Genomic DNA, 43882 nt, shown 5'->3' with positions numbered 1-43882 from the left:
TGGCGCCAGATCAGCCACCATCAATGTCGCCTGACACACCGCCATCGCGAGCAGGCTCACTCCTACAGGAGATCTGTGGCGTGCACAAAATGTGTGTACGCCCGGCCCAAACTGTAGGAGTGAGCCTGCTCGCGATGGCGCCAGATCAGCCACCATCACCGCCACCTGACACCCCCCGAACCCACATCGCCAAACGGTCTGACATGAGCACCCTCAGCTTTTTCACTAACCAGTTATCGAACCTGCTGAGCAACACCACCAAACGTGATTTAATACCCGCCTTTCACATTTCCGGGACAGGGAAGCGGTACTTTCGCGGCCAAAAGTCGCCCGCCATCCACCCCCATAACCCTTAAGTATTTCTCGCATAAGGCTGTCATGGACACGGGCTCACGACTCAAATTAGTACGCGAAAGCTACAAACTGTCCCAGCGCGAGCTGGCCCGGCGTAGCGGCGTCACCAATGCCACCATCTCCCTGATCGAACAGAATCGCGTCAGTCCCTCCGTCAGCTCCCTGAAAAAACTGCTCGAAGGCATTCCCATGTCCTTGGCGGATTTCTTTACCTTCGACCAGCCGCCACGTGAGCATCAATACGTATTCCGCGCCAATGAACAGCCGGATCTTGGGCGTCATGGGTTGCGGCTGCTGTTGATTGGCGCTTCGGTGCCGAGCCGGCAGATGCGGCTTTTGCGCGAGCAATACGCGCCGGGCGCGAGTTCGGGGGAAGAGCCGATTGTGCACTCGGAAGGCGAGGAGTGCGGGCTGGTTACGCGGGGGACGGTTGAGTTGACGGTTGATGGTCAGATCAGCGTGCTCAACGCTGGCGACGGCTATTACTTCCCGACGACGTTGCCTCACAAGTTCCGCAATATTGGCCAGGATGAAGCGGAAATCATCAGCGCTAACACCCCGGCCAACTTCTGATATCAAAACGGACGCCATCCTTTAGCAGCTGCCGAAGGCTGCGTCCGCGGCCAACAGCCATGCCCAATGGACGCACCTGCTACAGGGTTTGATCAAAGCAAATGGACTTCACCTCATGACCACGCCCCGCATCCGAGCCCTCGCACTCTGCATCTTCCATCACGATGGCAGGATACTGGTCAACGAAGCCCTCGACCCCGTTACTGGAAAGCCCTTCTTGCGCCCAATCGGTGGCGGAATCGAGTTCGGCGAAACCAGCGCCCAAGCCGTACTACGTGAAGTCGATGAAGAACTTGGCTTATCCATTACCGATGTTCGCCTGTTGGGCACACTCGAAAACATCTTCACCTATGCCGGCACGCCCGGGCACGAAATCGTGCAGGTCTACGATGCGAAATTCGTGGATGCCAGCGTCTATGAACTGCTCCACTTGGATGCTCAAGAAAGCGATGGCGCTGCCTTTGTAGCGAAGTGGTTGGCGCTCGACAGTATTACTGGCGAAACGCCGTTGGTGCCTGCTGGGCTATACGAATTGCTGAAGAAAGTCGTACTGCTGGACTGATGCTCGGTCATTAGCAATAGCGCTGTTTAACGTATTGATCGCCAAGGATGCGATCACCTTTCAAGGAGCGAAAATGACATTGACTGCCGAAGCGTTGGTCAGCATCGCGATGACCAATCCAGTACACGCGGAAATCGGATCTATTTGATGCATAGATCTGGTACTTTTTTTCATGTCTCCCCAGTCAGGTGTAAGCCAGCAATCGTCCGCAGAGCACCACGCTGATCCATAACATAATCGAAAATATCGCCTGGATTTTTGCTATTCCTGGCGCCGCGGCGTCGGTGTTCCATCGGGCTACTGACCGAAAGACACCCACATGAAAAAGAGCCGCGTTGAGGCCCGCAATACCGATCAAGCACAGCTTCAGAATAAAAACGCCGTTGGAGGCGAAGTCGTGCGGATGGGCTGAAAACATCATCAGCCCCGCCGGGACGATCAACAGCAGGGCCGCGACTCCCCACCTCAGCAGGTGGCGGGCCAGTGCCGTCACCGGAAGATCTCTCGACAGCCCGAGAACCCGCAGATCGAACATGACGACCGAGCCGACAAGCACCACGAAGCCAATGATGTGAACCACCTCGACGATCGGATACAGCCATAACTCGCTTCGCATGGCCAACCCGAGTGGCGAGTCACCCACATCGTCCAGCCAGCCGTCCAGACCCGATCCACCGCGGATGCCAGTTGTCTGCATCAACGTAACTCAGTGGTTTTGTTGTCGACCGTGATGCGTTCTGCGCGCAGTTCATCGGGGTTGTTGCGATTCTGATAGCCCACCACCGTAGCCCGTTTTCCGACACTCAGCATTTCCCTGGAAAGCCCCCGGTTTTCCATGCGCGATGGCGGCGCAAGCACGACACTCCAGGTCTTGTCGTCGGTCTTCAGGCGAATGAACCCGTGCGGGTGGGAATAACCGGACTCCTCGATCGTTCCGTTCAACTGCAAGGGTTTGCTCGAGTCATACTCACTCCAGCCGTGATGAGCGAACACCGTCGATGCCACCAGTAACGTTGAGAATCCAAGAGCCCCAAGCAAGCGCTTCATGATGCAATCTCCTGTTACGGATCATTGATGACCGTCGACCTGTTCTGATCGGGAACAGGTCAATCCAGAGAGTCTTAAAAATAGTACAGATTCGTTGACGAGGGGAGGCCGGGACGGCTTCGCCGTCCAGCGGGAGCAAGCTCCCTCGCCACGGAGGGTGGTTTCTATATGGAAAAGGTGACAGATCTATTTAAACAAAGGACCTGTCACCTTTATCACGCGGCTGTCGCTGTGCCGTTCAGCTAAGGCGCCATGGATTTGCACTGATTGCGCAGACCGTCGTCCTTGATGTTCTGGCAACCTCCGGAGCCTTGCTGGGCCTTGCAGTAATTGCGCTGGTCATTGTCGCGAATGTTTCCACAGTCACTCGTACCTTCTGTTTGCGCTTTGCAGGCATTGCGCATGTCGTCGTTCTTGATGTTTTGGCACCCTCCCGAACCCTGCTTGGCTTTGCAATAGTCGCGCTGGTCATTGTCGCGAATGTTTCCACAATCACTCGTACCCTCCGTTTCCGCTTTGCAGGCGTTGCGCTGGTCGTCGTTCTTAATATTCTGACAACCGCCTCGGCCCTCACGCGCCTTGCAATAGTTACGCTGGTCATCGTTGCTGATGTTTTCGCAACTGGCGTAAACGTAGCTGCTGAACATCAGCATCACTGCGAGTATTAGTCTCATTGCACACTTCCTTGATTTTTCAGGGATCAGCCTGACGCTGGTTACTCCACCCATTTGATGTCGTGGGGGTGCCATCATATCGACGTCAGTTTGTAGAAAAGTTCCAGGGCAAAAAAGGAGGTTATGTGCACCGATAACATCAAAGGGGATGGATTTATTTTCTGAAAATAAATCCGTTCCCTTATTCCAATGCGCTCAAGGCGTCGGCGGCGTTAATCGATCCAGGGCACAACCGTTGGCTGCTGACGGCTTAGCCTGAAAAAGTCGAACGCCGGAATCCAGATCAACGATGCTGACCTGGCAGCCGCTCATGACATTGGGGCCATCGGTGATGCCGCCCTTGATAACATAGCGGGCTCCCGGCATGAACTCACTGACAAAATCGACCGTGCATCGTCGGTTGCCGCTGGCTCCGCCTTCCAACACCAGATGGATCGGTTTGCCCGCTTCAATGGCTCGAAAACCTTCGGGTTCCGAGAGGTACCCGCCTCTGACCGAGAATAATTGCCGAGCAGGTGCCACGGGGACCGACCTGCCGTACTTGCAGGCGATGGTCGGCGCTGCGCTCAGGGTCAGGTAGTTGCGGCGGTTGAAGAGTGCGTCCATCTCACTGCGAATCTGCGCTTGGGGAGCATTGGCAGGGGTTTCGTATTGCGGTATCGGCGAGCAAGCGGTAATCAGAAGCAGGAGCGAGCCTGAGTACAACGGTTTCATGGGCATTTCTGTCCTTAGCGGTTGGAGGTGGGCACTCTAATGCTATTTGTTGAATAAAAAGGGAACGCATTTATTTTCGCCCTTAGGATTTGACGTAGTTATCCGAGGCCCCGCCAGAAATGAACGGGACTTTTTAGTTCTCGAAAAAGGTGACCGAAAAAGGTGTCATATTCATTTAAATAATTAGATCTGCCACAGTTTTCCGAATGGCCAGCCAACTCAAAATTCCACCACATCAATCGTCCACTCGGCCTGCACGTTCTTCGTAACGTATTGGAACGGCACAAACATTCCATACGCCTCGAGGTAGACGTAAATGTCGGTGCTGTATTGGTAAGTATCTTTTATGCAGCTGAGTACCTTGGCAGTCCCGGTCAAACTCGGGTGATACGTGCTCGCAGGTTTCTGCGACTGCACCTCACAGCTGTATCTGTCGTCGACGGGCACCAGGGCTCTGGGACCTTTCCCGCCGTTGGTGTATTGAAGCCGCATTTCTTGCGCCGTGTATCGCAGGAGTGCGCCGACCGGCATGTGCGCCCAATCGCCCTCGAAGTTGAGGTTCGTCAGCGCCTTATCCTCAATCGTTATCTCACCTGCACGACTGCTGAATTGACTTTCAGCCAGGACAATCAGGCCTCGGAACGTGGCTTTGGCCCACTGACCGCGTCGGTCTTCATAACGCTCCGTCAGTTGATTACCCGTCTTGCCTGAAAGGTATGTCGAGTCACGCCCGTTGAGCCGCACGCCTTCATCTGAATACTGCCTTGGCTGGGAGTTATCCTTGAACACCCGGCGTAGGTGCTGAATGCTTTTCTCCGGTTTGGGCATATTCAATGCCTCGATGGCTTTCAACACCGGGGCGGCAACGACGGGGGCCGGTAATTCGAAAGGCGACTGCTCACGCCCTTCAAATTGAGTGTATTGGTCTAGCGATTGCGGTTTGCCGCAGGCCACTTGAACCAGCTGACGCTCATCGGCGCTGAGGCTTTGCGAGCCGATGGCTTTAAGATCTGTCTGCATGCTTCCAGCGAGTACACGACTGTGAGTATCAAGGTAGAAATGGCTTAACGCAGTCAGTTGTTGCAGGGCGCAGTTGGCCGTCCACCGCTGGCGTACCTGCCCATACAAGGCGTTTTGGCCGGGCATCAACATCTCGCCGGGCAGTACGCGGGCCGTCCAGAAAGTCACCTCATCACCTGTTACTTTCAGGCTGCTGCGGTCGATCATCTGCCAATCCTGATGCTCGGGTGCGGAGAATACGCGCCATTGAGGAGGTGCTGTCTGGGCACACACCTGCTTCAACTGCGCACTTTGCAGGTACCGGCTTTTTTGTTCAGCAGGCAATTGTCGGGAGTCTTCCGAACGCCCTCGCGGGTTCGCGGCGAATAGCGACATTCCCGCTTTGCTGCGGTAAGCCATCTGCGCATCGGGCTGGCTGCAGTGGGCGTCGAAACGGGCCAGATAATGGAGTTCCGGACTTGGGGACGAAGTCACTAGATAGGTGATCCGATCACCCTCGCGCACGATCGAGTTCGGCTCGGGTGTTTCGAACAGCACACTGTTGAAAACCGCAAAACCCGGCTGGGCCTCAGGTGTTGTGATTTGAGCGGGTTTTGTTGCTTGGCATCCAGAGAGGATCACGGCAACGGTCAGCAGTGAAAAAAAGCTTATAGGGCGGGACGTGGCATCCATGCGGGTGTACTTCATTGAAAGAATGATGGCATATTAACATGAGTGCTGGCCGCCCAATAGGACGCCGCTTTTACCGACAAACAGGCATCTGGATTTCAGGGCTGCGACTCAAATTATGGAGAGACAAAGTTGACTGGACAGGTTTTGAAGTCGAAGTTGGTCAATTTTCTGGTGGCCGATGCCGAGGTGAATTACGGCAACGTGGACGATTTGTATTCCATGGCCGAGGCAGGGGATGTGGACGCGTTGGGCGATGTGCTGGAGGCCTTCAAGGAAGCATACGGAGGACTTTGGGTTGGCGGGAAGATGGAGCTGACGCAAAAAATGGTCCGTTTGAGTGCCAATGCCATGAACCGTCTTGTTCAGGACGGGACGCTGGATATTGAGCTCCCACTGGCATTCATCCGAAAGGTCACTATTGAAGGCGGGTTCATGACGAAGATCATCCGTCTGGATACCGGCGCTGGCAGCGTTAAATTCCGGTGTTTTGGTGCGAAGGATGTCGCGACGCTGATAGAGAAGACAATTCACTCGCCAACTCGACAGGCCTGAACAACACAAAAAACCCGCAACTCAGTGCGGGTTTTTTTACGACTCAACTTTGATCACTGACTTTTGGGTGCATCAAACCCGCGCTGCTCAATCACCCGAAACACATCGCTCACATCCTGGACCATGATCCGGGCGATGTTGGTGACGGTGTTGATGTCGTGTTCGGCATAGTCGGGGAGGCTGGTGCAGGCCATGAGGTTGAGGTATTTGAGGACGGCGTTGAGGCGTTCGCTGAGGCAGTTGTGGAGTTCGCGCAGCGGGGCGTCGTAGTCGATGAGCAGGACGGGGTAGTCGGTGGCGAGTTGGGACATGGGAGTGAAGCGGCGAGGCGGTTGTTGAGCTGTCATGGTGTAAATCCTAATAAAAAAGAAGAATTACCACCGTTTGCTGCGAAACAAATTGGGTGGCAGCTGTGCGCGGGTTCGCAGACCGGAGGATTTACACTAAGACCCGGCAGACCCGAGGGTCTCCCACGCACAACCGCCATAAAACACTTTGCAGCCGGAGCCGGCTGCATCATGCCTGACGGTGTTTTGGTGTCAATCTTGAGGGCTGCGAAACCCTATCGCTAATACAGTCAGCGACGGGTCGAATATAGGCGGCGATTTTGGTGCCTGCAAACGGGGTTGTAGGACGGAAAATCGGATTTTTGGTAGATGTCGGGAGCAGCATCCGGTTGAGTAACTGACATGAATCCAGAGGTTGTTTAGTGTCCGGTGGATCGTGCGTGCCGGATTTGCGGCTGCTGTGCAGCCGAACGCAGGCTTCGCCGGCGGCTACGGGATATGGGCATGTTTAAAATGTTGTCGGATTTTGGGGCTGCTTCGCCGCCCAGCGGGAGCAAGCTCCCTCGCCACAGGGGGCGGTTTCCTACGTGAAATTCGGACGTCAAGATTCGACGATTGTCAGGGTGAAGTCCTGGTGAGCAGTGGAGTCAGGCCGATGCCCCCTCTTGAAAATAATTCCAGTGTCCACCGCCGTCTAAAAAATGTACGTTGATGTACATTTTATGTACGCCTTGCACGCAGCCGCGTACAGTTGCCGGGACATCAGATATCAAAGAGGAAGCCAAAATGCCGCAGGCAGGAAAGACGCGAATCAAGGCGCAAGAAGCGGGTTGGCGTGGCTCCGTCAATGGCTGGCTGGACGCGGCTTACGATGCGCTGAAAGAATCCGGTGTGGACGCCGTGCGGGTGATGCCGTTGGCCAAGCGGCTGAATTTGTCGCGCACCAGTTTCTACTGGTTTTATGAAGACCGGGAGCAGTTGCTCGCGGCGCTGTTGGCGCGGTGGCGGGACAAGAACACCGGCGGCCTGATTGGCCAGTGCGAGAGTTATTCAGAAAGTATTTCCGAAGCGATCCTCAACGTTTTCGAATGCTGGTTAAACCCTGATTTGTTTGACTCGCAGTTTGAATTTGCCGTGCGCAGCTGGGCGCTGCAATCGGCTGAGGTGTCCGCCGAAATCGCGCTGGCTGATGAAGCGCGAATCAATGCCCTGGCCGCGATGTTCCGACGGTTCGGTTATGAGGTCGCGGCCGCCGACGCTCGGGCCAGAACGATCTATCTCACCCAGATCGGCTACATCTCCATGAAAACCACTGAGGATATCGTCGTACGTTTCCGGCGAATCCCTGAGTACGTCACCGTATTTACCGGCAAAGCACCGAAGCGGCGCGAGCTCGACCGGTTTTATGGGAAATTCGGCTACGCAGAAAAAGAGCCGGGGGTTTTCGTGTCACGGGTCGACAGCTTTGAGGAGGCCACCCCCGATGCAGAATAGAACCCTGGGCATCATCGGTGGCACCGGCTGGCTGGGCCGCGCGATTGCGCAGGCGCTGCTCGATACCGGCTTCATCCGTCCTGATCGTTTGCTGGTCTCGAACCGGTCCGGCACCCACACGTTCGAACCACCGGTGCGGCTGCTGGCTGACAACCAGCAGCTGGTGGATCTCAGCGATATCGTTGTGCTGTCGATCCGGCCAGAACAATTTCGCCAACTCCAGATAAACGCCAGGGGCAAGCTCGTGATTTCCCTGATGGCCGGGGTCCCGGCGACGGCTATTCGCGCGGCAACGGGCGCCGAAGTGGTGGTACGTGCGATGCCGAATGCGGCGGTGGAAATCAGGCAATCGTTCACGCCTTGGTGCTGTCCTGCCAGCCTGTGCGAGCAGGACCGAGCGCTGGTGCAACGGTTGTTCGAATGCGTGGGCACGGCGGATGAAGTGCCGGATGAGGACTGTATCGATTACCTCAGTGCGCTGTCCGGCACCGGGCCTGCCTTGGCGGCGATGTTGCACCAGGCGTTGATGAATCAGGCGGTGGCGGCGGGCATCCCGGCCGCGATCGCACAACGAGCCGCACAGGGTGTGGTGGTGGGCGGCGGTCAATTACTCGCCAGCCATGATCCCCGGCAAATGATTGAAAACTTGATGGCTTATCGCGGGGTGACGGCGGCCGTGCTGCAGTCGATGGCTGATCAGGGCATCGAAGCCATGGTGGGGCGTGCTGTTCAGGAAGGTGCGCAAGTGGCCCGGCGAGGCATGTAGTCGATCGGTTTGGGCGCACACTTTGCGCCCGAAGCGCCTCCTTCCGCTCAGGGAAGGAGGCTGTCGAGTCAAATATCTTTCACCAGTCGCAACGCGTCATAGATCGCCGCGTGGGTATTTCGAGCGGACACCGCATCACCAATCCTGAACAACTGGAAACGCCCTTGCGGGTTGGTGACGATGTGCTGTGCGTTGCCCGTGATGAGGTCGTGCTGTTCGACTGCGCCTTCATTGCTCGAATGAGGACGAAGGTCGAAATACAGGTCATCCAGGGGGATCGTGCCGTGGTTGACGACGACCTGATCGACCACGCGTTGCTTGTGGACTTTGCCGTAATCGCTGCCGAAAGTCGCAATGAGCCTGCCATCGTGCTTCTCGACTGACTCGACCCGATAGGTGACGGTGAAGGTGACGGCCAGGTCCTGCAGGCTGCGCATATAGGGCACCAGGTTCATCGCCATGACTTCGGGTGCAAACGACCTGTCCGGGGTGACGATCTCGACGGTCGCACCGCTTTGCGCGATGACTTCGGCCGCCTGCAGGGCGGCGTGGTCGCCGGCATCATCGAAGATCAGGACATTGCGGCCAGGCTTTACATCGCCGGAGATGATGTCCCAGGTCGAGACCACCAGGTCATTGCCCTGCGACAGCACCTCGGTATGGGGCAGGCCGCCGGTGGCAACGATTACCACGTCCGGTTCATGGGCCAATACCGTGTCGGCCTCGGCCCAGGTGTTGAAGTGGAATTTGACGCCCAGGCGCTCGCACTGGCTCATTCGCCAATCGATGATGCCGATCATTTCGCGTCGGCGCTCGCTCAGCGCCGTCAGCCGGATTTGGCCGCCAGGGCGGTCGGCCGCTTCCAGCACGGTGACATCGTGGCCGCGCTCGCCGGCCACGCGCGCCGCCTCCAGACCTGCGGGGCCGCTACCGATGACCAGGACCTTGCGCTTCACCGCCGCTTTGGGAATGTCATGGGGCATCGTGGTTTCCCGACCGGTCGCCGGGTTGTGGATGCAATAGGCGGCGCCACCCTGATAGATCCGGTCCAGGCAGTAATTCGCACCCACGCACGGACGGATATCTTCTTCACGCTTCTCGATGATTTTGCGCACGATGTGCGGGTCGGTCATGTGCGCGCGGGTCATGCCGACCATGTCCACCTTGCCTGACGCAATGGCGTAACGCGCAGTGGCAACGTCGGGAATCTTCGCGGCGTGGAAGGTCGGAAAACCCGTGGCGGAGCGAATTTCGCCGGCGAAGTCCAGGTGCGGGGAATTGCGCATGCCCTGGATCGGGATGACGTCGGTCAGGCCCGCGTCGGTGTCGATGTGGCCGCGCACGACGTTCAGGAAGTCCACCAGCCCGCTGTCCTTGAGCATGTGTGAGACCTGCATGCCCTCGCTGGCATTGAAGCCGCCCGGCAGTTGTTCATCACCCGTATAGCGCACACCCAGCAGGAAATCTTCCCCGACCCGCTGGCGGATGCCCCTGAGGATGTCGAACGTAAAGCGCATGCGGTTTTCCAGCGAGCCGCCGTAAGGGCCTTCGAGGTCATTGGTCAGCGGTGACCAGAACTGATCCATCAGGTGCCCGTAAGCCTGTAATTCCAGGCCATCAAGACCGGCGGCCTTCATGCGCTCGGCGGCATCCACGTAGTCCTTGATGATTCGCTCGATGTCCCAGTCTTCCATCTTCTTCGGGAAGGACCGGTGCGAAGCCTCGCGTCGGTGCGAGGGCGATACCACGGGCAACCAGTCGGCTTTGTCCCAGCGGGTACGGCGGCCCAGGTGTGTCAGCTGGATCATCACGGCCGCGCCGTGTTCATGGCATTCGTCGGTCAGGTCCTTCATCCATTTGACCACTTCGTCCTTGTAGGCGAGCACGTTGTTGAACACCGGAGGGCTGTCTCGGGACACGGCTGCGGAGCCGGCGGTCATGGTCAGGGCCACGCCGGCTTTGGCGCGTTCGACATGGTAAGCGCGATACAACGCCTGCGGCATGCCATCAACCGGGTAGGCCGGTTCGTGCGCGGTGGTCATGATCCGGTTTTTCAGGGTCAGGTGCTTGATCTTGTAGGGTTGCAGCAAGGGATCGCTGGACATCGTGGTGCGCTCCGTAGTGGGGCTTCATCGGGCTTGGCGAGTTGAAATTAGGATAACTGTACACCTGTGTCAATCATCGTTGACACAGGTGTACATTTTTCTTGCGCGCCGCAAAACTCGTCGATAAGATCAAGCTCGAAAGGGTGCAGAGACCCCGTCGTCAGTGTTCTGGATGGATGACATGCATGGGATTGCGAGGGGCAGAAGAAGAGGGCTGCGCTGCCCGGGCTTAAAGCAGCGAAGACTGCACTGTTCACGACCGTAAGGCCGTTCTAATGAAGACAACCTGCCTATCCCACATCAATAGGAAGACGCCTGATGAACGCTCGTTCGCCGTATCGAAAAAAAGCCTGTGCCTGCCTTTTCGGCTTTGCGCTTGGAGCAAGTGCAGCGCTGGCACAGGCTGCTGAACCCGAGCCCGTGCGCATTGGCTGGGTCAATTGGTCCGACACCGAAATCACCGTCAAACTGGCCAGCACCGCGTTGCAGGAACATCTCAAGCAACCGGTCAAACTGGTGATGGCCGACATTGGCATTCAATTCCAGGCGCTGGCCAACGGTAATATCGACCTGATCCCGATGGTGTGGCTACCGAGTACCCACAAGGCGTTTTACGAAAAGTACAAGGACCGGCTGGAAGACCTCGGCGTGCTGTATGAAGGGCGGATCGGCATGGCCGTGCCCACCTCGGTGCCCATCAGTGAAGTGGCGAGCGTCGAGGATCTGAACAAACCGCAGGTCCGGGAAAAACTCGACGGCAAGATCCTCACCTCTGAAGTCGGCAATGGCCAATACAAGCTCACGGTCAAGGCCATGGAAGAATACAAGCTCGACGGGTACAAGCTGGTGGCCTCCTCGGAAACCGGCATGCTCAATGAGCTGGACCGCAACCTCAAACGTGACAAATGGTCCCTGGTCAATGCCTGGAGCCCACACTGGATGTTCTCCAAGTGGTCACTGCGTTACCTGGATGATCCCAAGCATATCTTTGGTGGCGCCGAGCAGATTCACGCCATGGCGCGCAAGGGTTTTAGCCAGCAGTATCCGGAAGTGGCGTATTTCTTCGCTCATTACTCGATCCCCCAGGCGGACCTGGAAGCGCTGATGATGCAGGCACGCCAAACCTCCTCTGACCAGGCCGTGGCCGCTTATTACGCGGCCAACAAACCGCGTTTCGAAGCGATGTTCGAGCAAGGCGGGCAGCGAGTCAGCACGCGACAGCCTTGAACACCTGAAAACACACAAGGCCGCGAAGGCGGCCTTGTTTTTATTCTCACTGCTTACACAACCGCAGCCTCGTCAATGCCGCTCTTCGATCTCGACAACGGTCATGCTCCACTCCTGCCAATTCATAGAAGGCAGCGTGTCTGACTGTCCCATGAAGCTGACAAGATAACGGGCGATGAGGTCATCATCGCCCGTTTTCTTTATGCCTGGCGCGCTGCCATGGCCGAGTAGCTGTTCATCAGGTTGCGGTAGTTCGGGATGCGCTGGGACAGCAAGTTGCCCAGGCCTTCGATGTCGTTGCGCCAGTCGCCCTGCAACTCGCAGGCGACCGAGAACCAGTTCATCATTTGCGCACCGGCTTGCGTCATGCGGTTCCACGCCGCCTGTTGCACGGTGGTGTTGAAGGTGCCGGAAGAATCCGTGACCACGAACACTTCAAACCCTTCAGCCAGGGCCGACAGCGTCGGGAAGGTCACGCACACATCGGTCACGACACCGGCAATGATCAGTTGTTTGCGGCCGGTCGCCTTGATCGCCTTGACGAAGTCTTCGTTGTCCCAGGCGTTGATCTGGCCAGGACGGGCAATGTAGGGCGCGTCCGGAAACATTTCCTTGAGCTCCGGGACCAGCGGACCATTTGGGCCTTGTTCGAAACTGGTGGTCAGGATGGTCGGCAGTTCGAAGAACTTGGCCACGTCAGCCAGAGCCAGCACATTGTTCTTGAACTCGTTCGGCGAGAAGTCCTGCACCAGCGAGATCAGACCGGTCTGGTGGTCGATCATCAGGACTACGGCGTCGTCTTTGTTCAGGCGGTTGTATGTGGCGTTGCTCATGATGAAATCCTTTCTCTGTAGGGGTAAGTGGCTTCGTTCAACATGGGCTCAGATTAATGATCTACAGGAAAGGGAAAAAGAGGGTGAAAACGGTTTGACTGTCAACTCGGATGGGACAATCGATCGCCAACCGGCGAAAGCGGGCATTCACCGCAGCCCCATTCAGGCAAACGCATCCTCGATAAAGGCCTCCAACGCCTTGTCTTCCAATATCTCGATGGAGAAGTGCCCGAAGCGCTTGGGCAGCCAGATGATGCGGGTCCCGGACGGAGATTGCAGGTTCGCGCGGGCGAGTGGTTTTCCGTTCTCGTCTTCTGGCTGAACACCCGCGGCGATCAATTCGTCATAGGCCTTCTCGATGTCCGGTGTGGAGTAGCAGTGGCGGTAAATCATGCCTTCGCCCGCGCAATCCAGAAGCGCCTTCAGGTTCCCCGCCAGCGGTTGTACCAGCATGAATCGCTCCGCACCGATCAACGCGATCGCGTAGCGCACGTGCAGACCACCGCGTTCCCAGACAAGCGTTTTAGAGATCCTGGCTTGCAGTATCTGTGCGTAGTAAGCACAGGCTTCTTCGAGGTTCTTGACCAGCACATCGACGTGACTGAACTTCAGCTCCATTGCATTCCTCCGGTTGAATCCGTGTCCATGGTAACGACCGCCGCCTCGGCATTAGAAGAATTTTCGTGTGGCCTTGGTTGCCCGTCCATGAGGCAGCGATGCACTTGCTTCTGCTGCACTATGGCGTCGGTCTGCTCGCCTGAGCACGGCACTGAGCAAACGCTGTCCGTATAAACCGACGCCAAGCCCCGATACGATGAGAACGACAGCAACGATTTTGTTGAATGACAGGGGCTCATTGAAAATCATGACTGAACCCAGCAGTCCGAATACCGGCACCAATAACGATAACGGCGCGACGGTAGACACTGGGTATCGTTTCAGGAGTGAATTCCACACCCAGTAGCCGAACAGGGTGTTGGGGTAGACCTGGAACAGGATCGACAGGACGGCACGGTAGTCGAGTTGATTCACCAATGCGCTGTAACCCGTCGAGCCGTTGACCGCGTAATCAAGCGCGAAAAGAGGGATGGGCGAAAAAGCACTGGACCACACCAGGAAAGCAAAGACCTGAGTTGTCCTGGCTTTTTTGTTGATTACGTTGGCCGCACTCCAGGCCACCGCGCCCAGCAGCACCAGCATCAGCCCTGCCGTCGTCACTGTCCCGTCAACAATCGAGATGATGCTCAACAAGCCACAGAAGGCGATGCCCATGCCCGCCAGTTGGTAGCGGGAAATGGTCTCCTTGAATACCCATGAGCCCAGCAGAATCGTGAAAAAAGCGCTGAACTGAAGCACCAGCGAAGCGATGCCAGCGGAGAGGCCCGACTTGATACCAAGGTTGACGACGCCCCAGAGTCCTATGCCGAAGACCAGACCGTAACCAATGATGTAGCGCCACTGTACATCGGGTTTCGGAATGAAAAAGATCGCTGGTAGTGCGCAAAGCGTAAAGCGAATGCCGGCAAGAATCAGCGGGTCAACGGTGGTGAGGCCCAGTTTGATCACTGAAAAATTCACACCCCAGATGGCCGTAATCGAGATGGCGAGTAGCAGGTGCCTGGCTTTCATGCTGATCTTCCTTGATTGGTCGGTGATAGATGACTCGTAAAAACCCAAAGCGCCAAAGCCGCAGCGCTGATCAAGGCGCCAAGCACGCTTGTTGCCATCCAGCCCCAGCGCGCATAAACCTGGGTTGCGGCGACCGCCCCCAGCGCACTGCCGACCGAGTAGAAGCACATGTAGGCGCCGACCATCCGACTTTGCGCGTCGGGTCGTGCCGCAAAAATGAAGCTCTGATTGGTGACGTGCACGGCTTGCACCGCGAAGTCGAGCACGACCACGCCGAAAACCAGCGCGATCAGGGACGTCTCGGCAAAACTGATGGGCAACCAGGAAAGCGCCAGGAGCCCCAGCGAAAGGCCGGTTACGCGTTGACCCCAACCTCTATCGGCCCACTGGCCGGCTCTTCTGGCAGCCAGGGCGCCGGCAACGCCCGCCAGGCCAAACAGGCCGATGGCCGTGTGTGAAAGCGACAGCGGCGGAGCGCTTAACGGCAGCACCATAGAGGTCCACAGCACTGAAAAAGCGGCAAAGATCAGCAAGGCCAACAGGCCCCTGGCCCACAAAACCGGTTCGGTCATGAACAGCTTGAAGAGCGACCGGATCAGCGCGGGGTAGGTGTCATGATTGCGTGGCAACGCCGTGGCGGGCACCACTTTCCACAGGACCGCCGCGAGGGTCAGCATCAATCCTGAGGACACGAAATAGACGGCGCGCCAGCCCGCCAGATCGGCGATCAGCCCAGAGATAAACCGCGCCAGAAGAATGCCCAGGACAACTCCGCTTGTTAGGGTCCCCACGGCCTGCCCGCGTTGTGAGGGCGTTGCGAGCGCGGCGGCATAGGCTACAAGCACCTGAACCACCACTGCGAGTAATCCCATCACAATCATGGCGCCCAAGAGAGCCAGCCACTGCTGTGAAGCGCCGACGGCCGCCAGCGCGAGGGCAGACAGCATCACTTGAGTCAAAATCAGCCGTTTACGGTTGACCCTGTCGCCCAGCGGTACGATGAACAACAACCCCAGCGCGTATCCGGCCTGAGTGGCCGTCACCACGAACCCGATCACTCCTGAAGTGACCCCCAGGCTTTCAGCCATCGAGGCGAGCAAGGGTTGGGCAAAGTAAACATTGGCGACGGCCAGCGCGCAGGTGACAGAAAACAATAACGTGAGTGACGGAGAAAGCCCCGAGGATTGGCCAGTCCTACTGCTTTCTCCGGTTTCCGCAGGCGGCAATCCCACAGGCTGCCCGGTGCTACGTTTGGCTATTGCGTCGGCATCTGCTGTCATAAGCGCCTCCATGGCGTTAAGCTGGTTGCAATTAAAAACCGGATTCGATTATTGCTGAATCAAGTTTCAAATTGCAACCAGCTTGGTCGGCAGACTTGGCAACCGTTATCCAAAAGGTAAATACGATGGTCGAAGGCACTTCACCGCAAAGCAGCGAATGCCCGGTAGCAAGAACACTTGAGGTGATTGGGGATCGCTGGTCACTGATGATCCTTCGCGACGCCTTTGACGATATTCGCCGATTCAGCGAATTTCAGAAGAGCCTGGGCGTGGCCAAAAATATCCTGGCCTCGCGACTGAAGGCATTGGTTGAAGTCGGGGTCTTCGACGTTCGACCGGCGTCAGATGGAAGCGCCTACAAGGAGTACGTCCTGACGGACAAAGGACGTGAGATCTTTCCGGTGGTGGTCAGCATGAGGCAGTGGGGCGAACGTTTCCTGTTCCAGCCGCAGGAAACGCGTTCTGTGCTGTTGGACAACGCATCCGGCCAGGCCCTGATGCCGATGGATGTTCGTTCATCAAGCGGGCAAAAACTGGGGCCGTCTGACTGCCACAGGGTGAGACTTGTCGACGGCGAGTCGTGAAACAACAGCAGTCGAGTTAGCTGCTCGAAGTTCGCTATCCGCGGTTATTGCGCAAGATGGAAAAATTCAACGCAGCCGCCACACAAAGCCACACAAGGTAGGGGAACAGGATCAAGCCTGTGATCACATCTAGCCGCATCGCCATCACCACCATCGCTGCGACCACCAGCCAGAGCAGCGTCAGGATCACCATCGCGGCAAAAATGCGGTGTGCGCCGAAAAACACCGGTGTCCACAGCGTATTCAGGGCAATCTGCGCCGCCCATAACGCCAGCACCACCTGACTTCCAGGTATCAGGGACAACCGGTAACCGGCCCAGGCGAGCAACAGATAGATAATCGACCAGGCGACGGGAAACAGCCAGTTGGGTGGCGTGAAGCTCGGTTTGACGAGTGTTTCGTACCACTGGCCCGGTTTGAAAAGAAGGCCAGTACTGGCCGCCGCGCCGCAGGCTAAAAGAAAAATCAGAAAGGTCATCATCAGTCCTTCGTTGAAGTCAGCTGTGTGGGGGTTGCAAAAACCGGTCGGCCATTCATGCCGCTAGGCGCCCGGTACGCCAGGCACATCCATGTTGATCTTGCGCCAGGCGGCTTCGGACAAGCTGTACACCGAAAAGGCGATCAATCCCAGGGCCATCACCATCAAGATGACCCCGCCGGCCGGCAGGTTCTGCAGCGCATCGAGGGCCTCCTTCATGCCGGGCGGATCCATGGCTTTATAGCGGGAGCCGCTGATGATCAGCAACAGCGCTATTTCGATGAACACGACGCCACGGGCGATAAGACCGAATCGAGAGACCGGACGGACGTAGCGCATGACGTCTTCGTCCGCTTCAAAATATTTTTCGAACGATGACTTCCAGCCCTTGATGATGTGAGCAATGCCTACGCCCAGAGGGATGATCGCGACGAGGTAGACCACGACATTCGAGTGTTCCCAGGACAACAGGTGCGCCAGTAAATCCTTGGTCTGTCCACCGCCGGAATCGCCCGAGCTGCTGATGCCGCTGATGAGCAAGCCCAACGCAAAAAACGCCAGCGCGCCGTTGACCAAACCTCCTGCCAACAGTCCTGCCCGGATGACCAACCCCTTCATTTCGTGACCGTGATGATCAACGTCGCGCAGGGCTTGCAGCACTCGCCAACAGGCGAAGGCGAGCAGGCCTGCCACCACCAATCCGACTAAAACGTAACCGAAAGGCTGGCTTAACACGGCCTCCAGGCTCCTGTGACTGTCTTTGGGTTTTGTCGAATCTTGAGCCGCCAGCAGCGCGAAGATGCCAATGATCAGGTAAAGAACGCCGCGAGCGGCATAGCCTCCCCGAGCGAGTACAACAAGGCTTTGGTGCGCAGACATGAGAGCTCATTCCAGAGAAGTACTATAGGAGCAGACCTTTCAGGCGTGTAGGGGTTCGATTGAAGATAGGGTTCGACCAACCCCTCGGTCGATATTGTCAGGCAGGACTAAGCTCAGGCCGCAGATCAAGTGTTGTCATCTCAGTATCACCCGGGACAACGGGCGCCCTGAACCTTGCAGCATCACGCGCCGGTGGCATGCCGAACAGGCGTGCATATTCACGGCTGAATTGTGATGCGCTTTCATACCCCATGGTAAAGGCAATTGAAGCGGCATCGCGAGGGTCGAACAGCAATAACCAGCGAGCCCTGAGCAGGCGCAGGCGCTTTTGATATTGAATGGGCGTCATGCCTGTGATGGATTTGAAATGCCGATAAAACGCCGCAACGCTCATGTCGGTCATGGTCGCCAGTGGCTCAACGCGAAAGGGTTCGGTGTAGTGCTCACGGATCCATTGGGTGGCGCGGCGTATCTGCGCCAGACGACCATCCGGGCGAGCGATTTCACGCAACATCGGCCCTAGCGGTCCTTGCAAGGCTCGAAACAGAATCTCCCGCTCTAGCATCGGCGCCAGTATCGCGGCTTCGTTTGGGCGGTCCATCAGCCGCATCATGCGCAACCAGGCGTCGATCATTTCAGCCTGTGCCGGCACCGCCGCAAAGCGGCTTGCGGGTGGCGGCGCGGTCGTCTTGATGTCGGTTGTCAGCAGCGTCGCGATGACGTTCGGGTCCAGGGTCAGGCTGATCGCAAGATAGGGCAAGCCTGGTCCGCCGGGGTGTATCTCACCGGTGGCGGGCACGTCCACCGGCACGAGGAAGTAGGTCATCGGCAGATACTGATAAACCTGATCGCCGATAGACAAGGTTTTTGCACCCTGGAGCACCAGGTGCAGCATCGGCTGATACACCTGGCTCGCACACGCCTCCGCCTGGACCATCGTCACACGCGGCAGCCCGGTGTCCGTCCACTTGTTTTCCGCGCGCATCACGAGGCGGCGCAGTTCTTCGATCGCAGGATTCATACGCTGAACATGAGCCATCGCCGCGAGCAGGGCAAGCCATGCGAGAAGAATAGGCAAGCATTCGATAACAACTGGCAAACGTTTGTCCTTCGCCTGCCCGGATACTGGGGGCAAGCGGCAGGTTGCGTTCAGGCCTTCAAAACCTGATGGCAGGCAGACCTGCTATGGATCAATCAACTCAGGTAAAGGTCAGCCTCATGAAACTTGAAGGAAAAATTGCTGTTGTCACGGGCGCATCGAAAGGCATCGGCGCAGGTATTGCCAAAGCATTGGGCGCGGCAGGAGCAACGGTCGTTGTGAACTACGCGTCGAGCAAAGCCGACGCCGATGCGGTGGTCGCGCAGATTCAGGGACAGGGCGGTAAAGCCGTCGCCATTCAGGCGGATATCAGCCAATCAGCCGATGTGGTCCGCTTGTTCGACACGGTCAAGGCGGACTTCGGGGCGCTGGATATTCTGGTGAACAATGCGGGCGTCGCGGTATTTCAAATGATCGAAGACCTCACCGAGGACGCGTTCCACCAGCAATTCAATCTGAATGTGCTCGGGTATCTCCTGGCGGTCCGAGAAGCCGTCAAGCTGCTTGGCCCCTCGGGCAGCATCATCAACATCAGCTCGATTCTCAGCACCGATCCCTACTTGGCCTCCAGCGTTTATTCGGCCACCAAGGGCGCGGTTGATACATTGACGTTTGCCTTGGCCAGAGAGCTCGGGCCGCGAGGGATCAGGGTCAACTCGATCTTGCCCGGTCACACCAATACGCCGGCGACGGAGGGCAACTTTGCCGGAGCGTTTGGTGAACAGCTGATCGCCGGTACGCCGCTTGGCCGTTTCGGTGAGCCCGAAGACATTGCGCCGCTGGCCGTTTTCCTGGCATCCGACGACTCGCATTGGGTCACCGGCGAATCCATTCGGGCATCGGGTGGTGTTCGTGGGGTGGGTTACTGAATCCTGTGATGATTGCGACCGGTGCGGGGTGACAGGCACCCGCAAATGACAAAAGGGCCACGCCTCTCCGTATCACTGGATCGAGGTGGCCCCTTTCAGGCGTCACAGATTCAACAACGGCATCACTTCACATCAAAGCGATCCAGGTTCATCACCTTGGTCCACGCCGCTACGAAGTCCTTCACAAACTTCTCTTTCGCATCACTGCTCGCGTACACCTCAGCCAGCGCCCTCAATTGCGCATGAGAGCCGAAGACCAGATCAACCCGCGTGCCGGTCCACTTCAATTCACCGGTTTTGCGATCGCGTGCTTCAAACTCCTCGTTGGCCTCTGAGGTCGGTTTCCATTCCACGCCCATGTCCAGCAGGTTCTTGAAGAAGTCATTGGTCAATGCCTCTGGCTGCTGGGTGAACACGCCGTGTTTTGTTTGCCCGACGTTGGTGTTCAACACGCGAAGACCACCCACGAGCGCGGTCATTTCTGGCGCGGTGAGCGTCAGCTGTTGCGCCTTGTCGATCAACAGATGCTCGGCCGACACGCTGTAACGGGATTTGAGGTAGTTGCGAAAGCCATCGGCGATGGGTTCGAGGAAGCCGAAAGACTCGACATCCGTCTGCTCTTGCGAGGCGTCCATCCGCCCTGGTGTGAACGGCACGGTGACGCTGTGGCCGGCATTTTTTGCGGCCTGTTCGACACCTGCATTACCCGCCAGAACGATCAAATCCGCCAGCGAGATTTTCTTGCCGCTGTTGTTGAACTCGCTCTGGATGCTCTCCAGTTTCGCCAGCACGTTCGCCAGTTGCTCAGGCTGGTTGGCTTGCCAGGATTTCTGCGGCGCCAGACGCAGACGACCGCCGTTGGCGCCGCCACGTTTATCGGAGCCACGGAAGGTGGAAGCCGCTGCCCAAGCTGTTGATACCAATTGCGAGACGCTCAGGCCCGAGGCAAGCACTTTGCTCTTGAGCGCTGCGACGTCGCTGTCGTTGACCAAAGCATGGTCGACTTCCGGGATCGGGTCTTGCCACAGCAGTTCTTCGCCGGGCATTTCCGGGCCGAGGTAGCGGGAGAGGGGGCCCATGTCACGGTGGATCAGTTTGAACCAGGCACGGGCGAAGGCGTCGGCCAACTGATCCGGATTGGCCAGGAAGCGCCGCGAGATCGGTTCGTAGATCGGGTCGAATCGCAGGGCCAGGTCTGAGGTCAGCATGGTGGGATTACGCCGTTTGGACGGGTCGAAAGCATCCGGGATGGTGCCGGCGCCCGCGTTGTTTTTCGCAACCCACTGGTGCGCACCGGCCGGGCTTTTGCTCAGTTCCCAGTCGAAGCCGAACAGGTTTTCCAGGTAGTTGTTGCTCCAGCGGGTGGGTGTGGTGGTCCAAGTCACTTCCAGGCCGCTGGTGATGGTGTCCGGGCCTTTGCCGGTGCCGAAGCTGTTCTTCCAGCCAAGGCCTTGTGCTTCGAGGCCCGCCGCCTCAGGTTCGGCGCCTACGTTGTCGGCGGGGCCGGCGCCGTGGGTTTTGCCGAAGGCGTGGCCGCCGGCAATCAGCGCCACGGTTTCTTCGTCATTCATTGCCATGCGGCCGAAGGTTTCGCGGATGTCTATGGCGGATCTGACCGGGTCTGGCTCGCCTTCCGGGCCTTCGGGGTTGACGTAAATCAGGCCCATTTGCACGGCGGCCAGCGGGTTTTCGAGATTGCGACCGTGTTCGGTACGGCTCTCCTCGTTTTTGCCGGGTTCGGCCACGAGTGGACCGTCACCGGGTGCTTCCACGGGAGCATTGTCGTCTTTGCCGTAGCGGGTGTCGCCGCCCAGCCATTTGTTTTCCGAGCCCCAGTAGACGTCTTCATCGGGTTCCCAGACGTCCGCACGACCACCGGAAAAACCAAAGGTCTTGAAGCCCATGGACTCCAGCGCGACGTTGCCGGTAAGGACGATCAGGTCGGCCCAGGAAATTTTGCGACCGTACTTTTGCTTGATCGGCCAGAGCAGCCTGCGTGCCTTGTCGAGGCTGACGTTGTCCGGCCAGCTGTTGAGCGGTGCAAAACGCTGTTGGCCCGAGCCGGCGCCGCCCCGACCGTCGCCTGTGCGGTACGTGCCTGCGGCGTGCCAGGCCATGCGAACGAACAGCGGTCCATAGTGACCGAAGTCCGCCGGCCACCAGTCTTGCGAATCGGTCATCAGCGCCGTCAAGTCGCGCTTGACCGCCTCAAAGTCCAGGGTCTTGAATTCTTCGGCGTAGTTGAAGCCCTCGTCCATGGGGTCGGACAGGGACGAGTGCTGGTGCAGGATCTTCAGATTCAGTTGGTTCGGCCACCAATCGCGGTTCGTCGTGCCACCGCCAGCGGCGTGATTGAACGGGCATTTCGATTCATTTGCCATGTGTGAGCTACCTTTGGTCGTGTTTCATCCGGCTATCGGCCCGGGGTGGGCGTTAGATAGCAACGAGCGAATTCAATGACATAGGCTGCAGGACCCAGAGTTGGATCAACTGATTGTCTGGACCACACGGGAATTCTGAACTGCGGCAATCGAGTTGCCTGCGCGGTGGCCCACGGGTGGCCTAGTCAAGCTTCGGACTCATTCCTGTCTCCTTATCAGCACTAAACCGGCCAGCTTGTTCCGCCAGCGCTGGATACAGGTTAGACCCCACTTGGGAAGTCAGCTAATAGGTGGAGTATTGGGGAGTAATAGACAGAGTCTTTTACGGGTGTCGCGGGGAGGGCCCGCGTCTATCTGGAGCATAGACGCGGGTTTGCGGGGCTTGAACGGTTACTTTCGAACGTTCTGGTACAGCATCAACCGTGAGGTTTCATGCATGGCGCGGGTCAGCGCCGACAGGCGTTTGAACTCTTCAGGGTTTTTCTCGGCAACGTTGTCCCGTGGCGTCATCGAAGCCAGGTCGTGAAGGGTCGGCGAGCTGCCGTCGTGCTCCATCTGCACCATGTAGTGTTGAGTCACGCCGGCAATCAGCGGGAACGTGCCCTCACGCAATACCAGAGGCACCACGCGTTCACCCTCGCGCGCGGGCTGCTGGATATCACGGCCCATGCCGCTGTTGCGAAACTCAAGGCCGGCCATCCCCGCCACGGTGGGCAGCAGGTCCACCAGGCCGACCGCTTCCTTGACCTGGCGCGTCCCGATCAAGCCTGGTGCGTGGATGATCATCGGCACCGCGTTGCTCTCCAGGCCCAGTTGCTCGTAGGCCGGTGCCAGGAACGGGATCTGCGCGATACGGGTGTTGTGGTCGCCAAACATCACGAAGATGGTGTTTTCGTACCAGCCACCGGCCTTGGCGATTTCCATCAAGCGGCCGAGGTTGAAGTCCAGCAGGCGCACGGCGTTGTACTGCTCGACACTGCGCGATCCGGCGGCCTGCACTTCGGCCAGGGTAGGGTGCTTGACCTCGAAGCCGTCATTGCTTTTTGGGATCGTGAACGGACGGTGGTTGCCGGCCGTCTGCACATAGGCAAAGAAAGGTTTGTCCTTGGGCAGTGCTTGCAGGATCTGGTCGGTTTCCTTGAACAGGTCCAGATCGGAAATACCCCAGACGTCCACCACCGGCGATTTCCAGTCCCGCTCTTCGAACAGACGCACGCCGTCGATGCTCTGCCGGATCAGGGCATTCATGTTGGCCCAGCCGGAGTTGCCGCCGATGGTGTAGATCTTCTCGTAACCGGTAAACGCATTGATCAGCGTGTTTTGCTGGGTGATCAGCGGATTACGCGTCGCGGTTTCCTGTCGCGTGACATCAGGCACCCCGCTGATGCTGGCCCAGACGGTTTTCGCGGTCCCCGTTACGGGTACGTAGAAGTGCTCGAAGAACCAGCTCTGAGTGGCCAGCCGATCGAGGTTGGGCGTCGGATTGATCGGGTTGCCGTAGGCCCCGACGGCACTGGTGCCCAGCGATTCAAGCATGATGAACATCACGTTCGGGGGACGTGAGCCCGGGATTTTGTACGGTTGGGGGGCCTGGTGCCGCACGAAATCAAGGGTCTGCGGGTCGGGTTTGTCGACGCCCAGGTAGTTGGCCATGACCGCGTAATGTTCGCGCACTTGCGCCTCGTCATAACGCGATTGGCCGACTTTGCCCGTATCGTAGAGAAACAGCACCGGGTTCAGGCCGAGTGCGGCGATCTGGTTATTACCCGAGAAGAACGCATCGCTCCAGCGCAACGGAACGGGGTTTTCAAGGTTCATGTTTTCGACACGACCCAAAATGCCCAGCAGCACCAGGACGACCATCAACGCACCGCCCCACGTCGCGGAGAGCTTGCGAATGGCTTTGCGAGGGCGGTCCAGCGTGACGCGTTCCAGGCGCACCAGGGCCAGTGTCACCAGTGCGATCGTTACCAGCCAGCCCAGTGAAATCCAGATCACCGGGTAAGTCTGCCAAACCATGTCGCGGGAGATCTGCGCATCCTCGATGAAGCGCAGCACGGTGGCGTTGATCCTCACGCCCAGGTAGGCGTAGTGGCCAAAGTCGATGATGTAGATCAGCAGCAAAACGCTCAGGGCGGCGACCAGATAGACGCGTGCGATACGGCGCAGCAGGCGGCTGCGGAGCAGGTTCCAGCGAGGCATCCAGGCCAGCAGCGCCAACGGCAACATGGTCAGGATGGCCAGGCGCAAATCGAAACTGAAGCCGATGCTCAGGGTTTCCCAGACGCCCTTTGTGTCGATCAGGGCTTTGGGTTCGAACCCGGAAAAGCCGAAGAAGAACGCCATCCTCAGCAGTGCAAACAGCACAAACGCAATCGCTGTAGCGCCTAGCCAATAATGTAAACGTCTCGAGTGCAGCCAACCCATCCTTGTTCCCCTGTTAAAAAGTCGTTAAATCTCAAACGGATTTGAGTTCGTCGCTCACTGCACCGCGCCGCTTGCTTGAGCGGCGATAGGTCCAGCGCAGGGCAAGCGTCAGCAGTGCCCCGCAGCAATACAGACCCAGCAGCGGATCAACCAGGTAATCCCAATAGTTTTGCGAAGGTTTGATCCCGGCGATGAAGGCCAGGGTTGCGCTGGCCAGCATCAAGACGGCCAGGCCGTTACGCAGGTAAAACAGGCCCAGCGTCAGCACTGCGAAGAAAATCAACATGGGGCGCGGGCTGTAGCCTAACCGATAGGGGTCCACATCACTCATGCCCAGAGTGGCCGGGTACAACACCAGGGCCATCGCGGCGAAGAGGATCAATACGCCGGTTTTGCCGCGTGCCGGTGGCAGCATGTCCAGTCGACGCAAGCAGCCCCACGCCATGAACACCAGGGTGGTGATCGCAAGGTCATCAATGTAGCTGCGCAAATACGCGGCCAACGACAAGCCGTCCGGCGAGAAGAAGCTGACGGCCAGCAAGGCGGCCAGCAGTGCGATCCGCCAGTTCCTGGACAAGCCGAACGACGGCAGCAGCAGGAAGATGATCATTGCGAAGCTGAGATGGGCTTGCCACAGGCTGATCATTTGAGGCGCTCGCTAAGCCATGCATCGTTAAAGGTGACGTGCTTGATGAAGGTGTTGTTCCAGGAATAAACCAAGTGATACATACCGTCAGGACTGCGGATGAAATACGGGTATTCGTATTCGAATTCACACCCCTGGGTTTTACAGACACGGTTGTCGAGGTTATCCAGGAACTCCGCTTCCAGTGAATGGCGGCGTGCGCCGCTGGAACCGCGGAATTCTCTGCCGATGATCTCCTTGTAGGCTTCAGGAGAAAATGGCGCGCCCAGTGGATCCGGGGATTTGTCCAGGTCGCGTAATGAGCGCCAATCGTCCATTTTGGCATCGGTCCCATACAGGCTCAGCTTGAAGCGCCCCTCCTGCAGGTCGTTGAGCGCCACCAGCAACCCATGTTCGGGTGTTGCGACGGCAGCCAACGAGGAATTCGGATTCGAGGGGTCGAGCGGATAAGGTTCGCTCCAGGTTTGCCCGGCGTCTTCAGTGCGGGTCGCCAGGACACGGTGGTGGGTGTTGCCGGCATAACGCAGCAAGGCGATGCCGCGCTGGCCATCCAGCGGCACCACCGCGGGTTGCAATGAATTCATGCCGTGGCTGATGCGGAATTTGTCGATTACATCGCCGTCTGCGCTCAGGTAGAGGTACTCGGCAAACTTGCCCAGGAACTCATGGTAGACCGGCAGGCCGATGGAACCGTCGGCATGAAACACCGGTGCCGACCGGACCAGGGTGCTGATGTTCAGAAAGGGCGAGGTGATCAGTTGGCGCGGAGCGGACCAATGTTCACCGAAGTCATCGGACACCATCACATTGACCGCGCTACCGGCCCAGCCACCCATGGACACGGACACGTAGAACAACCACACCCGATTATCCGGCGCGAGCGCCACCACCGGGTTGCCCAGCTTGCGGATGTATTTTCGAGTGCCCTGTTGGGTCGAGTCCCGAGTGGCCAATACCTGTTCAGCACCCCATTCGCCGGTTTTCGAGTCGAACCGGGCGGAGCGCACCTGTACATCGGCTGCGCCTTCGCGGGAGCCAGCAAACCAGACCGTCATCAGACTGCCGTCGGGCAGTGCGGTGACCGCCGAGGAATGCACGAAATCCACCAACCCGGAGGAGGCGAAACGGCTGGTATAGATGGGCTTGGCCACTTTGCCGGCCACTGCCATCACGGGGCTGATCAGGGCAAAGGAAGAGTGCGTATTGGCAGGATTGGTGATCCACGCGGTCGCAAACAGGCAGGACAGTAGAAGGTAAGCACAGAAGGCAGGAAAACTGGGAAGTTTGATGCGCATGACTACGTTGGCATCTCATGGACCGATAAGGCGGCCAAACTAACACTCGTTAGTACACGATCGGGTTTTATGACTGGCTAAATTGTAAGCAGGTATTTGTAGCGGCCAGCCATGTCGTCGCGTTCAGTTTGATTGAGCGCCGGAGACTGTCGGGCCAGAGGGATTGTGGCGGGCTTGAGGTGAATTACGCCGTTGGTCGCAAAGGCTGGGGCGGTAACAGGGACGTCTTCGGAATATGTGCTGTTTGTTCCGGCCTCTTCGCGGGCAAGCCACGCTCCTACGGTTGACCTGCGTCGTTCACACAAGACGTGATCGACCCCTATCTCTGTGGAAGCGTGGTTTGCCCGCGAAGACAGCAGCACAGGCACAAACGCTTTTTCTGCTGAAACCTAGTGCTGTCTGTACGTCTGTAGGGTGAAGGCATTCCCTGCCGGGTCTTTACCCTCAAGCGTTATCTCATTGTCCTTGATCATCAGGATTTTGAGTTCGTCGGAAGCGCCGGACGCTAAGCCGTCGCTAAAGTTTGGCAAGGAGGGCCCGGCAAACTTGGCAACCAGCAAGGGGGAAATGGCTGTGCCGTTGATTACGTAAGACTTGGGAATTGATTTCATGTCAGCCAATGTGAACGAAAGCAGGCTGGAATCGGCCGTCCAGCTGCCGGCTCCGTTTACGCTGTACTCAAGCCGGTAAGGTTTGGCTTCAACGGTTCCGTCCACAAAGACAACGCCATTGACGTTGTACCGCCCGTTGCGGAAGTACTCTGTCATTCCCTTGAATTCGAACGTGCCGTTGGTGATCGGGTAGGTGTAATCGGTCGTCCAGCGACCTATGAAGCGGGGATTGTTGGGGTTGGTTTCGTGAAACGTGGCGTAAATCGTTGCAATGCCGCTTAGAACTGTCACCAGGGCCACAAGCGCGAACCAGGCTTTAGTGGAGACTTTTTGTATAGCAGTGAAACTCATTGTGATGGATTCCATTCGATTGATTAGTCGTGCGCGGACGTCTTCCATGGGAGGTGGTGATACCGCACCCCGGTGTATTGGCCGCCGGGACAGAAGTATAAAACTCAGGGCGCTAGAAGACACAAAAGCGCGAGCTCACGCAGTTTCATTTGCCGCGTCATCCGACCGAACCCGCTGCACGCGCGCGGTCACCCGCGGCACCTCCCCAGCGGCATCACGTTTCAACCATTCAGCCGGTGGACAGCCAATCACGTTGAGAAAAGTACGGGAGAAAGAAGCTTGCGAGCTGTACCCGACCGATGCGGCAACCACCTTGATCTGAACCCCGTCGCGTAGCAGGTCCTGGGCCACTTTCATCCGCCAGGCCGTCACGTAGCCCATTGGTGATGCACCCATGATCTGCGTGAAGTACGCAGAGAATTTCGACCGGGACATGTTCGCCAGGCCAGCAAGTTTCTCGACAGTCCACAGCGCCTCCGGCTCCTGGTGAACACGTTGGAAAACCGCCCCAAGACGCCCATCCTGAAGCGCATAAAGCAGGCCGCTGGAAATCTTTTGCTCGACGACCGAACGGCGCACCAACACCACGAAAATGTACTCAAGCAACAGGTTGAGCGCTTTGGTTCTGCCGGGGGCCTGATCCTTGAATTCGGCAAGCAGTGAGCCGATCACGGGCGTGATGTTCTGCAGTTCCCTGAACGGGAAAACCAGCGTTTCCTTGAGGCCCAGAGGGAAGGGTTGCAGGGCGTTGCGCCCGAACTGGAACGAGGCGCAGATTAGCTCGGCGCCGTGTGCCGAACTGGCGCGCAACTGGTAGCGGCAGCTGCTCGGGCAAAACAACACGCTGGGTTCGGTGATGGAGATCTTCGGCAGGCCGGGTTGCACCATGTCGATCCCGCCTTCACTGATGACATGGATGAACGCCATGCCAGGAGGCTTGTCGAGCACCAGCGTGCCATCGACCCTGCCAGAGAAGAACAGCCTGCCCTGAAGGGTGGTGCGTTCGAAGAATTCGGACAGGATATCCATGATAGAGACGACCGGGTAAAGACTCTGCACGTCCTGGCAAAAGCCGCGCAGGGCAGGGCAATAGGATGAAGTTCTCGCCGATGGTAGACAACGCCCCACCCGGGCGCCATGGCGCAGAGCGATTTTCCTGTTATCGACCGGAGTCCACTGTCATGAGCAACGATTCGAACCGCATCGCCCCCCAGTATGCAGACCCGGCAGAGCCTGCGCTGCCCGATCCCGGCATGAAGCTTGATCTCTCGCGGGCCGCGCTGGTGGTGATCGATCCGCAAATCGACTTCCTCAGCCCCGAAGGCGTGAGCTGGGGCGTGTTTGGAAAAAGCATCGTCGAGCACGATACCGTCAAGCACATCGGCCAGCTGTTTGCGGCCGCCAAGGGCGCGGGCATCACGGTCGCCGTTTCGCCGCACTATTACTATCCATGTGACCACGACTGGCATTTCGGCGGACCGCTTGAGAAGGTCATGCACAGTATCTGCATGTTTGATCGCAAGGGGCCGCTGACCCTCGACGGTTTCGAGAACTCCGGTGCCGACTTCATGCCCGAGTACAAGCCCTACATTCTCGACGGCAAAACCATCATCGCGTCACCGCACAAGGTGTACGGCCCGGAAACCAATGACCTGGCGTTGCAGCTGCGCAAGCACGGCGTGTCGCAAATCATTTTGGCGGGCATGGCGGCGAACCTCTGTGTCGAGTCGCACTTGCGTGAACTGCTGGAGCTTGGCTTCGAAGTGGCCGTGGTTCGGGACGCCACCGCCGGCCCGACGACTCCCGAGGGCGATGGCTACCTGGCAGCGCTGATCAACTATCGCTACATCGCCAATGCGTTGTGGAGTACGGCGCAAACGGTCGAGTTTCTTAAGGGGAAATAAGCTATGGCAATGGACTGCGTCTCACCATTGGGGCGCAGCCTTGAAAAACTGCCTTTGGTCGGTGCACCTGAACCGCTTTCACGATGGATTGATCCATTCTGAAAGAACTCTCGGGGGGCGCTGCCATGCACTCGTTTGCCAATCTGCTGACTCCGGCGCAAGAGCAAAAGCTGCGTGCGCTCAACACCTGGCATCTTGTCCTTGAGGACTTGAAGCTGCGCATGGAGTGCCCCGATGCGTATCACGAGGAGCTGATTCGCCAGTCTGACGAGATGGATCGCCTGGGAATCGTGAGCTGGCAGGAATGGCGCGACCTCAGGGTTGAGGCCGATCAAGCGTATCTGCGCGCCATCGCGGGCGAGGATTATCACCGAGCACTAAGAAAGAGGAGCGGTTGATGAGCTTCGCCGGTGCACAGCTGAGGCTGAAGTTTGATTCGGTGTTAAACACGGAAAACGGGTTAAGTGCGATGTCGATCGTTGAAACAGTCGTCGATTATCTGCGTCAACAGTCGTTGCGGCTGACCACCGCAGAATCCTGCACGGCGGGCAGTATCATCACGCTGCTGGCCCAGGTGCCCGGCAGCGGTGAGCTGATTGAAAGCGGCTACGTGGTTTACTCACCCGAGGCCAAGCAACGCTTGCTCGCAGTCAGTGCAATCACTATCGAGACCTTTAATCTCACCAGCTGCGAAGTGGCTCGGGAAATGGCCATCGGCGCGCTGCGTGACAGCCCGGCCAACGTGGCGGTGTCCACGACAGGGCTGCTGGGGCCAGAGGATGTTGATGGTATTCCAGCCGGCACGGTTTGCTTTGCATGGGCCTTCATGGCAGGGCAGGAAATGGCGGTATTCAGCCGCAAACAGCGATTTTCTGGCAGTCGGGAGTCCGTGCTTCAGCAGGCGTCGTTGTATGCTTTGAAAGAATTGCCGACGTTTCATCAGGCCATGCTCAACGGCGAGCGGGGCTAGATGATGAACACTTCGGTTATCCCGTTCGAGTGAGTCGGGGTTCGATAGCATGAACAAAACCATCAGCGCTAACGATCTGGGCCCTGTTGGACGACGGGATGCCTCTGGATGACCTGGTCGCTACCGCCAAGCGCATGGGCGCTCGATCAGAGGATCTGGAAGGGTTGCGGCTGGAGCTGTTGAGGACTATTCAACAAGGGGAAAATGTACCGGGTTTCGGGCTCTGCCGATCTTGTCGCTTCCATCAGACAGTGGCTGGCGGGGCCTTTTGTGGGCCGACTCAGGAACCCCTGGAGTCCGGCGAAATCGGTTTGATTGGCAGGGAGCATCGATTGCCCCAAGAAGTGAACGATTGACAGCGGTTTAACATTTCGACCATCAAAGGATTCCCCATGGGTTTAAGCAAACGCGATCAAGCACACATCGAGCGTCGCCTGATTGCCACCCTGACTGAGGCGTGTGAAACGGCCAAAGCGCACATCGTCGGCTTTGAATGGCTGACCCACGAAGTCGATTATGAGGAGTTTCCTTCCAGCCTGAGGATTGTCTGGGTTTTCGACACCCAGGCCAACAAGGATCAGGCGCTGGCGAGCGGGCAGGGCGAACGCATGGTCGAACTGACGGCTACAGCATTAAGCGAAGCGGATGTACACGTCAGATCGGTCGCGGCCCATGTGCAGTTTGATTCTGAAGAACAATGCCAGCGCGCCAATGGCGGCAATTGGCAGCAACGCCTGGCGCGCAAGCGCTAGCCCTGTAGCAAATCGGAAGCGACAGCGCAGAATCAGGATTACGGCGCACCAAACATCATCGTCCAGTAAACCCCTTCATCACTGCGTGCGTCCGCTGCATACGCCGCGCCCACCTGGGTAAACATCGGGTTCATCAAGTTGGCGCAATGCCCGGGGCTGGCCAGCCAGCCTGCCATTGCCTTGCCCGGTGAGCTCTGCCCGGCGGCGATGTTTTCGCCGATCTGCCGGCCTCGGTAACCGGCGGCCCTTGCTCGATCCGCCGGGCCATCACCGTCGGGGTCACGGTGTGCAAAGTAATTGCCATAGGCCATGGCCTTGCTGTGCCCTTGCGCTGCCGCGCCGAGGGCGGGGTTCCAGCTCAGCGGTCGTGCGGCGGGGTAGCGCTGACGACCGCACATCCGTGATTTGGCCCGGGCGGCATTGACCTGCGCCAACATCCCCTTGCTCGTCGCACGGGAATCACCCACACGGCTATCGAGAACGGGTTGCGCCAGCACGATCTGCCACTCGCTTCGGGCTCGACTGACGCCAATGTCGGCGTACTGGTTATCCAGCAGCGCCCCGCAGTACTCGTCCTGAAACAGGTCAAACGCTTCGTCGGCGTCCTGCGCGCCTACCACACGCAGGGTGCGCACCGTCACCGCCGCATAGCCTGAAGCCTTCAATCGATCGCGCAAACCGCCGCCATAGCCAATCGGCAACGCCAGGTTCGACTTCAATGACAGCGGGGCCAAACGTTGGGCCGGGCGCCTGTCGCAACGTTGCGGGTGGGCGCGGTAGTCGTTGATGGCTTCCACCAGTTGCCGTTCACCACTGGCATAAGCAGGACTGGCAAACAGAGCAAGCAAAGGCATGAGCGAGACAAAACGCAAGGCAAGGCGAGGTTGGCGCATGGGACGGCAGCTCTGATGAGATGACAGCGGCAATGGGAATTCACGGCTCGGCTAAGACTTGCGTTCAGGCACTAGGTTCAGGCGTGAAGAGGGGAAATTTGCGCTGGAGAAACCGGCGATGACTACCGCATGTCGCAAAACACTGAAAGTCCGGCGTCAGGCATCAAAGAGTGGCGGGCGCCGCCGATAACGTGTTCATAAAAGCGACGTACCGAGAGGGCTACCCCATGTCTATAAAATTACGTTTGTTGCTGCTGATTGGTACGAGCTTGCTCACCGCGCTGATCGTGAGCCTGGTCAGTTACGTGGGAAACACCCGGATGGCCGAAGCGGTGAAGGACAACGAGGTCAGCTTGACCGCGCTGCGCAATCACCTCGAAGCCGACATGATGCACGACGCACTGCGCGCCGATGTGCTGTCCGCGATGGTGGTCGGACTGGGCAAAAGCACCAGCAGCAAAGCCGAGGTGCACAGTTCCATCGAGGAGCATGCGGCGCATTTTCGTGAAGTGCTGGGTGAAAACCTCCAGTTGCCGGTCAACGACACCATCAAGGCGGGCTTGAACAAGGTCAAGCCGAGCCTCGACACCTACATCAGCGCCGCCGAGCGCATTGTCGGTCTGGCGCTGGAAAATCCGGATTCCGCGCAAAAGGAACTCGGCACGTTTAATACCGCGTTCAGCCAACTGGAAGACCAGATGGCAGCCCTCAGCGAGGTGATCGAAACCAGCACCCAACAGACCAGTAAAAACACCGAGCAGGCCATCAGCAGCGCCAACTTCACGCTGGGTATCGTGCTGATCGCCAGCCTGTTGTTACTGCTGATCCAGGGACGCTGGGTGATTTCGAGCATCATGGGGCCGTTGCAGACCGCCAGCCGCATTGCCCAAAGCATCGCCCATGGCAACCTCAGCGAGCCGATTGTCGAACCGACCCACAATGACGAAGCGAGCGCCTTGATCCGCAGCCTGGCGACCATGCAGCGTGACTTGCGCGGCATGATCGAGGTGGTTCGCAGCAATGCGCATGGCGTCAGCGGCATGAGCGTGCAGTTAAGCAGTGGCTGCCATCAGGTCGCCGACAGCAGCCAGCAGCAAAGCGTCGCCGCCAGCACCATGGCCGCTGCCGCCAGTGAAATGACCGCCAGCATCGAGGAAGTCACCCGTCACGCCGAACGCGCGCTGAACATGGCCAACCAGGCCGAGGCATTGGCCAAGGACGGTGGTCGGGTGATTCATCAGGTGGTCAATGACATGGATGGCATTGCGCGTTCGGCGCAGCAGTCAGCCCAGGTGATCCGCACGCTGGACAAGGAGTCCGAGGGGATTTTCAGCATCATTCAGGTGATTAAGGGCATCGCCGATCAAACCAACCTGCTGGCCCTCAACGCCGCCATCGAAGCTGCTCGCGCCGGTGAACAGGGCCGTGGTTTTGCCGTGGTGGCCGACGAAGTCCGCAGTCTCGCAGGACGCACCAGTGCCTCCACGCAGGAAATTGCCAGCATGGTCGCGCGCATCCAGCAAAGCACCCGCGAGGCGGTGACCAGCATGGAGGCGGGCGTTGCGCAGGTCGACAAAGGCATGGCGGTGACGGCCGACGTCGAGCGCGCGATCCGCGAAATCCTCGAAGCGACGCTCAATACCACTGAGCTGGTGAATGACATCACTCGCACGATCGGCGAGCAGAGCCTGGCCAGTAACGAAATTGCCCAACAGGTGGACATGATTGCCGGGATGTCGGAGGGCAACAGCAAGATTATTGGCCAGACGGCTTCGACGACTGATGAGCTGTCGACCTTGGCGGGCAAGCTGTCGCAGTCGGTGGATCGGTTTCGGCTTTGAGGCTTGTGCGCTGATCCATTGATTCTTGGTGATATTGAAGGCCTCTTCGCGAACAGGCCCGCTCTTGCATGGGGTCTGCTTCGAACACAGATCCTGTGTTCAATGAAGATCCCATGCAAGAGCGAGCCTGCTCGCGAATGCGCCAGATCAGACAGCGCAGAACCTATCCCTTAAAGATATTTATCCGTCACAGCACCCTCCGAAGCACTGGACACAGTCTTCGCATACTTGGCCAACACCCCGCGTTTGTATTTGGATTCCGGCCGCACCCAACGGGTCTTGCGCTCGGCCAATTCCGCGTCTGAAACATCCACCGTAATCTGCCGGGTCTCAGCATCGATGGTGATCCTGTCGCCATCTTCAATCAGCGCAATCGGCCCGCCGTCAAAGGCTTCCGGCGTGATATGCCCCACCACAAAACCATGGGAGCCACCGGAGAAGCGGCCGTCGGTGATCAGCGCGACATCCTTGCCCAGACCTTTGCCCATGACTGCCGACGTCGGCGAGAGCATTTCGCGCATGCCCGGCCCTCCCTTGGGGCCTTCGTAGCGAATGACGATGACGTCGCCGGCCTGGACTTCGCCATTGAGAATCCCGGCCAACGCGCCTTCTTCACCGTGATACACGCGCGCCGTGCCTTCAAAGCGCAAACCTTCCTTGCCAGTGATCTTGGCCACAGCGCCCGTCGGCGAGAGGTTGCCGCGCAGCACCACCAGATGAGAGTCCTTTTTGACCGGCTGATCGAACGGCAGAATCACGTCCTGGCCTTCGGGGTAGTCGGGCACGTTTGCCAGGTTCTCGGCCAGGGTCTTGCCGGTCACCGTCAACACATCGCCGTGCAGCATGCCGGCCGCGAGCATGCGTTTCATCAGCGGCTGGATGCCGCCGATGGCCACCAGCTCGCTCATCATGTATTTGCCGCTGGGACGCAGGTCGGCCACGACCGGGGAGATCTTGCCCAGCTCGACAAAATCATCCAGCGTCAGTTCGACATCCACGGCATGCGCCATGGCTAAAAGGTGCAGCACGGCATTGGTCGAGCCGGCGAGGGCGATCACCACGCGGATGGCGTTCTCGAATGCCTTGCGGGTCATGATATCGCGCGGCTTGAGGTCCAGCTTGAGCAACTCCATGACCTGCTGGCCGGCGCGGAAACTGTCCGAGGCTTTATCGCTGCCGACGGCGTCCTGGGAGCTGGAACCGGGCAGGCTCATGCCCAAAGCCTCAATGGCCGAGGCCATGGTGTTGGCCGTGTACATGCCGCCGCAGGAGCCGGGGCCAGGGATCGCCACTTCCTCGATCTGCTTGACCTGAATCTCGTTGATGTCACCCCGGGCGTGCTGACCCACGGCCTCGAACACGGAAATGATGTCGGTGTGGCCAGCGCCCGGGCGGATGGTGCCACCATAGACGAAGATCGACGGGCGATTCAGCCGCGCCATACCGATCAGGCACCCCGGCATGTTCTTGTCGCAACCGCCCACGGTCACCAATCCGTCGAAGCCTTCGCAACCGGCCACCACTTCGATGGAGTCGGCGATCACTTCCCGCGACACCAGCGAATACTTCATGCCTTCGGTGCCGTTGGCGATGCCGTCGGAAATGGTGATGGTGTTGAAAATGACGCCCTTGGCGCCCGCGGCATTCGCGCCTTTTTCGGCCTCGATGGCCAGCTTGTCGATGTGCATGTTGCACGGCGTGACCATCGCCCACGTCGAGGCGATGCCGATCTGCGGTTTCTTGAAGTCTTCATCCGTGAAGCCCACGGCCCGCAGCATCGAACGGCCGGGCGCGCGCTCCACGCCGTCGACCACTTGAGAGGAGTACTTACGCAAATTGTCTTTGTCGCTCATGACGTTCCCTTCTATCCAGATCGCTGGCCCGACCGGTGTGGCCCGAAGCAACGCATAGAGTCTAGACCCGGCGGCGACAAAAATCAGTTTGCTAATCCAGCGATCCCGCACACACCGCCCGAAGACATCCGCGCAACCACTGGTGCGCGGCATCGGCGTCCATTCGCGGGTGCCAGAGCATTGAAATGGTGATCACTGGCGTGGCGAGCGGAAGGGGAAAACTGTGGAGGCCGGCGCGCAGCGTGTGGGTGTGGCGTTCGGGCACCGTCGCGATCAGGTCCGAGGCCCGGGCCAACGCCAGGGCCGCGGAAAAACCGCCGACGATGGTGACGATCTCACGGGTCAGTCCAAGCGTGTCCAACGCATCATCCATTGGCCCTTGGTCCCGTCCGCGCCGCGAGACCAGGACATGCCGGCCGGCCGCATACCGGGCGGGCGTGATCTTGCCCATGCTCAGTGGATGCCCCGGCCGTACCACGCCGATGAAACGGTCCTGGTACAACGCGCGGGTACGCACTTCCGGGCTGGTGGTGTCCGCCACAACGCCGGTTTCCAGATCGACCGTGCCGTCCCGCAGCAGGGTGCTGTCCTGGTTCAGTTTCTGCAAAAAGTGCAGCCGTACCCCCGGTGCTTCTTCGCTGAGGCGAGCAATCAACGCCGGCCCGAAGTTTTCTACAAAGCCGTCGCTGGTGCGCAGGGTGAAGGTGCGTACCAAGTGCTTGAGGTCGAGCTGCTCGGCGGGGCGCAGTACCGCTTCGGCGTGCTGCACCAGTTGGCTGACGTGTTCGCGCAGTTCCAGTGCCCGGGGTGTCGGCACCAGGCCGCGACCGGCGCGGACCAGCAAGGGATCGCTGGTGGTTTCACGCAGTCGCGCCAGCGCCCGGCTCATGGCCGACGGGCTCAGCCGCAGTCGTTGGGCGGCACGCGCCACACTGCCTTCTGTGAGCAGCGCATCGAGGGTAATCAGCAGGTTCAGGTCGGGAGTCGTCATGCTTTAACGTTAGCACGGCCGGATGGTGACATGGCGTTGTGTGCAGGTATCAAGTGCAAACGGTGCGTCTTCCGCCTTGTCAGGCGCCGGCATACGCTGAAGGTCTACAGTTCACAAGTGAGCCCTACCATGAAACTTATCGCATCCTCCGGTTCGGTCCGCTGGGCGTTGGCCAGCCTCTCGCTGTCGATGCTGATGCCTTCGCTCGACACCAGCATCGCCAATGCAGGATTGCCCACCTTGTCCCAGGCACTGGACGCTTCATTCCAGCAAGTGCAGTGGATCGTCCTGGCCTATCTGCTCGCGATAACCACCTTGATCGTCAGTGTTGGGCGTTTGGGCGACATCGTCGGGCGTCGCCGCTTGATGCTGGCCGGCATTGCCATTTTTACGTTGGCTTCGCTGGCGTGCGGCCTGGCGCCGTCGCTGGGGTGGCTGGTCGCCGCCCGGGCCGTGCAAGGTCTGGGCGCCGCGATCATGTTGGCGCTCACCGTGGCGTTGGTCGGTGAGACGGTGCCCAAGGCGCAGACCGGCAGCGCCATGGGATTGCTCGGCACGGTGTCGGCGATCGGCACCACGCTGGGGCCGTCGCTCGGCGGCATGTTGATTTCCGGCTTCGGCTGGCAGGCGATTTTTCTGGTTAACCTGCCGCTGGGTGTTTTGAACGTTGTGCTCGCCTATCGCTATTTGCCCGCCGATCGCCAAGCGCCGAAGGTTCAGCGCGGCGCATTCGATCTGCTCGGCACGCTGGTGCTGGCCCTGACGCTCGGTGCGTATGCGCTGGCCATGACATGGGGCGAAGGCGATTGGGGTTCGCTGAACCTTGCGTTATTGCTCATCGCTGTTGCCGGGGCAGGCGTTTTCCTGTTCGTCGAGGCGACAGCTGCATCGCCTCTGATCAAACTGGCGCTGTTGCGTGATCGGGGATTGAGGACGAGCCTGGCCATGAGCATGCTCGTCTCGACGGTGATGATGGCGACGCTGGTGGTCGGGCCGTTTTATCTCTCGGGCGCACTCGGTTTGAATGCCGCGTTGGTCGGGCTCGCGTTGTCCGTCGGCCCGCTGGTGGCTGCGTTGGCGGGCGTCCCCGCCGGCCGTCTGGTGGACCGTTTTGGTGCTCAGCGCATGACCGTTTCGGGGCTCGTCGCGATGGCGCTCGGCGCGTGCGTGTTGTCGCTGATGCCGGCGCGCGTCGGCATCATCGGCTACCTCGCGCCGATTGCAGTGATGACTGCCAGTTATGCGCTGTTCCAGGCGGCCAACAACACATTGATCATGACCGATGTTAGCCAGGATCAGCGCGGCGTCATTGCGGGTTTGCTCAGCCTGTCACGCAATCTCGGCCTCATCACCGGCGCCTCGGTCATGGGCGCGGTGTTTGCGCTGGCGGCATCGACGCCCGACATCACCCATGCAGCCCCGGACGCGATCGCCCATGGCATGGCAATCACCTTTGCGGTCGCGGCGGGGCTGATTGGCCTGGCGTTCGCCATTGCGTTGCCCGCGCTGAAAAGAGAACCCGTGGTGGCGTAACGCAGAAGAAAAAAACGCTCGCCAAAAAAACGGGTTGGCGGGCGTTTGGGAAGCGTTATTCAGGAACTGAAAAAGCCCCTTGTGGACGTCTTGCTGTTCACCTGAGCGTGGAGCTTTTGTGGTGAGGGGCTTTGTTGTCGAGCATTGAATGGGTGCTCGATCAGCGGCAGGCGTAGCAGAAGTCCGAGTTCGTGTCGGAACCGAAGTCAAAGCCACCGTCGGCAACACGGTCCTGCATCAAACGATCAGACCCGCCTTCCGCTACACGCGTACCGCGCATATTGCTGTTGGCACCGTAGGCAAGGCTGTTCTGCTTCAGATGATCGGAGCCATCCGATGCCAGTTGCCGTTCTTTCAAGCGGTCAGCACCGCCCTCGGCAAGGTGTTGGTCAGCGGGTTTATCAGCGGCGTGTTGGACCAAAGGGGCCGTTGCATCCCGATCTCCGCCTGCCCGGCTTCCGCCGGCAGCGCCAGCGTGTGGTTCGGCGATCCGACGTCAGCGTCGAATTGACTTGAGCCTGGACGTTTTTGGGTCCGGTCAAGCCTTGGCATTTGACGTCTGTATCTTAAACAGAGGCGAAATTACGTCACTTATGCCTAGGTTGCTTCGAAGGGATATATAGGTGTTAAGGATTCACCCACAGGTATGACTTGCAACAGCAAGCGGATTCTGAATCGTCACCGCGTGATGCAACGAATGCCGACCCAGGGCCTCATATGAAAAGGACGGGTCCATCGGTGCAGGTACGCATGGGATGGCCACGCGCACTTTTTCCCCGACAACAGGTGATTGCTTTTATGACCGCGGCTGACAAAAACCATGTGACCTGGCTGGTTGAACAATCGATGCTGCATGCCGCCAGGCAGCGGGCCAAGCTCTATTCGGGGCAAGGTCGACTGTGGCAACAGCCTTACGCCCATACCCGGCCCCGTGATGCTTCCGCCTTGGCCTCGGTGTGGTTCACCGCCTACCCGGCGTCCATCGTCACCCGCGAAGACGGCAGCGTGCTGGAAGCCCTGGGCGACGAAACCTTATGGCATGCCCTGTCGAAAATCGGCATCCAGGGTATTCACAACGGGCCGCTGAAAATGTCGGGCGGCCTGACAGGCACCCAACGCACGCCGACCATTGACGGCAATTTTGACCGCATCAGTTTCGAGATCGACCCGCAACTGGGCACCGAGGCGCAGCTCCAGGCGCTGGTGCGCATGGCCGCCGCGCACAATGCGGTGATCATCGATGACGTGATCCCTTCGCACACCGGCAAAGGCGCAGACTTCCGCCTGGCCGAGATGGCCTATGAAGACTATCCGGGCCTCTACCACATGGTCGAAATCCGCGAAGAGGACTGGCCGTTGCTGCCGGACATCGCCGATGGCCGGGATGCACAAAATCTCAGTCCGCTGCAGGTCGACGTGCTCCGGGACAAGCACTACATCGTCGGCCAGTTGCAACGGGTGATTTTCTTCGAACCCGGGGTCAAGGAGACCGACTGGAGCGCGACGCCAATCGTGATCGGCGTCGATGGCAAGCTGCGACGCTGGGTCTATCTGCATTACTTCAAGGAAGGGCAGCCGTCGTTGAACTGGCTGGACCCGACCTTCGCCGCGCAGCAGATGATCATCGGCGATGCGCTGCACGCCATTGACGTCATGGGCGCGAAAATCCTGCGCCTGGACGCCAACGGATTCCTCGGCGTGGAGCGCAAGCTCGACGGCACAGCCTGGTCTGAAAGCCATCCGTTATCGATCACCGGTAACCAGCTGCTGGCCGGGGCGATCCGCAAGGCCGGCGGTTTCAGTTTCCAGGAGCTCAACCTGACCGTCGATGACATCGCCAACATGTCCCACGGCGGCGCCGACCTTTCCTATGACTTCATCACCCGACCGGCCTACCAGCACGCGTTGCTGATGGGCGACACCGAGTTCCTGCGCTTGATGCTGCGGCAGATGCACACCCTCGGCATCGACCCGGGATCGCTGATCCATGCCTTGCAAAACCACGACGAACTGACCCTGGAGCTGGTGCATTTCTGGACGCTGCACGCCCATGACACCTACCTCTACCAAGGCCAGACCTTCCCGGGCAACATCCTGCGTGAACACATTCGCGAGCAGATGTACGAACGTCTGGCGGGCGAGCACGCGCCCTACAACCTGAAATTTGTCACCAACGGCGTGTCTTGCACCACCGCCAGCATCATCACGGCAGCGCTGGGAATTCGTGATCTCGACGCAATCACCGAGGCGGACATCCAACAGATTCGCCAGGTGCATTTGCTGTTGGTGATGTACAACGCCATGCAACCGGGCGTGTTTGCGCTGTCCGGCTGGGACCTGGTCGGCGCGCTGCCGTTGCCGGCCGAACAGGTTGAGCATTTGATGGGTGACGGCGACACGCGCTGGATTCATCGTGGCGCCTACGACCTGGTGGACCTCAATCCGGACGCACCGCTGTCCGCAGGGCAAATGCCACGGCCGAAAACTTTGTACGGCAGCCTGCCCAGCCAGTTGAAGGACTCCGATTCGTTCGTCTCGCAACTCAAGAGGATCCTCGCCGCGCGCCGCGCTTACGATATCGCCGCCAGTCGGCAGATCCTGATTCCCGATGTCCAGCACCCGGGCCTGCTGGTCATGGTCCATGAATTGCCGGCCGGTAAAGGCACGCAAATCACTGCGCTGAACTTCGGCTCGACGCCGATCACCGAAACCTTGCACCTGCCCAATATTGCGCCGGGCCCGGTGGTCGACATCATCAACGAGCGAGTCGAAGGTGATCTCACGCCTGAGGGTGATTTCACCATTACGCTGGATGCCTACGAAGGGTTGGCACTGCGCGTCGTGAGCACTTCGCCGATGATTTGAGGGCGTCGGTTGGCGCCCAGGTGGGCGCTAATCAGCTTCGACACGCTTGAAGGACAATGAAAGGATTTTCTTGATCTGCCTGGCCATGGGCGTTTCTATCTTTTTGTGGATGATGTAAGACGCACTGATCATCAAGGCGATGGTGCCCCACAGCAGTACGTGCGGGTTCATCGCCGGATAGGCAAGGTTAAAGATCATAAAGCCGATCATTTGATGGAGCAGGTAAAGGGGATACGTGAGCGCGCCTAATGCCGTCCAGTTCAATGCACCGATGGCTGCCGTTTTATTCGTTGCGATCAAAAGAAAGGTCATGAAGAACAGGGTAATCATGCCGCATACGATCAGAAGATCGAATTCGGTTGAATATTTTGATTCGAGCAGTTGGGCCCAGGCAATGGCGGTGTAGTTGGCCAATGCCAATGACCCCGCCAACAGGAGCACCCGTATCGTTGTGAATCCCTTGGCCCAGATAATGTAGAACGTCGAGCCCGCGATGAAATAGGCCGCGTAATCGGTAATTAATATCGAGCGCAGCTTTTCAAAAGCCAGGACTTCTGCGGTGGCGGAGACCAACAGCCACAGTACGAGGAAGGTCTCTATTTTTTCTATTTTCTTGAAGCCCAACAGAAAGGAGATCATCAGGTAGAACTTTATTTCGACAAACAGCGACCAGTAGACCCCGTCAATCGGTGGCACACCCATCAAGTCGCCAAGGAATGTCATGTTAATCATGTATTGGTAAATATCAGCCGTGAATCTTGGCCGGCCGATGGCAAGCGTGATCAGGAACGTCAGGGTGCAGCACACCCAGAAAGCAGGGCAGAGACGAACGACACGGGATATAAAAAATGCCCTGAGGTTATTGCCCGAAGCGGTCATCAGGATGACGAATCCGCTGATCATGAAAAACAGTTCGACGCCCAGATAACCGTATTTGGCAGGCTCGGCCAACAACGGGTAGGGCATTACTGACATGTCGCCTTTTGCATACCCCCGAAAAGCATAGTGAAAAAACACGACTGCGATTGCCGCGAGGAAGCGCAGCAAGTCCAGTTCTTTCAGCCGGCCTTTGATCATGTCTATGCGCTCCAGACGTGTTAGCGCTGAATGGAAACTGACCACGTTGCCGATTGAAATTTGACCCGGGCTGAACGCTATAGCAGCAGTAGCGCTTCGTGGAGTTCTATTGAAGGTGTCATGCCTTCTTCTTTGCGTCGGCTGTCGAGCCAACGTCTGGTTTTGTCTATATCGAAGATCTGGCCCTGATCCATCAAGTTCAAAAGGAGCTCATCGGACACCCGATAGCGCCCGCAGTCCGGGCAATCCCTTTCCTCCCACGGGCCCTGACACTGAATGCGTTCCGCCACGCCGACACAGATAAGGCAATTCATCGTGATCATCCATTTTTGTTATTTAACCGTCGCCGTGAGCCGGTTGAGACGCCCGGTACGGGAATCGTCGGTGGCACGGAGGAGGCTGGAACGCGGTCGACCCCTGCGGTCGAAAGAAAGTTCAGGGGGGGTGGCGCTGTCAGGATAAACAGGTCGTATCTATCACTTGAGGCGACGTCAGCCAGGCGACGGTTGAATGGCTATCGACGCCGTTGCCACACCTTGACGTAGTCGACGCGGAAGGTAGAGGGCAGGTCAGCATCGTCGACCACGCCGAACCACTGCCACATGGCCTCACTGTCAAACACAACCTGCATCGGGAAGAAGAAATGGTTGTTTTTCGATTCCCTGACCAGCACGCCATCGACGTACCAACGCAGGGTGTCGGGCTGCCAGTCGAAGCCGTAGACATGGAAGGTATCCGCCAGGCGCCAGGGACTGATCCAGACGCTGCCGTCGGCGATATGCTCGGTGCTATGCGGCGTGGCCCACAGGTGGGCGTTCATGTTGTACGAACGGTCTAACGCTGCGTTTTTCGTCTTGCCGCCGATTTCGAAGATGTCGATCTCGGTGGCGTTGTCCGTCATGCCCGTCCACGCGAGCCAGAAGGCGCTGGAACCGGCCGAGTTCATGGGTTTGGCGCGTGCCTCGTAATACCCGTAGAACCCGCGCTCGTTGGTCCGGACCATCGCTGAGGTGTAGTCCTTGAAACCGAGTTGTACGTATTTCTGCGGCAGGGTTTCCTTGCGAAAAACAATGTTCAGGTTGCCATTGTGGACGCTGGCATTGGCCGGGGTGAAAAGTGCCGGTTTGCGTCCGAGCGACTCGTTCCCTATGGCGTTGTTGACGTGCCAGCGTTCGAGATCGAGGGTGGTGCCATTGAAGTCGTCGGACAGTTTCGTGTCGAGCACCCACTGGCCGGCATTGACCTGATCGGACAGCGGCAGGTTGGCGTTGGTCTGGGCCGGCAATCGGCCCAGCGGTCCGACACGGGTCCAGGTATCGGCCTGTTTGGGAATGGCAACTGACCATTTATCCGCCAAGTACTGAAATGCGCGCTGGCGTTCTGCGAGGGAGGCAAACGCACGGTCGTACACCAACACTTCCGCGATGTCGCCGCGAAAGTTGTCGGCATTGCCGACCACATTGCGCCCGACGGCATACGGACCAATCGGCACATCGTAAAGCTCCAGGACGGAGACGGTCGGCCCATACGCGGTGGTCTGTTGCAGGCTGATGGCGAAGTTCGGCAACACGTTATCGTTGTGGGCGGTTTGTGGGCGTGAGCTGAACAACCGTTGCCAGGGATCGGCCTCGGCTTGCTCGGGCAATCGACGGGACACAATCAATACCGTCACAGGGCCTTTGGCGCTGCGAATGGTTTTACCCACAAACGCCGACACGCCACTGAAGCGCACGACCGAATGACCATTCAGGGCGTTTGCCATCCGCTGTGGCTGCGAGGCGGCATCGTCCACAG

The 43882-nt window shown here is 58.6% G+C and carries 41 protein-coding genes and 1 pseudogene (1 of these 42 cut by a window edge); 17 read left to right on the top strand and 25 right to left on the bottom strand.

Annotated elements, in window-relative coordinates; all coding sequences use genetic code 11:
• Positions 1-378 precede the first annotated feature (378 nt).
• Both FHL16_RS24040 and FHL16_RS24035 read left to right on the top strand, forming a co-directional pair.
• Positions 379-927 (top strand): cupin domain-containing protein, encoded by a 549-nt coding sequence (locus tag FHL16_RS24040; RefSeq protein ID WP_007946335.1) that lies wholly within the window; start codon positions 379-381, stop codon positions 925-927.
• Positions 928-1042: 115 nt separating this feature from the next.
• Positions 1043-1489, top strand: a complete 447-nt coding sequence (locus tag FHL16_RS24035; RefSeq protein WP_077749506.1) for an NUDIX hydrolase — start codon at positions 1043-1045, stop codon at positions 1487-1489.
• A 184-nt stretch (positions 1490-1673) separates the two neighbouring features.
• Here FHL16_RS24035 and FHL16_RS24030 read toward each other — a convergent pair whose 3' ends face one another.
• The 5 genes from FHL16_RS24030 to FHL16_RS24010 form a co-directional block, all read right to left on the bottom strand.
• On the bottom strand, positions 1674-2186 hold the full coding sequence (locus FHL16_RS24030; RefSeq protein WP_077749505.1) for a DUF6644 family protein: 513 nt from the start codon (positions 2184-2186) through the stop codon (positions 1674-1676).
• Positions 2186-2536, bottom strand: a complete 351-nt coding sequence (locus FHL16_RS24025) for a DUF6152 family protein (protein WP_077749504.1) — start codon at positions 2534-2536, stop codon at positions 2186-2188. Before FHL16_RS24025 ends, FHL16_RS24030 begins: the two co-directional genes overlap by 1 nt.
• 242 nt (positions 2537-2778) lie before the next feature.
• The gene (locus FHL16_RS24020; protein ID WP_077749503.1) at positions 2779-3210 is read right to left on the bottom strand and encodes a hypothetical protein; all 432 of its coding nucleotides are present in this window, start codon (positions 3208-3210) and stop codon (positions 2779-2781) included.
• A 195-nt stretch (positions 3211-3405) separates the two neighbouring features.
• Complete coding sequence (locus tag FHL16_RS24015; RefSeq protein ID WP_077749502.1) at positions 3406-3924, bottom strand: hypothetical protein; 519 nt, start codon at positions 3922-3924, stop codon at positions 3406-3408.
• A gap of 219 nt (positions 3925-4143) precedes the next feature.
• Entirely contained in the window at positions 4144-5616 is a 1473-nt protein-coding gene (locus FHL16_RS24010) for a hypothetical protein (protein WP_077749501.1), read from the bottom strand.
• 129 nt (positions 5617-5745) lie between these two features.
• Between FHL16_RS24010 and FHL16_RS24005 the strand changes: the two genes are divergently transcribed.
• The gene (locus tag FHL16_RS24005; protein WP_077749500.1) at positions 5746-6168 is read left to right on the top strand and encodes a hypothetical protein; all 423 of its coding nucleotides are present in this window, start codon (positions 5746-5748) and stop codon (positions 6166-6168) included.
• 53 nt (positions 6169-6221) lie between these two features.
• On the opposite strand, the gene FHL16_RS24000 is transcribed toward FHL16_RS24005, so the two are convergent.
• Positions 6222-6515, bottom strand: a complete 294-nt coding sequence (locus FHL16_RS24000) for a hypothetical protein (protein WP_010455402.1) — start codon at positions 6513-6515, stop codon at positions 6222-6224.
• A 726-nt stretch (positions 6516-7241) separates the two neighbouring features.
• Here FHL16_RS24000 and FHL16_RS23995 point away from each other — a divergent pair.
• Both FHL16_RS23995 and FHL16_RS23990 read left to right on the top strand, forming a co-directional pair.
• Entirely contained in the window at positions 7242-7949 is a 708-nt protein-coding gene (locus FHL16_RS23995; protein ID WP_010455399.1) for a TetR/AcrR family transcriptional regulator, read from the top strand.
• Positions 7939-8715, top strand: a complete 777-nt coding sequence (locus tag FHL16_RS23990; protein ID WP_077749499.1) for a pyrroline-5-carboxylate reductase family protein — start codon at positions 7939-7941, stop codon at positions 8713-8715. The genes FHL16_RS23995 and FHL16_RS23990 overlap by 11 nt, the downstream gene beginning before the upstream one ends.
• Positions 8716-8783: 68 nt before the next feature.
• Here FHL16_RS23990 and FHL16_RS23985 read toward each other — a convergent pair whose 3' ends face one another.
• Positions 8784-10820, bottom strand: coding sequence for an NADH:flavin oxidoreductase (locus FHL16_RS23985; protein ID WP_077749498.1), 2037 nt, complete (start codon positions 10818-10820; stop codon positions 8784-8786).
• A 318-nt stretch (positions 10821-11138) separates the two neighbouring features.
• Here FHL16_RS23985 and FHL16_RS23980 point away from each other — a divergent pair, with 318 nt between their 5' ends.
• Positions 11139-12047, top strand: a complete 909-nt coding sequence (locus tag FHL16_RS23980) for a glycine betaine ABC transporter substrate-binding protein (protein WP_077749497.1) — start codon at positions 11139-11141, stop codon at positions 12045-12047.
• Between the two features lie 200 nt (positions 12048-12247).
• On the opposite strand, the gene ycaC is transcribed toward FHL16_RS23980, so the two are convergent.
• The 4 genes from ycaC to FHL16_RS23960 all read right to left on the bottom strand — a co-directional run bounded on the left by ycaC (position 12248) and on the right by FHL16_RS23960 (position 15789).
• The gene (gene ycaC / locus FHL16_RS23975; protein WP_077749496.1) at positions 12248-12880 is read right to left on the bottom strand and encodes an isochorismate family cysteine hydrolase YcaC; all 633 of its coding nucleotides are present in this window, start codon (positions 12878-12880) and stop codon (positions 12248-12250) included.
• 162 nt (positions 12881-13042) lie between these two features.
• Entirely contained in the window at positions 13043-13498 is a 456-nt protein-coding gene (locus FHL16_RS23970) for a VOC family protein (protein ID WP_010455390.1), read from the bottom strand.
• 51 nt (positions 13499-13549) lie between these two features.
• Positions 13550-14509, bottom strand: coding sequence for an EamA family transporter (locus FHL16_RS23965; protein ID WP_077749495.1), 960 nt, complete (start codon positions 14507-14509; stop codon positions 13550-13552).
• Entirely contained in the window at positions 14506-15789 is a 1284-nt protein-coding gene (locus tag FHL16_RS23960; protein WP_077749494.1) for an MFS transporter, read from the bottom strand. Before FHL16_RS23960 ends, FHL16_RS23965 begins: the two co-directional genes overlap by 4 nt.
• Positions 15790-15914: 125 nt before the next feature.
• Between FHL16_RS23960 and FHL16_RS23955 the strand changes: the two genes are divergently transcribed.
• Positions 15915-16373, top strand: coding sequence for a winged helix-turn-helix transcriptional regulator (locus FHL16_RS23955; protein ID WP_077749493.1), 459 nt, complete (start codon positions 15915-15917; stop codon positions 16371-16373).
• A 34-nt stretch (positions 16374-16407) separates the two neighbouring features.
• Here the strand turns inward: FHL16_RS23955 and tspO are convergent, their stop codons facing one another.
• From tspO to FHL16_RS23940, 3 genes are all read right to left on the bottom strand, one after another.
• Entirely contained in the window at positions 16408-16851 is a 444-nt protein-coding gene (gene tspO, locus FHL16_RS23950) for a tryptophan-rich sensory protein TspO (protein ID WP_077749511.1), read from the bottom strand.
• A 63-nt stretch (positions 16852-16914) separates the two neighbouring features.
• Positions 16915-17730, bottom strand: coding sequence for a DUF1206 domain-containing protein (locus FHL16_RS23945; protein ID WP_077749492.1), 816 nt, complete (start codon positions 17728-17730; stop codon positions 16915-16917).
• A gap of 97 nt (positions 17731-17827) precedes the next feature.
• Positions 17828-18751, bottom strand: a complete 924-nt coding sequence (locus FHL16_RS23940; RefSeq protein WP_077749491.1) for an AraC family transcriptional regulator — start codon at positions 18749-18751, stop codon at positions 17828-17830.
• 197 nt (positions 18752-18948) lie between these two features.
• Here FHL16_RS23940 and FHL16_RS23935 point away from each other — a divergent pair, with 197 nt between their 5' ends.
• Positions 18949-19698 carry a glucose 1-dehydrogenase gene (locus FHL16_RS23935; protein WP_077749510.1) on the top strand — a complete coding sequence of 250 codons (750 nt, stop codon included), beginning with the start codon at positions 18949-18951 and terminating at the stop codon, positions 19696-19698.
• A 122-nt stretch (positions 19699-19820) separates the two neighbouring features.
• Here the strand turns inward: FHL16_RS23935 and katG are convergent, their stop codons facing one another.
• From katG to FHL16_RS23905, 6 genes are all read right to left on the bottom strand, one after another.
• The gene (gene katG, locus FHL16_RS23930) at positions 19821-22079 is read right to left on the bottom strand and encodes a catalase/peroxidase HPI (protein ID WP_077749490.1); all 2259 of its coding nucleotides are present in this window, start codon (positions 22077-22079) and stop codon (positions 19821-19823) included.
• A gap of 390 nt (positions 22080-22469) precedes the next feature.
• Positions 22470-24506, bottom strand: coding sequence for an LTA synthase family protein (locus tag FHL16_RS23925; protein WP_077749489.1), 2037 nt, complete (start codon positions 24504-24506; stop codon positions 22470-22472).
• 31 nt (positions 24507-24537) lie between these two features.
• A complete protein-coding gene (locus tag FHL16_RS23920; protein ID WP_010455373.1) occupies positions 24538-25152 on the bottom strand; it encodes a hypothetical protein in 615 nt (204 codons plus the stop codon).
• Entirely contained in the window at positions 25149-26447 is a 1299-nt protein-coding gene (locus FHL16_RS23915; RefSeq protein WP_010455372.1) for a sialidase family protein, read from the bottom strand. The genes FHL16_RS23920 and FHL16_RS23915 overlap by 4 nt, the downstream gene beginning before the upstream one ends.
• A gap of 389 nt (positions 26448-26836) precedes the next feature.
• Positions 26837-27409 (bottom strand): hypothetical protein, encoded by a 573-nt coding sequence (locus tag FHL16_RS23910; protein ID WP_138739069.1) that lies wholly within the window; start codon positions 27407-27409, stop codon positions 26837-26839.
• Positions 27410-27544: 135 nt separating this feature from the next.
• A complete protein-coding gene (locus FHL16_RS23905; RefSeq protein WP_077749487.1) occupies positions 27545-28438 on the bottom strand; it encodes an AraC family transcriptional regulator in 894 nt (297 codons plus the stop codon).
• A 152-nt stretch (positions 28439-28590) separates the two neighbouring features.
• Here FHL16_RS23905 and FHL16_RS23900 point away from each other — a divergent pair, with 152 nt between their 5' ends.
• The 4 genes from FHL16_RS23900 to FHL16_RS23885 all read left to right on the top strand — a co-directional run bounded on the left by FHL16_RS23900 (position 28591) and on the right by FHL16_RS23885 (position 31035).
• On the top strand, positions 28591-29313 hold the full coding sequence (locus FHL16_RS23900; RefSeq protein ID WP_077749486.1) for a cysteine hydrolase family protein: 723 nt from the start codon (positions 28591-28593) through the stop codon (positions 29311-29313).
• 125 nt (positions 29314-29438) lie between these two features.
• Positions 29439-29711: a hypothetical protein gene (locus tag FHL16_RS23895; RefSeq protein WP_077749485.1), complete on the top strand. Its 273-nt coding sequence runs from the start codon at positions 29439-29441 to the stop codon at positions 29709-29711.
• A 71-nt stretch (positions 29712-29782) separates the two neighbouring features.
• Positions 29783-30283 carry a CinA family protein gene (locus FHL16_RS23890; protein WP_077749509.1) on the top strand — a complete coding sequence of 167 codons (501 nt, stop codon included), beginning with the start codon at positions 29783-29785 and terminating at the stop codon, positions 30281-30283.
• A 392-nt stretch (positions 30284-30675) separates the two neighbouring features.
• Complete coding sequence (locus FHL16_RS23885) at positions 30676-31035, top strand: hypothetical protein (protein WP_077749483.1); 360 nt, start codon at positions 30676-30678, stop codon at positions 31033-31035.
• Positions 31036-31073: 38 nt separating this feature from the next.
• On the opposite strand, the gene FHL16_RS23880 is transcribed toward FHL16_RS23885, so the two are convergent.
• Positions 31074-31928 (bottom strand): CAP domain-containing protein, encoded by an 855-nt coding sequence (locus FHL16_RS23880; protein WP_077749482.1) that lies wholly within the window; start codon positions 31926-31928, stop codon positions 31074-31076.
• Between the two features lie 227 nt (positions 31929-32155).
• On the opposite strand from FHL16_RS23880, the pseudogene FHL16_RS35100 reads away from it, so the two are divergent.
• A pseudogene (locus FHL16_RS35100) lies at positions 32156-32911 on the top strand (MCP four helix bundle domain-containing protein); the annotation flags it as partial.
• Entirely contained in the window at positions 32906-33769 is an 864-nt protein-coding gene (locus tag FHL16_RS35095; protein WP_404940322.1) for a methyl-accepting chemotaxis protein, read from the top strand. The pseudogene FHL16_RS35100 and the gene FHL16_RS35095, both read left to right, overlap by 6 nt.
• A gap of 170 nt (positions 33770-33939) precedes the next feature.
• Here FHL16_RS35095 and ilvD read toward each other — a convergent pair whose 3' ends face one another.
• Positions 33940-35622: a dihydroxy-acid dehydratase gene (gene ilvD / locus FHL16_RS23870; RefSeq protein WP_077749480.1), complete on the bottom strand. Its 1683-nt coding sequence runs from the start codon at positions 35620-35622 to the stop codon at positions 33940-33942.
• Between the two features lie 91 nt (positions 35623-35713).
• A complete protein-coding gene (locus tag FHL16_RS23865) occupies positions 35714-36613 on the bottom strand; it encodes a LysR family transcriptional regulator (protein ID WP_077749479.1) in 900 nt (299 codons plus the stop codon).
• A 129-nt stretch (positions 36614-36742) separates the two neighbouring features.
• Here FHL16_RS23865 and FHL16_RS23860 point away from each other — a divergent pair, with 129 nt between their 5' ends.
• The 3 genes from FHL16_RS23860 to treS all read left to right on the top strand — a co-directional run bounded on the left by FHL16_RS23860 (position 36743) and on the right by treS (position 41011).
• Positions 36743-38146 carry an MFS transporter gene (locus tag FHL16_RS23860; RefSeq protein ID WP_077749478.1) on the top strand — a complete coding sequence of 468 codons (1404 nt, stop codon included), beginning with the start codon at positions 36743-36745 and terminating at the stop codon, positions 38144-38146.
• A 148-nt stretch (positions 38147-38294) separates the two neighbouring features.
• Complete coding sequence (locus tag FHL16_RS34105) at positions 38295-38657, top strand: hypothetical protein (protein WP_158080551.1); 363 nt, start codon at positions 38295-38297, stop codon at positions 38655-38657.
• A 287-nt stretch (positions 38658-38944) separates the two neighbouring features.
• Complete coding sequence (gene treS / locus FHL16_RS23850) at positions 38945-41011, top strand: maltose alpha-D-glucosyltransferase (RefSeq protein WP_077749476.1); 2067 nt, start codon at positions 38945-38947, stop codon at positions 41009-41011.
• Positions 41012-41038: 27 nt separating this feature from the next.
• Here treS and FHL16_RS23845 read toward each other — a convergent pair whose 3' ends face one another.
• Together FHL16_RS23845 and FHL16_RS23835 are read right to left on the bottom strand one after the other, a co-directional pair.
• Positions 41039-42088: an acyltransferase family protein gene (locus FHL16_RS23845; RefSeq protein ID WP_077749475.1), complete on the bottom strand. Its 1050-nt coding sequence runs from the start codon at positions 42086-42088 to the stop codon at positions 41039-41041.
• Between the two features lie 514 nt (positions 42089-42602).
• Positions 42603-43882, bottom strand: the 3' portion of a protein-coding gene (locus FHL16_RS23835; protein WP_077749508.1) for a family 16 glycosylhydrolase. 193 nt of this gene lie beyond the right edge of the window; the window shows 1280 of its 1473 coding nt (coding positions 194-1473); its start codon lies off the right edge, out of view — the gene reads right to left on this strand; the stop codon is at positions 42603-42605.

Source organism: Pseudomonas sp. FSL W5-0299 (assembly GCF_005930655.1).
In the GTDB taxonomy this organism is placed as follows: domain Bacteria; phylum Pseudomonadota; class Gammaproteobacteria; order Pseudomonadales; family Pseudomonadaceae; genus Aquipseudomonas; species Aquipseudomonas mandelii.
This window is presented reverse-complemented; position numbering and strand designations above follow the sequence as displayed.

Excerpts from the sequence above, each read along its gene's own strand:
- FHL16_RS24040 (WP_007946335.1), top strand. The coding sequence starts at position 379 with ATGGACACGGGCTCACGACTCAAATTAGTACGCGAAAGCTACAAACTG.
- FHL16_RS24035 (WP_077749506.1), top strand. The coding sequence starts at position 1,043 with ATGACCACGCCCCGCATCCGAGCCCTCGCACTCTGCATCTTCCATCAC.
- FHL16_RS24030 (WP_077749505.1), bottom strand. The coding sequence starts at position 2,186 with ATGCAGACAACTGGCATCCGCGGTGGATCGGGTCTGGACGGCTGGCTG.
- FHL16_RS24025 (WP_077749504.1), bottom strand. The coding sequence starts at position 2,536 with ATGAAGCGCTTGCTTGGGGCTCTTGGATTCTCAACGTTACTGGTGGCA.
- FHL16_RS24020 (WP_077749503.1), bottom strand. The coding sequence starts at position 3,210 with ATGAGACTAATACTCGCAGTGATGCTGATGTTCAGCAGCTACGTTTAC.
- FHL16_RS24015 (WP_077749502.1), bottom strand. The coding sequence starts at position 3,924 with ATGAAACCGTTGTACTCAGGCTCGCTCCTGCTTCTGATTACCGCTTGC.
- FHL16_RS24010 (WP_077749501.1), bottom strand. The coding sequence starts at position 5,616 with ATGGATGCCACGTCCCGCCCTATAAGCTTTTTTTCACTGCTGACCGTT.
- FHL16_RS24000 (WP_010455402.1), bottom strand. The coding sequence starts at position 6,515 with ATGACAGCTCAACAACCGCCTCGCCGCTTCACTCCCATGTCCCAACTC.
- FHL16_RS23995 (WP_010455399.1), top strand. The coding sequence starts at position 7,242 with ATGCCGCAGGCAGGAAAGACGCGAATCAAGGCGCAAGAAGCGGGTTGG.
- FHL16_RS23990 (WP_077749499.1), top strand. The coding sequence starts at position 7,939 with ATGCAGAATAGAACCCTGGGCATCATCGGTGGCACCGGCTGGCTGGGC.
- FHL16_RS23985 (WP_077749498.1), bottom strand. The coding sequence starts at position 10,820 with ATGTCCAGCGATCCCTTGCTGCAACCCTACAAGATCAAGCACCTGACC.
- FHL16_RS23980 (WP_077749497.1), top strand. The coding sequence starts at position 11,139 with ATGAACGCTCGTTCGCCGTATCGAAAAAAAGCCTGTGCCTGCCTTTTC.
- ycaC (WP_077749496.1), bottom strand. The coding sequence starts at position 12,880 with ATGAGCAACGCCACATACAACCGCCTGAACAAAGACGACGCCGTAGTC.
- FHL16_RS23970 (WP_010455390.1), bottom strand. The coding sequence starts at position 13,498 with ATGGAGCTGAAGTTCAGTCACGTCGATGTGCTGGTCAAGAACCTCGAA.
- FHL16_RS23965 (WP_077749495.1), bottom strand. The coding sequence starts at position 14,509 with ATGAAAGCCAGGCACCTGCTACTCGCCATCTCGATTACGGCCATCTGG.
- FHL16_RS23960 (WP_077749494.1), bottom strand. The coding sequence starts at position 15,789 with ATGACAGCAGATGCCGACGCAATAGCCAAACGTAGCACCGGGCAGCCT.
- FHL16_RS23955 (WP_077749493.1), top strand. The coding sequence starts at position 15,915 with ATGGTCGAAGGCACTTCACCGCAAAGCAGCGAATGCCCGGTAGCAAGA.
- tspO (WP_077749511.1), bottom strand. The coding sequence starts at position 16,851 with ATGACCTTTCTGATTTTTCTTTTAGCCTGCGGCGCGGCGGCCAGTACT.
- FHL16_RS23945 (WP_077749492.1), bottom strand. The coding sequence starts at position 17,730 with ATGTCTGCGCACCAAAGCCTTGTTGTACTCGCTCGGGGAGGCTATGCC.
- FHL16_RS23940 (WP_077749491.1), bottom strand. The coding sequence starts at position 18,751 with ATGAATCCTGCGATCGAAGAACTGCGCCGCCTCGTGATGCGCGCGGAA.
- FHL16_RS23935 (WP_077749510.1), top strand. The coding sequence starts at position 18,949 with ATGAAACTTGAAGGAAAAATTGCTGTTGTCACGGGCGCATCGAAAGGC.
- katG (WP_077749490.1), bottom strand. The coding sequence starts at position 22,079 with ATGGCAAATGAATCGAAATGCCCGTTCAATCACGCCGCTGGCGGTGGC.
- FHL16_RS23925 (WP_077749489.1), bottom strand. The coding sequence starts at position 24,506 with ATGGGTTGGCTGCACTCGAGACGTTTACATTATTGGCTAGGCGCTACA.
- FHL16_RS23920 (WP_010455373.1), bottom strand. The coding sequence starts at position 25,152 with ATGATCAGCCTGTGGCAAGCCCATCTCAGCTTCGCAATGATCATCTTC.
- FHL16_RS23915 (WP_010455372.1), bottom strand. The coding sequence starts at position 26,447 with ATGCGCATCAAACTTCCCAGTTTTCCTGCCTTCTGTGCTTACCTTCTA.
- FHL16_RS23910 (WP_138739069.1), bottom strand. The coding sequence starts at position 27,409 with ATGAGTTTCACTGCTATACAAAAAGTCTCCACTAAAGCCTGGTTCGCG.
- FHL16_RS23905 (WP_077749487.1), bottom strand. The coding sequence starts at position 28,438 with ATGGATATCCTGTCCGAATTCTTCGAACGCACCACCCTTCAGGGCAGG.
- FHL16_RS23900 (WP_077749486.1), top strand. The coding sequence starts at position 28,591 with ATGAGCAACGATTCGAACCGCATCGCCCCCCAGTATGCAGACCCGGCA.
- FHL16_RS23895 (WP_077749485.1), top strand. The coding sequence starts at position 29,439 with ATGCACTCGTTTGCCAATCTGCTGACTCCGGCGCAAGAGCAAAAGCTG.
- FHL16_RS23890 (WP_077749509.1), top strand. The coding sequence starts at position 29,783 with ATGTCGATCGTTGAAACAGTCGTCGATTATCTGCGTCAACAGTCGTTG.
- FHL16_RS23885 (WP_077749483.1), top strand. The coding sequence starts at position 30,676 with ATGGGTTTAAGCAAACGCGATCAAGCACACATCGAGCGTCGCCTGATT.
- FHL16_RS23880 (WP_077749482.1), bottom strand. The coding sequence starts at position 31,928 with ATGCGCCAACCTCGCCTTGCCTTGCGTTTTGTCTCGCTCATGCCTTTG.
- FHL16_RS35095 (WP_404940322.1), top strand. The coding sequence starts at position 32,906 with ATGCAGCGTGACTTGCGCGGCATGATCGAGGTGGTTCGCAGCAATGCG.
- ilvD (WP_077749480.1), bottom strand. The coding sequence starts at position 35,622 with ATGAGCGACAAAGACAATTTGCGTAAGTACTCCTCTCAAGTGGTCGAC.
- FHL16_RS23865 (WP_077749479.1), bottom strand. The coding sequence starts at position 36,613 with ATGACGACTCCCGACCTGAACCTGCTGATTACCCTCGATGCGCTGCTC.
- FHL16_RS23860 (WP_077749478.1), top strand. The coding sequence starts at position 36,743 with ATGAAACTTATCGCATCCTCCGGTTCGGTCCGCTGGGCGTTGGCCAGC.
- FHL16_RS34105 (WP_158080551.1), top strand. The coding sequence starts at position 38,295 with ATGGGTGCTCGATCAGCGGCAGGCGTAGCAGAAGTCCGAGTTCGTGTC.
- treS (WP_077749476.1), top strand. The coding sequence starts at position 38,945 with ATGACCGCGGCTGACAAAAACCATGTGACCTGGCTGGTTGAACAATCG.
- FHL16_RS23845 (WP_077749475.1), bottom strand. The coding sequence starts at position 42,088 with ATGATCAAAGGCCGGCTGAAAGAACTGGACTTGCTGCGCTTCCTCGCG.